45 protein-coding genes and 2 pseudogenes (2 of these 47 only partly in view) are annotated in these 57671 nt (G+C 71.8%); 19 read left to right on the forward strand and 28 right to left on the reverse strand.

The window, feature by feature from the left end; translation table 11 throughout:
- Positions 1 to 5101 carry the 3' portion of an SDR family NAD(P)-dependent oxidoreductase gene (locus tag ACYUD3_RS04335; RefSeq protein ID WP_470963699.1) on the forward strand. 2054 nt of this gene lie to the left of the window's left edge, so only the last 5101 of its 7155 coding nucleotides appear in the window; its start codon lies off the left edge, out of view; its stop codon occupies positions 5099 to 5101.
- A gap of 26 nt (positions 5102 to 5127) precedes the next feature.
- Positions 5128 to 5931, forward strand: coding sequence for an SDR family NAD(P)-dependent oxidoreductase (locus ACYUD3_RS04340; protein WP_470963702.1), 804 nt, complete (start codon positions 5128 to 5130; stop codon positions 5929 to 5931).
- Between the two features lie 129 nt (positions 5932 to 6060).
- Here ACYUD3_RS04340 and ACYUD3_RS04345 read toward each other — a convergent pair whose 3' ends face one another.
- The 13 genes from ACYUD3_RS04345 to ACYUD3_RS04405 all read right to left on the reverse strand — a co-directional run bounded on the left by ACYUD3_RS04345 (position 6061) and on the right by ACYUD3_RS04405 (position 23256).
- Positions 6061 to 7563, reverse strand: coding sequence for a glycoside hydrolase family 43 protein (locus tag ACYUD3_RS04345; protein WP_470963705.1), 1503 nt, complete (start codon positions 7561 to 7563; stop codon positions 6061 to 6063).
- Between the two features lie 131 nt (positions 7564 to 7694).
- Positions 7695 to 9014, reverse strand: a complete 1320-nt coding sequence (locus ACYUD3_RS04350) for an MFS transporter (RefSeq protein ID WP_470963708.1) — start codon at positions 9012 to 9014, stop codon at positions 7695 to 7697.
- On the reverse strand, positions 9011 to 9955 hold the full coding sequence (locus ACYUD3_RS04355; RefSeq protein ID WP_470963711.1) for a PDR/VanB family oxidoreductase: 945 nt from the start codon (positions 9953 to 9955) through the stop codon (positions 9011 to 9013). The genes ACYUD3_RS04350 and ACYUD3_RS04355 overlap by 4 nt, the downstream gene beginning before the upstream one ends.
- Positions 9956 to 10129: 174 nt before the next feature.
- A complete protein-coding gene (locus ACYUD3_RS04360; RefSeq protein ID WP_470963714.1) occupies positions 10130 to 11101 on the reverse strand; it encodes a class I SAM-dependent methyltransferase in 972 nt (323 codons plus the stop codon).
- Between the two features lie 42 nt (positions 11102 to 11143).
- Positions 11144 to 13276 (reverse strand): MMPL family transporter, encoded by a 2133-nt coding sequence (locus tag ACYUD3_RS04365; protein WP_470963718.1) that lies wholly within the window; start codon positions 13274 to 13276, stop codon positions 11144 to 11146.
- Positions 13266 to 14972 (reverse strand): AMP-binding protein, encoded by a 1707-nt coding sequence (locus ACYUD3_RS04370; RefSeq protein ID WP_470963721.1) that lies wholly within the window; start codon positions 14970 to 14972, stop codon positions 13266 to 13268. The genes ACYUD3_RS04365 and ACYUD3_RS04370 overlap by 11 nt, the downstream gene beginning before the upstream one ends.
- Positions 14969 to 15223 (reverse strand): acyl carrier protein, encoded by a 255-nt coding sequence (locus ACYUD3_RS04375; RefSeq protein ID WP_470963724.1) that lies wholly within the window; start codon positions 15221 to 15223, stop codon positions 14969 to 14971. The genes ACYUD3_RS04370 and ACYUD3_RS04375 overlap by 4 nt, the downstream gene beginning before the upstream one ends.
- Positions 15224 to 15235: 12 nt before the next feature.
- Entirely contained in the window at positions 15236 to 16294 is a 1059-nt protein-coding gene (locus tag ACYUD3_RS04380; protein WP_470963727.1) for a 3-oxoacyl-[acyl-carrier-protein] synthase III C-terminal domain-containing protein, read from the reverse strand.
- A gap of 12 nt (positions 16295 to 16306) precedes the next feature.
- Positions 16307 to 18880: an aminotransferase class III-fold pyridoxal phosphate-dependent enzyme gene (locus ACYUD3_RS04385; protein WP_470963730.1), complete on the reverse strand. Its 2574-nt coding sequence runs from the start codon at positions 18878 to 18880 to the stop codon at positions 16307 to 16309.
- Entirely contained in the window at positions 18877 to 19872 is a 996-nt protein-coding gene (locus ACYUD3_RS04390; RefSeq protein WP_470963733.1) for an NAD-dependent epimerase/dehydratase family protein, read from the reverse strand. The genes ACYUD3_RS04385 and ACYUD3_RS04390 overlap by 4 nt, the downstream gene beginning before the upstream one ends.
- Positions 19869 to 21704 carry an N-acyl-D-amino-acid deacylase family protein gene (locus ACYUD3_RS04395; RefSeq protein WP_470963736.1) on the reverse strand — a complete coding sequence of 612 codons (1836 nt, stop codon included), beginning with the start codon at positions 21702 to 21704 and terminating at the stop codon, positions 19869 to 19871. Before ACYUD3_RS04395 ends, ACYUD3_RS04390 begins: the two co-directional genes overlap by 4 nt.
- 83 nt (positions 21705 to 21787) lie before the next feature.
- Positions 21788 to 21916, reverse strand: a complete 129-nt coding sequence (locus ACYUD3_RS04400; RefSeq protein WP_470963739.1) for a hypothetical protein — start codon at positions 21914 to 21916, stop codon at positions 21788 to 21790.
- Positions 21917 to 22011: 95 nt separating this feature from the next.
- Complete coding sequence (locus ACYUD3_RS04405) at positions 22012 to 23256, reverse strand: MFS transporter (protein WP_470963742.1); 1245 nt, start codon at positions 23254 to 23256, stop codon at positions 22012 to 22014.
- A gap of 25 nt (positions 23257 to 23281) precedes the next feature.
- Here ACYUD3_RS04405 and ACYUD3_RS04410 point away from each other — a divergent pair, with 25 nt between their 5' ends.
- Entirely contained in the window at positions 23282 to 23728 is a 447-nt protein-coding gene (locus tag ACYUD3_RS04410) for a helix-turn-helix domain-containing protein (protein WP_470963745.1), read from the forward strand.
- A 293-nt stretch (positions 23729 to 24021) separates the two neighbouring features.
- The gene (locus ACYUD3_RS04415; protein ID WP_470963748.1) at positions 24022 to 24558 is read left to right on the forward strand and encodes a response regulator transcription factor; all 537 of its coding nucleotides are present in this window, start codon (positions 24022 to 24024) and stop codon (positions 24556 to 24558) included.
- A gap of 249 nt (positions 24559 to 24807) precedes the next feature.
- On the opposite strand, the gene ACYUD3_RS04420 is transcribed toward ACYUD3_RS04415, so the two are convergent.
- From ACYUD3_RS04420 to ACYUD3_RS04450, 7 genes are all read right to left on the reverse strand, one after another.
- On the reverse strand, positions 24808 to 26664 hold the full coding sequence (locus tag ACYUD3_RS04420) for a M16 family metallopeptidase (protein ID WP_470963751.1): 1857 nt from the start codon (positions 26662 to 26664) through the stop codon (positions 24808 to 24810).
- A 26-nt stretch (positions 26665 to 26690) separates the two neighbouring features.
- Positions 26691 to 27782, reverse strand: a complete 1092-nt coding sequence (locus tag ACYUD3_RS04425) for a M16 family metallopeptidase (RefSeq protein ID WP_470963754.1) — start codon at positions 27780 to 27782, stop codon at positions 26691 to 26693.
- A gap of 17 nt (positions 27783 to 27799) precedes the next feature.
- Positions 27800 to 28543: a DUF5944 family protein gene (locus tag ACYUD3_RS04430; RefSeq protein ID WP_470963757.1), complete on the reverse strand. Its 744-nt coding sequence runs from the start codon at positions 28541 to 28543 to the stop codon at positions 27800 to 27802.
- Positions 28544 to 28554: 11 nt separating this feature from the next.
- Positions 28555 to 30762 carry a TOMM precursor leader peptide-binding protein gene (locus ACYUD3_RS04435; RefSeq protein WP_470963760.1) on the reverse strand — a complete coding sequence of 736 codons (2208 nt, stop codon included), beginning with the start codon at positions 30760 to 30762 and terminating at the stop codon, positions 28555 to 28557.
- Positions 30759 to 32228 (reverse strand): SagB/ThcOx family dehydrogenase, encoded by a 1470-nt coding sequence (locus ACYUD3_RS04440; RefSeq protein WP_470963763.1) that lies wholly within the window; start codon positions 32226 to 32228, stop codon positions 30759 to 30761. Before ACYUD3_RS04440 ends, ACYUD3_RS04435 begins: the two co-directional genes overlap by 4 nt.
- Before the next feature lie 53 nt (positions 32229 to 32281).
- Entirely contained in the window at positions 32282 to 33145 is an 864-nt protein-coding gene (locus tag ACYUD3_RS04445) for a hypothetical protein (RefSeq protein ID WP_470963766.1), read from the reverse strand.
- An 86-nt stretch (positions 33146 to 33231) separates the two neighbouring features.
- Positions 33232 to 34569: a gluconate:H+ symporter gene (locus tag ACYUD3_RS04450; protein WP_470963769.1), complete on the reverse strand. Its 1338-nt coding sequence runs from the start codon at positions 34567 to 34569 to the stop codon at positions 33232 to 33234.
- Between the two features lie 140 nt (positions 34570 to 34709).
- Here ACYUD3_RS04450 and ACYUD3_RS04455 point away from each other — a divergent pair, with 140 nt between their 5' ends.
- From ACYUD3_RS04455 to ACYUD3_RS04465, 3 genes are all read left to right on the forward strand, one after another.
- Positions 34710 to 35282 (forward strand): TetR/AcrR family transcriptional regulator, encoded by a 573-nt coding sequence (locus ACYUD3_RS04455; protein ID WP_470963772.1) that lies wholly within the window; start codon positions 34710 to 34712, stop codon positions 35280 to 35282.
- A 351-nt stretch (positions 35283 to 35633) separates the two neighbouring features.
- Positions 35634 to 36812, forward strand: coding sequence for an acyl-CoA dehydrogenase family protein (locus ACYUD3_RS04460; RefSeq protein WP_470963775.1), 1179 nt, complete (start codon positions 35634 to 35636; stop codon positions 36810 to 36812).
- A gap of 2 nt (positions 36813 to 36814) precedes the next feature.
- Positions 36815 to 37573: an SDR family NAD(P)-dependent oxidoreductase gene (locus ACYUD3_RS04465; protein WP_470963983.1), complete on the forward strand. Its 759-nt coding sequence runs from the start codon at positions 36815 to 36817 to the stop codon at positions 37571 to 37573.
- A gap of 32 nt (positions 37574 to 37605) precedes the next feature.
- On the opposite strand, the gene ACYUD3_RS04470 is transcribed toward ACYUD3_RS04465, so the two are convergent.
- Positions 37606 to 38385, reverse strand: a complete 780-nt coding sequence (locus tag ACYUD3_RS04470; protein WP_470963778.1) for a GntR family transcriptional regulator — start codon at positions 38383 to 38385, stop codon at positions 37606 to 37608.
- Between the two features lie 228 nt (positions 38386 to 38613).
- On the opposite strand from ACYUD3_RS04470, the gene ACYUD3_RS04475 reads away from it, so the two are divergent.
- The 5 genes and pseudogenes from ACYUD3_RS04475 to ACYUD3_RS04495 all read left to right on the forward strand — a co-directional run.
- Complete coding sequence (locus tag ACYUD3_RS04475; protein ID WP_470963782.1) at positions 38614 to 39633, forward strand: sugar ABC transporter substrate-binding protein; 1020 nt, start codon at positions 38614 to 38616, stop codon at positions 39631 to 39633.
- Positions 39633 to 40691, forward strand: a complete 1059-nt coding sequence (locus tag ACYUD3_RS04480; RefSeq protein ID WP_470963785.1) for an ABC transporter permease — start codon at positions 39633 to 39635, stop codon at positions 40689 to 40691. Before ACYUD3_RS04475 ends, ACYUD3_RS04480 begins: the two co-directional genes overlap by 1 nt.
- Positions 40692 to 40696: 5 nt before the next feature.
- Positions 40697 to 41572: an ATP-binding cassette domain-containing protein gene (locus tag ACYUD3_RS04485; RefSeq protein ID WP_470963788.1), complete on the forward strand. Its 876-nt coding sequence runs from the start codon at positions 40697 to 40699 to the stop codon at positions 41570 to 41572.
- Positions 41569 to 42502, forward strand: a pseudogene (locus tag ACYUD3_RS04490) (sugar phosphate isomerase/epimerase family protein). Before ACYUD3_RS04485 ends, ACYUD3_RS04490 begins: the two are co-directional and overlap by 4 nt.
- A gap of 130 nt (positions 42503 to 42632) precedes the next feature.
- Positions 42633 to 43226, forward strand: a pseudogene (locus ACYUD3_RS04495) (M55 family metallopeptidase); the annotation flags it as partial.
- Between the two features lie 113 nt (positions 43227 to 43339).
- Here ACYUD3_RS04495 and ACYUD3_RS04500 read toward each other — a convergent pair.
- Positions 43340 to 44344, reverse strand: coding sequence for a Gfo/Idh/MocA family protein (locus tag ACYUD3_RS04500; protein ID WP_470963791.1), 1005 nt, complete (start codon positions 44342 to 44344; stop codon positions 43340 to 43342).
- Between the two features lie 91 nt (positions 44345 to 44435).
- Complete coding sequence (locus tag ACYUD3_RS04505) at positions 44436 to 45203, reverse strand: SDR family oxidoreductase (RefSeq protein WP_470963794.1); 768 nt, start codon at positions 45201 to 45203, stop codon at positions 44436 to 44438.
- Positions 45204 to 45347: 144 nt separating this feature from the next.
- Here ACYUD3_RS04505 and ACYUD3_RS04510 point away from each other — a divergent pair, with 144 nt between their 5' ends.
- The 7 genes from ACYUD3_RS04510 to ACYUD3_RS04540 all read left to right on the forward strand — a co-directional run bounded on the left by ACYUD3_RS04510 (position 45348) and on the right by ACYUD3_RS04540 (position 52258).
- Complete coding sequence (locus ACYUD3_RS04510) at positions 45348 to 46379, forward strand: LacI family DNA-binding transcriptional regulator (protein WP_470963797.1); 1032 nt, start codon at positions 45348 to 45350, stop codon at positions 46377 to 46379.
- A 73-nt stretch (positions 46380 to 46452) separates the two neighbouring features.
- On the forward strand, positions 46453 to 47103 hold the full coding sequence (locus ACYUD3_RS04515; protein ID WP_470963801.1) for a GntR family transcriptional regulator: 651 nt from the start codon (positions 46453 to 46455) through the stop codon (positions 47101 to 47103).
- A 160-nt stretch (positions 47104 to 47263) separates the two neighbouring features.
- Entirely contained in the window at positions 47264 to 48010 is a 747-nt protein-coding gene (locus ACYUD3_RS04520) for a PIG-L deacetylase family protein (protein WP_470963804.1), read from the forward strand.
- Positions 48007 to 48714, forward strand: a complete 708-nt coding sequence (locus tag ACYUD3_RS04525; protein ID WP_470963807.1) for a 4-carboxy-4-hydroxy-2-oxoadipate aldolase/oxaloacetate decarboxylase — start codon at positions 48007 to 48009, stop codon at positions 48712 to 48714. Before ACYUD3_RS04520 ends, ACYUD3_RS04525 begins: the two co-directional genes overlap by 4 nt.
- Positions 48715 to 48782: 68 nt before the next feature.
- A complete protein-coding gene (locus ACYUD3_RS04530) occupies positions 48783 to 49850 on the forward strand; it encodes a 4-oxalomesaconate tautomerase (RefSeq protein ID WP_470963810.1) in 1068 nt (355 codons plus the stop codon).
- Positions 49847 to 50797, forward strand: a complete 951-nt coding sequence (locus ACYUD3_RS04535; RefSeq protein WP_470963813.1) for a VOC family protein — start codon at positions 49847 to 49849, stop codon at positions 50795 to 50797. The genes ACYUD3_RS04530 and ACYUD3_RS04535 overlap by 4 nt, the downstream gene beginning before the upstream one ends.
- Positions 50798 to 50929: 132 nt before the next feature.
- Entirely contained in the window at positions 50930 to 52258 is a 1329-nt protein-coding gene (locus ACYUD3_RS04540; protein ID WP_470963986.1) for an MFS transporter, read from the forward strand.
- A gap of 120 nt (positions 52259 to 52378) precedes the next feature.
- Here the strand turns inward: ACYUD3_RS04540 and ACYUD3_RS04545 are convergent, their stop codons facing one another.
- The 5 genes in view from ACYUD3_RS04545 to ACYUD3_RS04565 are tightly spaced (at most 3 nt apart) and all read right to left on the reverse strand, a layout consistent with a single transcriptional unit that may run on beyond the window.
- A complete protein-coding gene (locus ACYUD3_RS04545; RefSeq protein ID WP_470963816.1) occupies positions 52379 to 53449 on the reverse strand; it encodes a class I SAM-dependent methyltransferase in 1071 nt (356 codons plus the stop codon).
- On the reverse strand, positions 53442 to 54704 hold the full coding sequence (locus ACYUD3_RS04550; protein ID WP_470963819.1) for a glycosyltransferase: 1263 nt from the start codon (positions 54702 to 54704) through the stop codon (positions 53442 to 53444). Before ACYUD3_RS04550 ends, ACYUD3_RS04545 begins: the two co-directional genes overlap by 8 nt.
- On the reverse strand, positions 54701 to 55480 hold the full coding sequence (locus ACYUD3_RS04555; RefSeq protein WP_470963822.1) for an alpha/beta fold hydrolase: 780 nt from the start codon (positions 55478 to 55480) through the stop codon (positions 54701 to 54703). Before ACYUD3_RS04555 ends, ACYUD3_RS04550 begins: the two co-directional genes overlap by 4 nt.
- Before the next feature lie 3 nt (positions 55481 to 55483).
- The gene (locus tag ACYUD3_RS04560) at positions 55484 to 55786 is read right to left on the reverse strand and encodes an acyl carrier protein (protein ID WP_470963826.1); all 303 of its coding nucleotides are present in this window, start codon (positions 55784 to 55786) and stop codon (positions 55484 to 55486) included.
- Positions 55783 to 57671 carry the end of a beta-ketoacyl synthase N-terminal-like domain-containing protein gene (locus ACYUD3_RS04565; RefSeq protein WP_470963829.1) on the reverse strand. Its footprint extends 2599 nt past the window's final position, so 1889 of the gene's 4488 nt are visible here — the last part of the coding sequence; its start codon lies beyond the right edge, outside the window; the stop codon is at positions 55783 to 55785. The genes ACYUD3_RS04560 and ACYUD3_RS04565 overlap by 4 nt, the downstream gene beginning before the upstream one ends.

The raw sequence follows: 57671 nt of genomic DNA on the forward strand, positions 1-57671 counted from the left end.
CACCTCGGCGGACGCCGTACGCCTGCGCGACCGCATCGCCGCGGCGGCGGGCCTGCGCCTCCCGACGACCCTCGCCTTCGAGTACCCCTCGGTGCAGGCGATCGCCGGGTATCTGCACGATGAACTCACGGGCACGGCAGGAGAGTCGACGGAGGTCTCCGCTGTCGCCGAGGCCGATGACGACCCCGTGGTCCTCGTCGGCATCGGCTGCCGTTACCCCGGCGGAGTCGCGGACGCCGACGACCTGTGGCGCATCCTCGCCGAAGGCGCCGACGTCACCTCGGAGTTCCCCGAGGACCGGGGCTGGGACTTCGAGCGGCTCTTCGATCCGACGCCGGGCCGCAGCGGCACCTCCCGCACCCGGCGGGGCGGATTCCTGCGCGAGATGGCCGAGTTCGACCCGGAGTTCTTCGGCATCTCCCCGCGCGAGGCCCTCGCCATGGACCCGCAGCACCGGCTGCTCCTGGAGACCTCGTGGGAGGCGCTGGAGCGGGCCGGCATCGATCCGAAGTCCTTGCGGGACCGGCGAGTCGGCGTCTACGCGGGCCTGATCCACCACGACTACGTGACCGACCCCGACCGGGTGCCGCGCGAGCTGGAGGGGTACGTCTCCACCGGCACCGTCGGCGCCGCCGCCTCCGGGCGGATCGCCTACGTCCTCGGTCTGCGCGGTCCCGCGCTCACCATCGACACCGCCTGCTCCTCCTCCCTGGTCGCGCTGCATCTCGCGGCGCAGTCGATCCGGCGCGGTGAATGCGAACTCGCCCTGGCGGGCGGGGTGGCGGTGATGGCGACGCCGCAGACCTTCGTCGAGTACAGCAGGCAGGGCGCGCTGGCCTTCGACGGCCGTTCCAAGGCGTTCTCCGCGCAGGCCGACGGCGCGGGCTGGGCGGAGGGTGTCGGGATCGTCGTCCTCGAACGGCTCTCCGCCGCGCGGCGGGCCGGGCATCCGGTGCTGGCCGTGCTGCGCGGCTCCGCCGTCAACCAGGACGGCGCCTCCAACGGCCTTACCGCGCCCAGTGGTTCGGCGCAGCAGCAGGTCATCCGGCTCGCCCTGCGGGACGCCGGGCTGACGACGGCCGACGTGGACGCCGTCGAGGCGCACGGCACCGGGACGAAACTCGGGGACCCGATCGAGGCGGGCGCGCTGCTCGCGACGTACGGACAGGGGCGCGAAACTCCTTTGTGGCTGGGCTCGTTGAAGTCCAACATCGGGCACACGCAGGCCGCGGCCGGGGTCGGCGGCATCATCAAGATGGTCCAGGCGATGCGGCACCGCACGCTGCCCAAGACCCTCCACGCCGACGAGCCGTCGCCGCACATCGACTGGGCGTCGGGCGACGTCCGGCTGCTCACCGAGAGCGTGCCGTGGCCCGACCACGGCCGGCCGGCGCGCGCCGCCGTGTCCTCGTTCGGGATCAGCGGGACCAACGCGCACGTGATCCTGGAGGCGCCGCCGCAGGAGCCGGCCGCGCCGGTCGCCGGGGTCGAACCGGCCGCCGTGGCACTCCAGTTGTCGGGGAAGACGCCGGAGCGGCTGCGGGAGTGGGCGGGCCGGCTGCTGGCCTCCTCCGGCGGATCGGCTGTGGGCGACGGGGAGTCGGCGCCGGGTCTTGGGGAGTTCACGCCGGCCGGCCTCGCGCACTCCCTCGCCGTCTCGCGTACCCACTTCCCGCACCGGGCCGTCGTCGTCGGCGGCGACCGGGACGAACTCCTCGCCGGGCTGCGGGCCGTGGCCGAGGGCAAGCCGGCCCGGGGTGTCGTCCCTGGGGTCGCCGAGGTCGACGGGAAGACCGTGTTCGTCTTCCCCGGGCAGGGCACCCAATGGGTCGGCATGGCCGCCGGGCTGATGAGCGAGCCGGTGTTCGCGGAGTCGATCCACGCCTGCGAACGGGCCCTGAAGCCGTACGTGGACTGGTCGTTGACCGAAGTGCTCGCCGCCGACGCGGACCAGATGAAGCAACTCGCCCTGATCCACCCCGCGTTGTTCTCGGTGATGGTGTCGCTGGCCGCGCTCTGGCGCTCGCGCGGCGTCGAACCGGACGCGGTGGTCGGGTACTCGATGGGTGAACTCGCCGCCGCCTGCGTCGCGGGCGCGCTGCCGCTGGAGGAGGCCGCCCGGGTCGTCGTCATCCGCAGCCTGGTCATCGCCGAACGCGGCGCGAGCGCCGGTATGGCCGCTGTGACCGCGACCCGCGCGCAGGTCGAGTGGATGCTGGAGCGCTGGCCGGACCAGATGTGGATCGCCGGGCTCAACGGCCCGTCCGCGATCACCGTCGCCGGTGAGGACATCGCCATCGAGGGACTCCTCGCCGAGTGCGGCATGGACGGCGTGCACGCCCGCCGCATCCGCGTCGACGTCGCCTCGCACTGCCCCAAGATGGCACCCCTGGAAGGGGAGTTGCTGGAGCGGCTCGGCGAAGTGCGCACCTCCCGGCCGACGGTGCCGATGTACTCGACCGTCGACCTCGACTGGGTCGGCGCCGGCACCCTCGACGCCGCCTACTGGTTCCGCAACCTCCGCCGGCCGGTGCGCTTCCAGCCCGCGATCGAGCAGCTGGTCGAGGAAGGCTTCCGCGTCTTCGTCGAGCCCAGCCCGCACCCCGCGCTGACCGCCGGTGTCGAACAGACCCTGGAACAGCGGGGGATCACCGGCACGGTCACCGGCACCCTGCGCCGCCAGGACGGCGGCCTCGCCCGATTCCTCACCTCCGCAGGCCAGTTGTACGCCCAAGGCCACACCGGCGTACGGCTCACCCCCGGCACCGGACGCGTCGTCCCGCTCCCGACGACCCCGTTCCAGCACCGCCGGTTCTGGCTCACCGCCGCCCCCGCCGCGAAGACCCGCACAGGTCACCCCCTGCTCGGCGAACCCGTGGAGTCCGCGCGCAGCGGGGAGTTGGTGACCACCGGCCGCATCTCCCCTGTGGAACAGCCCTGGTTGGCGGACCACGGCGTCGACGGCACCTGCATCCTGCCCGGCACGGCGCTGCTCGACTTCGCGCTGCGCGCCGCCGGGGGAGCGGGCATCGGCGAACTCGTCATCGAGGCCCCGCTGGTCCTGTCCCGCGAGGGCGCCGCCGAACTCCAGGTGGTGGCCGACCCGACGGCCGGCACCCTGGAGGTCTTCAGCCGCCCCGACCAGCCGGGCAGTACGTGGCGCCGGCACGCCCAGGGCACCGCGTACGACGCCGTCGAAGCGCCCTCCGCCGGGTCGCTCCCGCCCGCCGACGCCGAAGAACTCCCCGTCGACTACGCCGACTTGGCCGCACGCGGCTACGCATACGGCCCCGCCTTCCAGGCCGTGCGCAAGGTGTGGCGCCAAGGAGCGGACCTGTGGGCGGAGTTGCGGCTCCCCGAAGAAGCCCCGACCGGCTTCACCGGAGCCGGCCTGCACCCGGTGCTCGGCGACGCCGCGCTCCACGCGCTCGCGCTGACCGAGGAACCGCAGGACGGCCACGTCGGACTGCCGTTCGTCTGGCGCGACGTCTGGGCGAGCGACCGCCAACTCACCCACGCCTACGCCCACTTGACCCCCGGTGAGGGCGACGAGTGCACCGTCTCCCTCGCCACCCCCGAGGGCGAGCCCGCCTTCCGGGGCACCCTCGCCCTGCGCAAGGTCGCCCTGCGCGACCTGACCGGCGCGGTCCCCACGGACTCGGTGTACCGCACGCGCTGGACGGACCTGTCCGTGACGGCACGGCCGGACGGCGCGCCGGAGATCTACACCCCGCCCGCAACGGACGTACGGCAAGCGGTACTTGAGACCCTCGCCCACGTCCAGCAGTGGCTCGCGGCGGACCGCCCCGACGACGTGCCGCTCCTGGTCGTCACCCGGGACGACGACCTCGCCCACGCCGCCGTACGCGGTCTGATCCGCTCGGCGCAGTCCGAGCACCCCGGCCGGTTCCTGCTCGCCGAGACCGACGGCGACCCGCGCTCGGCGGCGCGGCTCGCGGACGTGCCCGGCGCCGGGCACCCGCACGTCCGGATCACCGAAGGCCGCCTCCAGGCACCGGAGTTGACCCGGGCCGCCCCGGCGCGCGCCGCCCGCCCCGACCTCGGCAAGGGCACGGTCCTGATCACCGGCGGCACCGGCACCCTCGGCTCCCTGGTCGCCCGGCACCTCGTCACCGCGTACGGCGTCCCCAGCCTGCTGCTCACCAGCCGCAGCGGGGCGCCGGACGACGATCCGCTGGTCACAGGCCTGCGGGAGCTGGGCGCCGAGGTCACCGTCGCCGCCTGCGACGCCGCCGACCGGGACGCGCTCGCCGCCGCCCTCGACCTCGTGCCCGAGCGGTATCCGCTGGTCGGGGTGGTCCACTCGGCCGGGGTGCTCGCCGACGGCGTCATCACCGGAATGACCCCCGAACAGGTCGAACACGTGCTGCGGCCCAAGGTCGACGGCGTGCGGAACCTGCACGAGCTGACCGAAGGCGCGGACCTCGCCGCCTTCGTGCTGTTCTCCTCGCTGGCCGGCGTCCTCGGCAGCCCCGGACAGGCCAACTACGCGGCGGCCAACGCCTACTTGGACGCGTTCGCCGAATGGCGCAGGGCCGCCGGGCTGCCCGCGCAGTCGCAGGCGTGGAGCCTGTGGGAGGAAGCGTCCGGCATGACCGAGGTGTTGCGCGAGGCCGACCGGGGCGGGACGCTGCCGGACGGGACTTCGCCGATGCCGACCGAGTTCGCGCTGGCCCTGTTCGACGAGGCGCTGCGGCAGGACGACACGCTGCTCACCCTGGCCCGCTTCGACCTCGCCAAGCTGCGCGGCCGGGCGCCCGCGCTGCTGCGGGGCCTGGTCCCGGCGGCGCGGGCCACCGCGCCCACCGTCGACCTGCGCGACCTCCCCGCCGCCGAGCGGGCCGAGCGGCTGCTCACCGAAGTGCGGTCGCTGGCCGCCGAGTTGCTCGGACACGAGGGCGCCGACGCCGTACCGCCGGACCGCAGCCTCCAGGAGGCCGGGCTCGATTCGCTGGTCGCGGTGGAGCTGCGCAACCGGCTCGGGGCGCTGACCGGGCTGCGGCTGCCCGCCACCCTCGTCTTCGACCACCCCGCCCCGCAGGCCCTCGCCGACCACCTCCACCAGGCCCTGTCCGCGTGAGTGCCCGAGAGACCCAGGAGAACCCGATGTCGCAGGACCTGACCGACTTGACCGGACTGCGGGTCATGGTGACCGGAGCGGCCGGCGGGCTCGGCCGCGCCATCGCCGGCGCCGTGCACGCGGCGGGCGGCCACCTCGTCCTCACCACCCGGGACGAGGAGTCAACCGCGCGCGCGGCGGAGGGACTTGACGGGGACGCCGAGGTCGTCACCGTCGCCGCCGACGTCACCGACGACACCGAGCTGGCCAAAGCGGTCGCCCTCGCGACCGAACGGCTGGGCGGCATCGACGTGTTGGTCAACAATGCGGGCGTGCCGGGTCCGGCGGGACCGGTGTGGGAGAACGACCCGGACGAGTGGTGGCACGCCATGCGGGTCAACCTCGGCGGCGCGCTCGGCGCCACCCGGGCCGTCGTACCCGGCATGATCGAGCGCGGGCGGGGGCGGATCGTGTCCGTCTCCAGCCATGCGGGGCACACCCGTTGGCCGCACGTCAGCGCGTACTCGGTGTCCAAGTCGGCGGTGAACAAGCTGACCGAGAACATGGCGATCGAGCTGCTGCCGCACGGGATCACGGCGTTCAGCTACCACCCCGGGATCGTCGACGTCGGCCTCGGCGCCGCCGCGCCCGCCGAGGACGGCGACCCGTGGCAGCGGCGCGTGGAGACCTGGATCGCCGGTCAGCACGAGGCGGGCAACGTCGTCTCGGCCGACCGGGCGATCGGCAATCTGCTCCGGCTGGTCCGGGGCGAGGGGGACGCGCTCACCGGGCGCTATCTGACGTACGAGGACGACATCGCGGGGTTGGCGGGGGCGATGGGGCGCCGCTGAACTCCCTTACCGAGAGGGGGTGTCGCTGAACTCCCTTTCTGTGCGGCCAGGTTGATCCGGCCGCACCCAACAGCCAGCCCCGCCACCGGCGTTCACTCCCCTTACGCCGGCGGCGGGGCTACCCAACTCTCAGGCTTCCGTCGGCTCGTACGTGAACCAGTCGAACCGCACGGTCCCTTCCGCGGCGTACATCCCCAGCACCCGCCCGGTGAATCCGCCCGCGACCTCCGTCGAGAGGTAACGCCCTTCCAGTCTGGAGAGTTCGACGAAAGTCCCGTTCTCGTCCTCGATGCCGAGCACGACGTCGTCGGGCCCGTTGCGCGCGTCCCCGCCGGGGCCGACCGGGACCACGTCGACCCGCAGCACCACCGGACCCTCCGGGACCGACCGGACGGCGACGACCGACTCCAACGGGCCGACGAGCGCCCGCACATGCACCTCACCCGGCATCAACTCGACCGTGTAGAAGTGCCGTTCGTCGAGCCGCACGACCAGCCCGCCCCGGCCCTCCGTCGCGTCGGCCGACACCCGCGCGCTGCACGTCCGATGCTGCTGGCGCCGCCCGACGAACGTGACGTCGAGGGTGTCCAGCGGCCCCCGGGCGCGCAGGGTCAGCCAGCCGGGCCGCTCCTCGGTGGTGCAGTCCTCGGCCGGGCGGTGCCGCAACGACACCCAGTGCGGGGCGAGTTGACGATCGTCGAAGTCGTCGCGGGCCGGTGTTTCGACGGGCGGGTGCAGCGGCCACGGGGGAGCGGCCATCACCGGGGCCACCTCGCCGACGACCGGCCAGCCGTCCTCCCACGTCACCGGAGCGAGGAACGTCTCACGGCCCAGGACGTGCCAGCCCGGGGTGCCGCCGCCCGGCCGCACCCCGAGGAACACCATCCACCAGGAGTCGTCGGGGCCCTGGACGAGGTCGGCGTGGCCGGTGTTCTGGACGGGGTGGTCCGTGCCGCGATGGGTCAGGATCGGGTTGGCCGGGCAGGGCTCGAACGGGCCGTCGGGGCGGCGGGAGCGGGCGACCGAGACGCCGTGGCAGCGCTCGGTGCCGCCCTCCGCGATGAGCAAGTACCAGTAGTCGCCGATGTGATGGAGGTGCGGCGCCTCCGGGGCCTTCGCGCCGGGCGACCCCGACCAGGTGCGGCGCGGCTCCTCCAGCGTCTTGCCCGAGTACGGGTCGAGGCGGACCTGGCTGATCCCGGCGACCGTGCACCAGCAGGTGCCGTCCTCGTCCCACGCCAGGTCCGGGTCGATGCCGTGCACCCCCGGCAGCGGCACCGGATCCGACCAGGGGCCCGCCGGGTCGTCCGCCGTGAAGAGCAGATTCCCGTCCGCGCTCACGTTGGTGACGATCAGCCAGAAACGGCCGTCGTGGTGGCGCAGCGTCGGGGCGTACAGGCCGCCGGACGAGCGGGTGCCCGGCGGCAGCCTCAACTGGCTCGTCCGGTCAAGGGCGTTGCCGATCTGCGTCCAGTGCACCAGGTCCCGGCTGTGGAAGAGCGGGATGCCCGGGAAGTACTCGAAGCTGGAGCAGGCGAGGTAGTAGTCCTCGCCGGCCCGGCAGACGCTGGGGTCGGGGAAGAAGCCGGGGACGACCGGATTGCCGAAGGTCCCGGCCGGCGCGTTCGCCACGTGGAGTCCTCTCACGAGCGGGCGGAGCGGCCCGCCCGCAAGAAAGTTTCGCGCGTATCGTTACGATAGTTTCTCGGGTGAGGCTAGGTGAGGGTGCGCACGGGGTCAACGGGTCCGGCAGACAGCCGGGGTCAGACCCGCCGCAGCCGGGTCGCGGCCACCGCCCCCAGCAGCAGGACGGCGATCAGCGGCACGTAGGCCGCCCGCACCGACCAGCCCTGGAGCACGGCCCCGGTCGTCGCCGTGCCCAGGACCGCTCCGAGCTGCCGGGCCGTGAAGTACAACCCCGAAGCGGTGCCCCGCAGTTCGGGGCGGACCGTCCGCATGGCCGTGTTGTTCAACGGCACCAGCGCGAGCCCCATCCCCGCCCCGCACAGCAGCAGCCCGGGCAGGTACTGCCAGGCGGGCGCGTCCGCAGTGGTCCGAACGGCCAGCAGAGCAAGGCCTGTTGCGAGACACACCAGCCCGGACCCGATGAGCGGAGCGGGCCGCGCCCGGTCGGAGAACCGGCCCAGCGAGGGGCCGAGCAGCGCGGAGACGACGGCCATGGGCGCGGTCAACAGGCCCGCCCGGGTGGGGGAGAGCCCGAGGGTGGTCTGGAGATGCAGGATGAGCGGCAGGAACATCCCGGTCATCGAGAACCCCACGGCGGCCGTGATGACCGTACCCGCCGTGAAGTTCCGGTCCCCGAACACCCGCGGCGGCACCAGGGGTTCGCTCCGGATCCGCCGTTGCCACCACCCGAAGCCACCGAGTACGACGGCCCCGGCGCAGCCGAGCGCGATCTGTTCGTTCTGCACCCCGAGCACGACCAGCGTCAGCCCCGCCCCCGACAGCACGATCCCGAGGACGTCGAACCGCCCTGCGTAGCCCGGCCGTTCGTCCGGCAGCACCCGCACGGCCAGCGCGAGCGCGGCGGCGCCGAGGACGGCGTCGGTCCAGAAGATCGCCTGCCAGCCGAGCCGGTCGACGAGCACCCCGCCGAGCAGCGGCCCGGCGACCGTGGCGAGCCCCGACGACGCGCCCAGCACCCCCATCGCCCGCCCCCGCCCGCCGGCCGGGTAGAGCCGCCCGATCAGCGCGAGCGTCTGCGGGGTGAGCAGCGCCGCCCCGAGCCCCTGCACGGCCCGTACCGCGATCAGCGTCTCCACGTCCGGCGCCAGCGCGGCGCCGGCGCAGGCCGCCGAGTACACCGCGAGCCCGGCGACGAACAGCCGCTTGGGCCCGTACCGGTCGCCGAGCCGGCTGGTGAACAGCATCGGCGCGGCATAGGCGAGCAGATATCCGCTGGTCACCCAGACGACGGGGCCGAGCCCGGCGTCCAGGTCGCGGACCATCGAGGGCAGCGCGACCGGGACGACGGAGGTGTCCACGACGATCAGGAACAGCCCGAGGCACAGCGCGGTGAGCGCCGCCCCGGGCGAAGTCGCCTTGGATTCCACGGAGTTCACAGGTCCAGCACGAGCCGCGGACCCCGCGCCCGGGAGACGCAGATCATCATGGTCTCGCCCGACGCCCGCTCCTCGGGTCCGAGGACGGAGTCCCGGTGATCGGGCTCCCCGGACACGACCTCCGTCTCGCACGTCCCGCAGATCCCCTCCGCGCAGGAGAACGGGACGTCGACCCCGGCGGCCCGCAGCACCTCCAACACGCTCTGCTCCGGCGGTACTTGGACGGTGACTCCGGAGCCGGCGCACACCACCTCGAAGGCGTCACGGGGGCCGGTGTCCGGGAGCGCGGTGAAGCGCTCGGTGCGCAACGTCCCCTCCGGCCAGTCCCGGCAGGCCTCCTCGACCGCCTTGAGCAGCGGCTCAGGTCCGCAGCAGTAGACCAGGGTGCCCTCTTCGGGCGTGCCCAGATAGGCGCCGAGGTCGAGCAGCCCGTGCTCGTCCTGCGGACGGATCGTCACCTTGCTTTCGTAGGCGGCGAGTTGGGAGGTGAACGCCATCGACGCGCGGCTGCGTCCGCCGTACAGCAACTGCCACGGGGTGCCGTCCGCCTCGGCCGCCGCCGTCATCGGGAGCAGCGGGGTGATGCCGATCCCGCCGGCGATGAACAAGTACCTTTTCGCGGGCCGCAGTTCGAAGGCGTTGCGCGGGCCGCGTACGTCGATCCGGGTGCCGGGGTGGAGTTTCTCGTGCACCTGGGCCGAGCCGCCCCGGCTGTCGGGGGTGCGCAGCACGGCGATGCGCCAGGCCGTGCGGTCGGCGGGGTCGCCGCACAGGGAGTAGGTGCGCACCAGCCCGCCGTCGAGGAGGAGTTCGGCGTGGGCGCCGGGCCGCCACGCGGGCAGCGGGCCGCCGTCGGGGTGACGGAGCGTCAGGGCGACGGTCTCGGCGGCGGCTTGGGTGCGCTCGGCGACGACGAGGGACAGTGAGCTGTTGGCGCTCAAGGAGGAGCCTCACAGGAAACGGGGACGTCACGCGGGGGCCGGAACCGAGGCACACGACGTGACGCGAGAGCGGTCAGGTCATGGAGCGTGCGACGGAAGGCAGGGCGACGGACGACGTTTCCGGAACCGACTTTACGTGATCCCGCAGCGGTGCATTGCGGGATCGTTATCTTCTCAGGCCCGCCCGGGGCGCTGCTGGAGGAACTTCGGGGTGGGCAGCGAGTCCCGGGCGAGGACGTTGTTGACCAGGAACCGCCGGGCCGGTCCGACCGGGCGCGGGACGGGCCGGAACGTCAGCCGGTGCAGATAGAACCAGCCCTCCTCGAAGACCCGCACGGCCGTCGACATACAGGTCCGGAAGTCGTCCGCCCGCTGCCGGCCCACGAGTTCGACCGCCCGCCCGTGCTCGGCGTCCAGGTTCGCCAGCCAGTGCTGGAGCGTGCGGCCGTAGTGGTCGAAGTCGTTGCGCAGCGCGACCAGATCGAACAACCCGTCGCTCGCCGCCTGGAGTTCACCGAGATACGACGGATTGCACTCGGGGTAGACCTGGCTCGCCAGATACAGGCCGCGCAGCAACTCCACGTCCATCGGGAAGCGGTGGCCCCAGGTGATCGTCTGCACGACGAGCCGGCCGTCCGGGGTGAGCCAGTCGCGGGCGCGGGAGAAGAACTCCCGGTAGCCGTGGATCTTCGCCCGCCCCGACATCCCGGGGCGCGCGAAGTGCTCCATCGCCTCGACGCAGATGATCGCGTCATAGGGCTCGGCCGGGTGGTGGTCCGCCCAGTTCTCCAGCCTGATGTCCGTGCGCGGGATGGCGAGCCCGCGCGTCCAGTCGACGGCCGCCCGGCTCAGCGTGATGCCCATGACGGACTCGGCGTCGTACTCCTCGACCATGCGGCGCATCTCGCCGCCGTACCCGCAGCCCACGTCCAGGACCCGGCTGCCCCGGCGGATCCCCGCCTGGTCCAACAGGTAGTCGGTCTTGCGGAGTTGGGCCTTCTCCAGGGTGTCGTCGGGGCCGTCCCACAGGGCGCTGGCGTAGGCCAGGCTCGGGCCGAGCCAGATGCGGAAGAACTCGTCGGAGACGTCGTAGTGCTTGGCCGCGGCCGTCCGGGAGACACCGCGGTAACCGTTCGAAGGGGACATCCAACTGCCTTTCGGGAAAGGGGAGTTCATAAAGAGGAGGGGTCATTCCTTCCAGACCGCCGGGAGCCGCCGCCCCAGCCATTCCGGCAGCCACCAGTTGGCCCGGCCCGCGACGGCCATCACGGCCGGCACCAGCAACAGCCGTACGACAGTGGCGTCGAGGAGGATCGCGAAGGCCATGCCGAAGCCGAACTGCTTGAGTTCGAGGACCCGGGCGAAGAGCAGGCTGCCGAAGACGATGACCATGATGGCGGCGGCCGTCGTGATCTGAAGTGCCGTACGCTCCAGCCCGATGGGGACGGCCTCGGCGTCGCTTCCGGTGCGCCGGCGCTCCTCCATGATCCGGCTGACCAGGAAGATCTCGTAGTCCATCGACAGCCCGAACAGCACCGCGAACAGGGCGACCGGCAGATACGCCTGGAGCGTGCCGGAGCTGGTGAACCCGAACACGTGGGCGCCCCAGCCGAATTGGAAGACGGCCGTGGTCGCGCCCAGCGAGGCGGCGGTCGCGACGAGGTTGAGCAGCACCGCCTTCACCGGCACGAGCACACTGCGGAACACCACCAGCAGATAGCAGAACGACAGCGCGAGGATGACGAGCACGACCAGCGGCAGCTTCCCCGAGGTCTCGTCGGCCAGGTCGACGTACTGCGCGCTGAGCCCGCCGACGTGGACGTCCGTCCCGGACCCGGCGAAGATCTCGTGGACCGGGCCCTTGCGCAGCTCCCGGACGAATGTGCTCGCCTCCGGGGAGTCGACGCGTTCCGTCGTCACGATCTGCACGCTCGCGCAGTCCTGCGACCGCTCCACGGGCAGGAGTTGGGCGACCTGCTTGTTCTTCCGGACCTCGGCCGCGAGCCGCTGTACGCCCGCGTCGGCCGTCGGCCCGCACGCGATGACCTGCACCGGGCTGACCGCGCCCGGACTGAAGGAGGTCGCCACGATTCTCTGGCCTTTGCCCGACGGGGTGCCCGTCAGGGAGGCCAGGCCCCAGTCGACGCCCAGTTTGATCGAGGCCAGCGGGGTCGCGAGGACGAAGAGCAGGCACAGCGCGGGAATCCCGAGCCGGTACGGGTGGCGCAGCACCGTCCGCGCCCAGCGCGCCCAGCGTCCGGTGTCCTCGGCGAGCCGCAGCCTGCGCGGCAGTCGGCCTTTGTTGACGCGCGGGCCGAGGACGGCGAGCAGCGCCGGCAGCGCGGTCAGCGAGGTGAACAGGCAGCACAGGACCATCAGTCCGGACGCCACCGCTATCTCCATGAAGATATGGCCCCGGATCAGCACCATCGAGCCCAGCGCGACCCCGACGATCAGCCCGGCCGTCAGCACGGTCCGCCCCGAGGTGCGCAGCGCGACCGACACCGATTCGTGCACCTCGCGGCCCGCGGCCAGCTCCTCCCTGAACCGGCTGATCACGAACAGCGCGTAGTCGATCCCGATGCCGATCCCGATGACCGTCGCGACGACCGTCACGAACCGGTCCAGGCTGAGCGGCCCGGCCAGCAAGCCCAGAAGAGCCGTGCACACGAGGACGGCACCGATCGCCATCAGCACCGGCACCAGCGCCGCGACCAGCACCCCGAACGCCAGCAGCAGCGCCAGCAGCGCCACCGGGAGACCGATGCTCTCGGCCACCGACTGGTCCCGCAGTTCCACGTCCGAGAGGTCGTCGGTCAGCGCCGAGGGCCCGGTGAGATACGCCTCCACGGGCTGGCCCCGGGCCGCGTCGCGCACCCGGTGCTGGAACGTGGCCGCCTGGTCGGAGCGGGCGGACAGGCTGCCGGTCATGGGGAAGGTCGCGAGCGCGACATGACCGTCGGCCGAGATCTGCCCCTGCCCGTCGTACGGCCCTGTCACCTCGGGCGCCTCGAGCGCCTTCAGGACGTCCGCGACCGACTGTCTGTACGCCGGGTCCGTCGCCGTCAACTCCCGGGCGCGGAACACCACTACGCCGTGTTCCGCGCCCGACTCCGGGAAGTACCGCTCCATCAGGCGCTGCGCCTTGCCCGACTCCGAGCTCTGGACCGTGTAGTCGGGCGCGGCCAGCCGCGATTCCACCTGCGGGTAGAACAGCGCGGACGCGATCAGCAGGCACAGCCAGGCGGCCAGCACCGGGAGCCGGTGGCGGGCCATGAGGGCGCCCCAGCGGTGCAGGGGGGAGGGCCGTTCACTGAACATAGGCGGGCCGTACGCTCCGTTCGGCCTTGAGGGTGCCGTCCGCCAGCCGCTGACGGGTGGTGTGGTAGCGCTTCTTTCCGCTGGTGGTACGGGGGATGACCCGGCGGCGCGCGAACAGCACGACGTCGATGGGGAGATCGAGCAGCCGCAGCGCCGCCGCCTGCTCGCGGGTGACCTCGCGGGTGCCGTCGTCGTGCTCGACGAGCACGGTGATCTCGCTGGCCGGATCGTGGATGTCGGCGTCCAGGACGACGAGTTCGTGCGCCGGATGGCCGAGGATGCGCGAGACCTGCTCTTCGAGCAGCGCCGCGAGATGGTTGCGCCCTTGCCGGATGATGACGTGCTTGCGGCGCTCGACGACGAACAGCTCACCCCGGTGGAGGAACCCCAAGTCCCCGGTGTGCAGCAGCCCTTGGGGGAACGGCTCGGGCGTGCCGGTCGCCGGGTCGACGTATCCGACGGTCACGCTCGTCCCGCGCAGCGTGATCTCACCGAGCACGCCCTCCTGGTCGACGGGCCGCTCCTCCTCGTCGATCAGCGCGGTCGTGAGCCCGGGGAGCGCGCGGCCCACCGAGAACACCGGGATGCCCCCGGCGGGCGGCGCCTCGCCCAACTCGCCCTCGCCGAGCAGGTGGAGAGGCGATCCGGTCTCCAGTCCTACGGGGTCGACGACGACGTACCGGGGTGTCTCGCCCGGGGTCCACATCGAACTCGCCAGCGTCGACTCGGCCATGCCGTAACTGGAGATCAGCGCACCGGAGTTGAAGCCGTACGGGCCGAACCGGTCGTGGAAGCCCGCCATGGTGGCCAGCCGGATGGGTTCCGCGCCGATCACCGCGCAGCGCAGCGCCGACAGGTCGCAGCCGGTCAGCTCGCGCTCGGCGGCCCGCAGGGCGTGGTCGTAGCCGAAGTTGGGGGCGGCGGTGATCGTGCCCCGGTGGCGGCTGAGGGCCTGGAGCCACAGGTGCGGGCGGAGGATGAAGTCGGTGGGCTTCATCATGTACAGCGGCCAGGCGTGGAAGAGCGGCAGCAGGGCCATCCCGACCAGGCCCATGTCGTGGAAGAGGGGCAGCCAGGTCACCGCCCGGTCGTCGGGGTTCGCGTGCAGGGAGACGTACAGGGCGCGCAGGTTGGCGCAGATGTTGGCGTGCGAGATCGCCAGGAGTTTGGAGTCGCCGGTGGAGGCGCTGGTGGCCTGGAGGAACGCGACGTCGTCGCCCTTGAGGGCCGGGGTCGCGGGGAGTTCGGCGAGGGCGTCGTATCCGGTCGCCTCGGCCGGGACCGGGATCACCGGGGCCGTGAACTCCGCCTCCGTCAGGCCCTCTTGGACGGCGAGGACCGCTTCGCCGGGTGGGAAGAGGGCGAGGACGTGGGCGACGTGGCGGCGGAAGGGCTCCTCGCCGCCCAGGGCGCGCGGGGAGGGGAGGATCAGGGGCCGGCCGCCGGCCCACAGGGTGGCGAAGAAGGCGTGCAGGGTGGGGAGTTGGTCGTCGGCGGCGATGACGACCGTCCGGCCCGGCGGCAGCGAGCGGCTCAACCAGGCGCTGGTGCGCAGGAATCGGTCGTAGGGGAGGAAGACCTCGGGTTTGCCGGGGCGCAGGAAGTGCACACCGTGCGCGGGGTCGGCTGCGCGCACGGCGGTGCGGACGGCGGCCAGGAGGCTGGTGTCCTGACCGGCCGGGTCGGTGTGGTTCATGCGGCACCCGCCAGCCGTCGCTCCACCAGCGTCACCAGGCCCAGCGGGGAGCCGGCGAGCAGCGCGTCGCTGTCCTCGAAGGGCACTCCGTACAGCTCGGCGAGCCGCGCGCCGACGCGCAGCTGGCTCAGCGAGGTCAGTCCGTAGGCCTTGAACGGCGTCTCGTCCAGCCGCAGTACGGAGGCGTCGACGCCGTCGTCCACGGCGGAGACGGTCTCCACCAGCCTTGCGAAGATCGTGTTCTTGTCCATTCCCCGTATCCCTCACCGTCCGTGGAAGACGAACCGGGCCAGCGCCGTCGTGATCCCGGCGGACGCCACCATCAGCAGGACCCGGTCGCCCTCGGCCAGTTCCCCGTCCCGCACCGCCTCCGACATGCTCACCGGCACCGACGCGGAGACCGTGTTGGCGTGCCGGGCGTGGTGGAAGCGGTACTTGGCGGCGTCGATGCCGCACGCCTCCACGACATGCCGGCTCGCCCCGTCGCTCGCCGAGTGCCCGAAGATCAGATCGGCCTTGAACTCCTCGAAGCGCGGCTGCTGTTGATAGTGCTCGATGAGCTTGCGGGTGCCGAACTCCATCAGGCTCAGCCCGAACGACACGAATTGCAGCGGCCGTAATTCCCCGGCCGCCCGCGGCTCCCGCCCGAAGTACGCCTCGAACCCCGGCAGCGGTACGAAGCACAGGTCCCGTGCCTCGCCGTAGGTGCGGAAGTCGGCGTCGAAGTCGCTCTCCTCGCCCGGCGGTTCGGCGCTCACGACGGTCGCCGTCGCCGCCTCGCCGAGCGTCACTGTCGGATGCCAGTGCGCGAACTCCGCGAGCGAGCGCAGCTCGTAGCGGTAGACGTCGGCCGCCCCGAACTCGGCGTTCACGATGAGGATGTTGTGGTAGCGGCCGGTGCGCAGGAAGGCGTCCGCGACCTGCAAGGCGCGTACCCAGCTCGCGCACGCGTCCAGCACGTCGAAGGCGGTCGCCCGGCGCAGCCCCAGCAGATCCTGGAACGTGGTCGCCGAGGCCGGTTCGATGACGCCCCGGCCTATCCCCGCGTACAGCAGCAGGTCGATGTCGTCGGGGTCGAGACCGGCGTTGCGGATGGCCCGCCGCCCGGCGTCCGTGACCAGCGCGCTCGGTGTCTCGCCGGGGGCGCGGTGCCGGCGGACGGTCGTACCGCTCGACGCGAAGCAGGCCTCAACCAACTCGCCCACAGTGGAGAGTTCGGACGGGGTGAGGTGGGGCGCGCTCGCCTCGCGGACTCGCTCCAGCACCTCCGCGTTGGTGACCCTGCGGGTCGGGAAGGTGTGCTCGATCGCCAGGAATTTCATTGGATTCCCTCGTTAATCCTGGTGTGCACCGAAAAAACCGGTCGACAGCATGTCGCGCATGCTCTTTCCGAACGCCACCGAGATCTGTTCCAGATCGCCGTCCGAGTGCGCGGCGCTCAGCAGCATCGTGTGCAGCTCCGGCAGGAAGACCCCGTACCGGCGCATGTGGTAGGCGAGCGCGAGCGTCGCCGTCACGTCCAGTCCTGCCAGCCGGTCGCGGACGCGGTGCGGCGCCGCGTGGTCGAAGGCGACCGAGAAGACCGAGTCCCGCCCCCGCACCGCGCACGGCACCCCGAACTCCGCGGCCTGCCCGGCGAGTTCACCGACCAGCCAGGCCGTCCGCTCGCGCAGCCGCTCATAGACCTCGGGACGTTCCCGCAGCTCGCGCAGTGTCGCCACGCCCGCCGCCGCGGTCACGGAGTTCCCGCTCATCGTGCCGCCCGCGAACGCCCGGCTGTCGACGTCCGTGAACGGATCCCCGCTGGTGCGTACGGTGTCCAGGAGACCGGCGGGTCCGACGACCGCCCCGGCCGGGAGACCGCCGCCGATGATCTTCCCGAGGCAGGTCAAGTCGGGCCGTACGCCCGCGAGATGCTGAACTCCCCCGTAGTGCACCCGGAATCCGGTGACCACCTCGTCGTGGATCACCAAGACACCGTTGTCCGCGCAGACTTGGCCGAGCGCGGCGAGGAAGACCGGGTCGAAGTCGCCCAGCGCGGAGGGCATGGGCTCCAGGATGACGCAGGCGAGTTCAGGGGCGCGGGCGGCAATGCGTTCCAGGGAGGCGGGCTCGCCGTACTGGAGGACCAGGGTGTCGTCGACGACCCGGTCCTGCATCCCGGCGCAGTTGCCGACCGGCTCCGGCGCCCGCGCGTCCCCCCGGTAGCGGAACCACGAACTGACCAGCCCCTGGTCGGAGAAGCCGTGGTAGTGCCCCTCGAACTTGGCGACCTTCTGCCGCCCGGTGCGCGCGCGGGCGATCCGCAGGGCGATCTGCACGGCCTCGGTGCCCGAGTTGCTGAGCACGACCTTGGCGCCGGGCCCGAACGCCTCCGCGATGAGCGCCGCCAGCTCCACCTCGGCCGGGTTGCCGACCGCGTTCACCGCGCCGCGCGCCACCGCCCGCTGGACGGCCGTCACGACCGCCGGGTGCGCGTAGCCCAGGATGTGCGGGCCGTAGCCGCCGGAGAGGTCGATGTACTCGTTGCCGTCGAGGTCCGTCAGCTTCGAGCCGCTGGCCTCAGCGACCGCCAGGGGAAAGGGACTTGGGAGGACGAACCGGTCGAAGTGCGTGGGGGCGACGAGGTGTTGGGCCGCCTGCTCCCGCAACGCCGTGGTCCGGGGCGCGCGTTCGGTGATCTCCGCGCTGAAGGACTCCTTCAGCTCCTCGCTGAGATAAGGCGAGAAACGGCCGGTGAAGCGCCGGGTCGTCGCCCACAGGTCGATCGCCGGGTCCACCGCCGAGATGAACCCCTCGCCGGTCAGCAGCGACAGCGCCAGCACCGAGAACGTGGTGGTGATCCGCGTCCCGTGCCGGGCCAGCAGCCGGATCGCGTCGTCGAGGAAGGCCAGCGTCGACCACCGCGACGCCTCCTCCTCGAAGTGCCGCCGCAGCACGGCCCCCAGCCGCTCCTCGTACCCCGCCTGCCCCAGCACCGTCTCCGGGCGGGCCGCGAACGCCCGCGTGAACCGCCGCCCGGCCAGCTCCCATTCGCCGCGCATACAGGCGTAGTAGAAGGAGGCGAGGTCCCACTTGTCGTCCTCGGTGAGCCGGCCGACCAGCCCGAAGTCGAGCAGGACGATCCGGCCGCCGGGGGCGAAGAGGATGTTGCCGGGGTGCGGGTCGACGTGGAAGACGCCGTGGAAGAAGACCATGCAGTACAGGGCGTCCTGGAGGCGGGCGGCCAACTCCGGTCGGCTGAAGGAGACTTCGCCGGGGCGGTCGCCGGGGACGCCGTCGGCGTACGCCATGACGAGGACGTCGGCCGTCGCCTCGTACACCTCCGGGACCTCGACGAAGGGATGGCTGCGGAAGTTCCCGGCGATCTCCCGTTGCCGGGCGGCCTCCTGGACCATGTCGCACTGTCCGGTGAGCAGCGGGCGCAGCTCGCGGAAGTGGTCACGCAGGCCGTAACTGCGCCAGCGGGGCAGGAGTTGGGCGAGCCGCGCCAGCTGGCCGAGGACCGCCGCGCCGGTCTCTATGCGGCGGCGGACGCCGGCCTTGACGACCTTCACGGCGACCGGGCGGCCGTCCCACACCGCCAGGTGCACCTGGGCAACCGACCCTGAGGCCAAGGGAGTTCGCTCGAAGGAGTCGAAGGCGACGGACGTGCGGCGCAGCACCCGGCTCAGCCGGCGGTCCCGCATCGGCGGCACGTGCGAGAAGAACTCCCGCAGCTGCTCGGTGACTTCACGCGGCAGCAGCCCGGACTGCGTCCCGAGGACCTGGCCCGCCTTGATGTACAGCGGACCCATCCGCAGCAGATACCGCCGCAGCAGCGCCGCCCGGTCCCGGCGCAGGGCGACTCCCGCCGCCAGTACGGCGGTCCACCACAGCACCCGCGCGCTCTCCCACAGCGCCCTCATCGCGCCCCCGCCCCCTGGAGCCGCGCGCTCAGCCGCCGCAGCCCCTCGTCCGTGCCGACCCGGGGCGTGTAGCCGAGGTCGCGGCGGGCGGCCGTGATGTCGAACCAGTGGGCGGTCGTGAGCTGGTCGGCGAGAAAGCGGGTCAGCGGGGGCTCACCCGTGCGCAGGAGGCGGGCGCCGCTTTCGAGGACGGCGGCCAGCGGGCGGGCCGTCCACTCCGGCAGCTCCTTGGTGACCGGGCCCGCGCCCGCCGCCCGCAGCAGCTGGTCGATGGTCTCGCCGACCGGGCGCGGATCGTCCTGGGTGATGAAGTAGGCCCGCCCGCACGGAGGTTGGCCCGGTACCAGCCGGTCGAGGGCGAGGAGGTGCGCCTCGGCAGCGTTGTCGACGTACACGGTGTCGATCTTCTTCGTCGCCTTGCCGAACCGGCGCAGCCGGCCGCGCCGGGCCTGGGCGGCCAGGCGGGGGACGAAGTGCGGGTCGCCGGGGCCCCAGATGATGTGCGGGCGCAGCGCGACCGTCGAGAGCCGGGCCGAGTCCGCGCGCAGCACGAGCTGTTCGGCGAGCGCCTTGCTCTGCGGATAGGGCGCCAGGAACCGGGTCGCGTACGGCAGGGACTCGTCGGCGCCCTCCAGGTCGTGGCCGGTGTGCACGACGGCCGGGCTCGAGCAGTACACGAGTTTCGAAACGCCGTGCGTACGGCAGGCGTTGAGGACGTGCGCGGTGCCGGTGACGTTGACGGCGGCGTACTCGCGGGCCGGGCCCCACACGCCGGCCAGCGCGGCGCAGTGGATCACCGCGTCCTGTCCGGCGACGGCCCGCGCGACGGCCGCCGCCTCCCTGATGTCCCCCAACCGCTGCTCGACGCCGAGGAGTTCGAGCGCGGGGCTGGGGCTGCGCTGGAAGGAGCGCACGGTGTCGCCGCGCGCGGTGAGCTGGGCGCAGACGGCTCCGCCGAGGAAGCCGCCGCCGCCGGTCACCAGGACTTTCATCGAGCACCCCCGTCGGTGGTGGGAACTCCGGCCGGTGGGGCGGGAGTTGTGGTGCTGCTGTGCCGTGTGCTCTGCCGTGTGCCGTGCCTTGTGTCCTTGTGTCGCAGGAACCGTCCGGTCCCCCGAGTCGTTCCGTAGCCGTCCATGAACTCCCCGTCCTCGAAGACGACTTCGCCGCCCACGCACACCGCCCCGACGGCCGCGTCGTTGCGGTTGACCATGCGGGACAGGCCGCCGTACGCCGCCATGGGCGCCTCGTGATAGGCGGCCAACTCGTCGTCCAGGCCCGCCGGATCGACCACCACCAGGTCCGCGCGGTCGCCCTCGCGCAGGTGGCCGGCGGGGAGGCCGAACCAGTCCGCGAGTTCGCCGGTCAGCCGGTGGACGGCCGTCTCCGCCGGCATGATCGGGTCGCCTGCCAGCTCCGCGTCGCGCACCCGTTTCAGGAGCCGCAACGGGGCGTTGTAGAAGGCCATGTTGCGCAGGTGCGCGCCGGAGTCGGCGAAGCCGAACTGGACGGCGGGGCTGGTCGCGAGGCGGTCCAGGACGGGCGGGCGGTGGTTGGCGAGGGTGGTGCGCCAGCGGATCCGGGTGCCGTGGGCGGCGACCAGGTCGAGGAAGGTGTCCACCGGATGCCGGCCGCGCTCGTCGGCGACCGCGCCGAAACTCCGTCCGTTCAGGGCCGGTTCGGGGCAGTCGACGATCCGCGCGTCGTACAGGTCGCGGTGCCAGGCGCGCGGCGGCAGCGGGCTGCGGTACTCGCGGTGGAAGCGGCGGCGGAAGCCGTCGTCCTTGAGCAGCGCCCGGCGTTCGGCCTCGGTGCGCAGGTGCAGGGCGGCGGCGGTCGCGCCGAACTCCTCGAAGACGACGAGGTCGATGCCGTCGGAGTACAGCTCGAACGGCACCGGCAGATGCTGCCAGCGCAAGTCCGTGCCGAGCACCCGGCGGGCGAGGGCGGTCGCGCCGGTCAGGGCGGTCGCGAGACCGGGGGCGGCCTTGGGGTCGATCGCGGTCAACAGGGTTGTCTTCAGGGCGGGTCGGGCCCGGCCCGCGCTGGCCGCGAGGAACAGCAGCGTGTTGAGCGGCAGCGCCGGATTGGGCGCGCTCTGCAACACCCCGCCGGTGTCCCGCAGTACGCGGTGCAGCCGCCGGTACTCCGACCAGCTCGCGTACGTCGACGGCAGCCGCGCCGAGCGGTAACGGTCCCCGGCCAGGCGGGAGAAGGGGCTCGTCATCGTGGAAAGACCCACAAGTCCCGCCGCCCGGGCCTCAGTCAACAGCTCTTCCATCCGGCACAGCTCGCGCTCGCTGGGCCGCTCCTTCGGATCGACGGCCCGCCCGAGCCCCATCACATGCGCCCGCAGATCCGAATGGCCGAGGAAAGCGGCGACGTTGGGGCCCAGGGGCCGCTTCTCCAACGCGGTGACATAGCCCTCGGCCGAGTCCCAGGAGCGGTGCGCGGAGAGCGCGTCGAGGATACAGTCGTAGGGCACCGCCTCGACGCGCGCGAAGAGGTCGGCGCAGTCCAGCGGGTCCGCGTGCACGGCGGACAGGGAACAGTTGCCCGTCACCACCGTCGTCACCCCGTGCCGCACCGACTCCCGCAGCCCCGGCTCGACCAGTACCTCCGCGTCGTAGTGCGTATGGATGTCGAGAAAACCGGGCAGCACCCAGCGGCCCTCGGCGGCGACGGTCCGCCGGCCGGTCAGCGGCCGGGCGGAGACGGCCCGGACGACGCCGCCCGTGATACCGAGGTCGCGTACGGCGGACGCGGCGCCCGTGCCGTCGAACCAGCGCCCGCCGCGCACCACCACGTCGAATGACTCGGTCATGAAACGTTCCCCCCGGCCGGTGTCCGCCAATGGGCGCGGTCCGCGGCGGAGGCCACGGACCGCGGACGTCATACGGATATCGACTACTCGAAGTCGACGTCGGAGATGTCGAGCGAGCTGCTGGAGGAGGAGCTGGAACAGCCCTCGTCCACGCCGATCTCCTCAAGGCTGGATACCTGCTCGTCGACCACTGTGATCTCGATGTCGTACATCCTTGTTCTCCCCTCGTTTGCGGGTGGGCTGGCGGAGATGACACTACGAGGGGTGGCGGAATTGCGGCCATCACGGAATTCCGTAGTTTAAGCCACTACGGATTCGGTTTGACCGGGCTTTGGTGATCGACTGCCGAGTCGGTTTGCGCATCGGCCGCCGCGAATTTCCCACGACTGCGATTCTGTACCAGCAGGATGACGGCGACAAGTACGGCCACTCCCGCCGCGATCCGGGTTGCGCCCGTGAATTCCAGTCCCTGCATCGCCCAGCCGGCGCCGAGCGGGGCGACCGTCAGCCCGCCGGTGTAGGCGAGCGTGTAGAGCGCGTACACCGAGCCGTACGCCGGGGGGCGGCGCGCCTCGGCGATCTCGGACATGACGGTGATGGTCGGGGTGAGGACGAAGGAGGCGCCGATGGTGACGACGGCGAGCGCGGCGGCGATCTGGATCACCCCGTGCAGCATGCCCACGGCGATCAGCGCGCCGGCCGCCAGGACGCAGCCGCCGGCCGCGACCGGACCGGGCGCGACCCGGCGCAGCAGGCTCCCGGCGATCGGCGGGGCGAGCGCGGCGGCGACCCCGGCGGCCCCGAAGACCAGGCCGACCTCGCCGACGCCCGCATTCTCCGCAGTGAACAGATGCAGCGGCAGGATGGGTTCGAGGAACGCCAGCAGGGCGGCGCCGGTGGCGGTCAGGACGGTGACGAGGACGAGCCCGCGCCGCCCCCGGATCTCGGTGAGCGAACCGCGGCTGCCGGGGTCGGCGGCCTCGTGCGGGATCAGGTACCAGCGCGCCACGCCGTCGCCGAGGGCCAGCGCCGCGGCCAGCAGGAACGGCACGTGTGGGCTGAACCAGCTGGTCAGCAGCCCTCCCAGGGGTGGTCCGAGCAGGGTGCCGACGGCGAACGAGGACAGCGCGACGCCCATCGCCTTGCCGCGTTCCTCGGGTGCGTGGGTGGCCGCGATCAGGGCGAGGCTGGCCGTCCACACGATGCCCGCCGCCGCGCCCTGGAGGGCCCGCGCGACCAGCAGCAGCGCCGGATCCTGGGCGAACGCGAACAGCAGGGTGGCCGCCACGAGGCCGACCACGCCGGCGAGCAGGGGGCGCCGGTTGCCCTGGCGGTCCACCCAGGCTCCGACGAAGGGGGTCGCGGCGACCAGCGCGGCGGCGTAGACCGCGAACAGGACGCCCACGCCCAGGGGTTGGGTGCCGTGTTCCGAGGTGAGTTTGGGCAGGACGGGCACCGCCATGCCGTACACCAGCGCGTCCGTGGCCAGTGCCAGGGACGCGACGGTGAGCGCCGCCGTGCTGCGGGTCGTCTGCGGATGCTTGTGCTCCATAGTGAACCTGACTACCATAGTGAATGTGACCAAGCAACAGACACCCCGGCCGACCAAGCTCATGGGTGACCGGATCAGGGCGGCTCGCGAGGAGTGCGGCCTGTCGACACAGGCGGCGGCGGACGACGCGGAGATCTCCTCCGGCTACCTCTTCAAACTGGAGAGCGGGTATGTCGGGACGCCTTCGCCGCGGGTGCTGCATCGGCTGTCGCGGGTGCTCGGGCTCGACTACTGGGGGCTGATGGGGCTTGCCGGGTATGTCGTGCCTGAAGGGTCGGCGCCGGCGGCTGTGGAGGCGGACCCGGTGTCGGTTGGGGCGGTTCCGGCTGCTGGGGTGGCCTCGGTGTCCGAACTTGACCGGATCGCTGCCGCACTTGAGGGTATCCGGGCGGAACTGGGCGGTGTCCGAGAAGAGTTGGGGGCGATCCGGAAGGCTTTGGTGGTGGGCGAATCCACCCACGGTTTTCCTTAGGCCGGTTTCACGGAAAACCGAGTGGAACGCCTGGCGATCCGGCCATTGGCGGCCCACTGCCCGCCTTGACAGCCGCCCCGGTATGCGGGCTTAATGTCCAATGCATATGCACGTCCGCGATCGCCGATATTTTCCGCCTCGGTCCCCACATTTCTGCTACGGACGGGATTATGGCCTTCGAATTGTCTACGCCGCATTGTACGACGATGGACAGGGACGCCTGCACGGTAGTGCTCGTGGGCTGGTGGAGGGCGGCTGCGCGATTACCTTCCGGTACCATCCTGCACGAGAAAATGGAGTTCCATCAATGCCCCGACGCCGGACTCCTCGCCGCCACCGTCCATTCCGTCGAGGCTGAATGGATGCTTGTCGGGGAACAGCTCGACGACAGTGAGATCCATCGCGCCTTCTCCCGGGCCAAGGCGATCCGTGAGGACCTGCATCTGGCCCTCCTCGGCCCGCGCCGCGACTGGCGCCGCTGCGAACGCTGGCAACGCCGGGGCTGCCGGGTGTACTTGGAGGAGTCGGCGGGGCTGCACCGTACCGCCGAGGCGATCCGTATCGCCCATGAACTCGGCGTCAACGTCGTCGACCGCAGCTTCTTCCAACTCCTCCAGGAGCGGTCCACCGGGCCTACGCCGCATCTCACCCAGCGCGAGCATGAGGTGCTGGATCTGTTGCGGCGGGGGATGCGGAATCAGGACATCGCTCATGCGTTGCATGTCACCGAGAACACCGTCGAGTACCACGTCCGGCATCTGCTGTCGAAGTTCGGGGCGCGGAGCCGGTTGGAGGCGGTGGAGCGGGCTTCGGCGTTGGGGTTGGCTTGAGGGGGGTGCGCGGGGGAGGGGGCTGGCTTGAGCGCCGGGTTCACTCGGGGGACTTGGCGGGCTTGGCGGGGCTCGGCTGCTGGGTTCGCGCCGGGGGAGAGAGGGGGCTGGCCTGATCGTTGGGTTCGCTCTGGATCTCCGGGCTTGCTCTGGCTTCGGGCTCTGTCCGATACGGCTTCGCTGATCTGCGCGGTGGTTCGGCCCCTTGACGTGGGTCGCTGTTGACCGCGGCCGGGCGATGTGCCCCCGTCACCGCCCGGCCGCACCTGTCATCCGGATCTCCACCAGCGTCGTCGGCCCTAGCAACTCTCGGGCGACGGCGCTTACGTCTTCGGGGGTGACCCTCTCCAACTCGGCTGGATAGCCGTCGAGTTGGGCGGCGTCCAGGCCCGCCGCGCGGTAAGCGGCCAGCCGCTCTGCCCTGGATCGCTCGGACTGGAGTGCACGGTGGCGCTGGATGAGGAGGCGTTCCTTCGCGGCGCGCAGGGTGTCCGGGGGGACGGGGTTTCGGCCCAGGTCGGTGAGTGCCTCGCGTATGCAACCGGCGACTTCGTCCAGGGTGTCGGCTTGGCAGCCGGCGAAGCACATTCCGTAGCCGGCTTCGGCGAGTTCTCTGCTGAACGCGGCGAGGGAGTAGGTGAGTCCGCGTTCTTTGCGCAGCCGGCGGTCGAGGATTCCCTCGCGGCCGTTGAGGAGGGACCAGGCCAGGTGGAGGGGGGCTTTGCGGGGGGAGGGGAGGGGGAGGCCTGGGGTGCCTAGGAGGTAGTGGGAGCGGGGGCCTGGGAGGGGGATGGTGCGGGGGGTCGGGGAGTGCGGGGGGATTGGGGTGGTGGTGCTGGGAGTGGGGGAGGCCGGGGGGATTGGGGTGCTGGGGGTCGGGGTGGCGGTGCTGGGAGTCAGGGACGCCGGAGGAGTCGGGACGCTCGGAGTTGGGGAGCGCAGGCTGGTTGGGGTGGTGGGCATTCCGGCTCCCGCCGGGGGCGGGGCATGCTCTGGGCGGGCGTCGCGGAGGGGGCCGTTTGTTGCCGGGGGCCTTGCGGGTTGGTCCAGCGGCTCTCTTGTTGCCGGGGGTGTGGGCCGGTTCAGTGACTCTCTTGCTGCTGGGGGCGGGGGCTGGTCCGGCAACTCCCTTGTCGTTGAGGGCGCGTGGCCGTCCAGCGACTCCCTTGTCGCGGGAGGCGTGCGGCGGTCCGGTGACTCCCTTGGCGTGGGAGGCGCGGGTTGGTCCAGTTGCTTTCTTGGTGCGAGAGGCACGTGGAGGTCCGGTGACTCCCTTGGTGTGGGAGGCGTGAGCTGGTCCAGCGGCCCCCTTGTCGCGGGAGGCGTACAGCAGTCCGACTCCCTTGGCGTGGGAAGCCTGCGGCCGTCCAGTAACTCCCTCTCCGCCGCCGTCACTTCCCCGGCCCCCGCCCCCCGAAGATGCGCCACACGTTCCGCATGGACGATGCCGTACCGGTGCCGTTCGCCGAACAGTTCTCGGCGGATCAGGTCGGAGCGGCGTTCGGCGGTCGACAGGCGGGTCAGGCACTCGGTGCGCAGGCGGTCCAAGGGGGCCGAAGACAACTGGGCCTGGCCGAACCACTCGGGCAGCCTGCGCAACAACTCCCGCTCGGCGCCGAGCACTTCGACGGTCACGCCCACCGTGTCGGCCGTGACCACCGGCTCCACCCGGCACACCACCCCCTCCGCCCACGCCACCCCGGCCACCGCCTCGGCCCAGGCCGCCGCGACGAGAGGGGCGGTGAGGACGGCCGCACGGGACACCCCGGCCAACGACACGACGAGACTTGCCGCAGCGACGGCACCGGGCGGGCCGGAAGGGAAGGCCAGGACGAACGGGGACGCGCTTGTCCAAAAGGGGCTGTCCGCAGGGGAGTTGATCCGACCTCGGCCGCTGGGACGGGAGCCCGTCGAGCCGCCCTCGCCCGTACGGAAGTCCGGCAACCCGCCTTCGCCCATACGGGAGTTCGCCGAGGCGCCCTCGTCCCTGCGGGAGTCCAGTAACCCGCCGTCACCCGAGGCGCCGCCCCTCGTACCGGAGTTCAGCGGCCCGCCCTCGCCCATACGGGAGTCCAGCAAGCCGTCGTCCCCCGTACCGGAGTCCATCGGCCCACCCCCGCTCACCCGAAAGTTCATCCGCCCCCCACCCCAAACCACCCCCGCCACTCCTCCAACACCCCAGCAACCTCCCCCGCCGCACAAGAAGCCACCCCGTTCACCGGCGGCTCCGCGTACCTCTGTGCGACCCTCTCCACGTCCTCCTCCGCCCGCAGCCGAGGAATCACCACCCTCACCCGCAGCCACTCCTCCCCGCCCGGCGCGGTCAGGCGGGCCTGTGTCTCGGACAGGGCCGCCAGCAACGCGTCCCGCGCCGCCGCCTCCCCGCCCGGCGCCCGCAGCGCCGCCCACACGCACAGCCACCCCCGCAACGCCAGCGTCTGTACGACCACCCCGGACGCGGACCGCACGGCGTCCCGCGCGAGGCCGGTCGCCGCTGAGGCAACTCCCGGACGGGCCACGGCAATTGCGGAAACCGCACCTTGCGTCACCGCGACACCTCCCCTGGCCGGACGCACCGGACACCGAGGCATCAGCCCCTCCTGCCCGGGCCCCCACTCCGACACCGCCGCCGTCAGCGCGGGCACCAGCTCGGCCGCCTGGTCCGTAACGACCACCAACGTCGCGTCCTGCGGGGCGTACCACTTGCGGTGAGCCTCCCGAAGCCGCGCCGGAGTCAGGGAATCCAGGACCGCCGGAGACCCAAGTACCGGATGCGCATGGCTCGTTCCCGACCACAAGGCGCCCAGCAGCGCCTCGCGCAGCCGCCAGGCGGGGTCGGCCCCCCGCTCGGCCCGCTCCTCACGGATCGCCACCACCTCGGACCGCAACTCCCCTTCAGGCACCTTCAGTTCACCGAACACCCCGCCCAACACCCGCACCGCCGCAAGAGTGTCCGCCCGCCGCACCACCGTCCCGTACGTCGTCGACTCCTTACCCGTCCGCGCCGAGGCGACCGCCCCCGCACCCACCCGGCCACCCCCCAACGAACAGCGCACGACGAGGTGTTCGAGCGCATGGGCCAGCCCCTCCTCCTCGGCGGACTCGTCCGAACTGCCCACCGGAAGCCGCAACAGGACGGCGGACAAAGGGGATTGAGAACGGCCCACGACAACCAGCCGCACCCCGGACGGACCGACCCGCACATCGGCCACGAGCCCGGACACCCCCACCCCCACACCCCTCACGCCACCACCTGCACCGTCACCAGCACCTGCGCGAGAAACCGATCCTCCCTATCCACCGCGATCAACACCCAATCCCCAGCCGCCAGAAGGGGATTGTCATCCAGCGAGACATCCAGCCGAACCTCCGGTTCCTCAGGCGTGGCCGTCAGCTCCACCCGGTCGATCCAGCCGATCGCCTGCCGGGCCAGCACGACGGTCGTCGGCTCGGTGAGCCCGGTGAGGGAGACGGCGAACCGCAGGACACGATGCCCTGTCGGATCCTCGACCTCCGTCAGCTCGGCGCGGCCCAGGCCCAGCGGGGAGACGTACCGCTGGGTGAAGGGGTACGGGACGGTCCGCCCGGCCGCGTCGAAGACGATCGCGTGGACGGCCAGCAGCCGGTTCGCCGCGTCGTACACCGAGGCGTGGAAGTAGTCGCGCTCCCGGCCGTCCATGTGGACCAGCAACTCCGTGGTGGCCTCGGGGAGTTCGGGGCTCACGGCGTGGAAGCGCTCGCGGGTCTCCTCGCGGTCGACGAAGAAGAACTTGTGGGTGAGCAGGGCGGGACCGCTCAGCCCGTCGACCTTGGTCGAGAACCGCAGCCGCACGCCCGGGCCGACCGCCTCGGCGGTCGTCGAGCACTGCACCGGCGGCACGTCGGAGCCGAGCAGCCGGCGGCCGTAGGCCTCCGGGATCAGGGACGTCGTGTCGAAGTCCTCCTTGCGGACCATCGACAGCGACGGCACGGCGACGAAACGCATGAACCCTCCTCTTAGGGCAGCGGATGCGGATACGGGTTGTCCGGCGCCGAGTCGAAGCCCAACTTCCTTACCACCGTGCGGAGTCGGGGATTGCCCAGCATGCGCAGCCGGTGCGCGCCGGAGAGGTGCTGGAGGCCCGGGACCAGGACGCGGACGACGTGCACGCCGAGCCGCCGGGTGTCCGGGGTGGTGAGGTCGACGACATAGGTGTGCAGCCCCAGCGCGGCCAGCTCGCCGGTGATCAGCTCCACGCCGTCCACGTCCGCCGCCGGGGTGCGCGGCGGGCGGGTGCACCGCGTGGGCCGGTTCGGATGGACCAAGTAGCCCGCCTGGGACCGCAGTTCGGGGTGGCGGGTGTAGAGGATGGCGTGCTTGTTGAACTCGTCGACCTGGTCGAAGTCGTCCGCCGCCGCGAAGTCCGCGTACTCCTTCACCAGCCTGCGCACATACGTCAGCCCCTGCGCCGCCTCAAGGAACGCCTTCTCCACGGCCCGGACCTGGTCCACCCGGCAGGCCGCGCCGAAGGAGAGGACGGGGCCGCTGGGGCCCTTGTGGTCGAGGACGGCCACGACCACCGGCGGGGTGAGGTCCAGGGACAGGTCGTAGAAGGAGACCCGCCAGTTCTTCGCCGCCGACAAGTGGTAACTCACGGGCGAGGAAGCCGAGATGACCTCCTCCGGGACCGGGCGCGGCGGCAGCCGGTGCAGCCAGGAGACCGCCAGCGCGTCCCGCTCCACGATCTCGCTCAGCCCGCCCAGCACCGCGTCCGCGAACGTCGGCCCGGCCGCCAGCCCGGTGGAGATCGACGGCGCGACCGGCACCTCCTCCTTCGCCCGCCGGTAGTACAGATACACCTGCGACGCCGGCACCCAGCACTCCACCCCGTCCGCCCACCGCCGCGCCCGCGCCCACCGCACCGGAGTCTCCGCCCCGAACGGCACGAACGGAAACCCCGGCGAGGCGTACTGCTCGGCGCTGAACAACCCGAACGCGCCGGGTACGACGGCCGGTTCACCGTCCGCGACCAACTGCGCGTACGACGCCGTCCGCAGCCGAGCCGACCGGTACAGGCCCGCCGCGCACCGCTCCAGCGACTCCCCGATCGTCGCGTTCAGCGCCTCCCGCTTCGCGAACCCCGCCCCGCCGTTGCGCACGACCCCCAAGTTGGGCCGCAGCAGCGACAGATCGGGCGATGTGCTGCCGGCCAGATAGATCGGCGGACCGCTGTCCGCGCGCCGCACACTGATCGTGTGGACGGCCCCCACCTTGTCGTCCACGGCCGCCGTCATCGGCACCGGCTCCCCCGGCGGACCGGGCTCCCGCTCCCCGCACACCGGACAGGTCGGCACCGGCAGCACGAACCGGTTCGTCTCCGCGCCGTCCCCGTCCAGCCACAGCAGCTCACCGGGCTCGTCCGCGCCGGGCCGCGCCAGCCACCCCACCGCCCGCCGGGCCACCGCCCCCGCCAGCCGCGCCACCGCCCAGGGCGGCAACTCCCGCTCCAGCGCCGGTACTTCGGCCGCCGCCAGCGCACTCGTGTACGCGCTCCAGACCGGTCCGTGCACGGAGTTGGAGAACACACGGGTGCGCAGACAGGCATAGCAGGCGACCGTGCGGTCCGGCGTCCAGAGCGGCCCGGCGAAGGCGCCGCCGTCGGGCAACAGGCCGTAGAAGAGGGTGGGTTGGGCGCGCAGGACATGCTCTTCGTTGCACGCCGCCGCACCGGGATCGAAGAGGGAGGCGGTGGCTACGATCATCAGATCGACGCCCCCGACGCCCCCGACCCCTTTGACACCCTCCGCGCCCTCAACAGGCCCCGCGCCAAGCCCAGTTCCCCCGCACCCCCGCACCTCCACCCCCGCCTGCCCCAACACCCCGGCCAACGCCCCCGTCAGCCCCGAAGGCCCCCGCACCCCCACCACCCCGAGCGCCGCCCCCCGCTCCACCGCCCGGTCGAACTCGACGATCCCCTGCCCCCGCAGCCCCTCCAGCAGCTCCAGCACCCGCCCCCGCGCCACCCCCGGCTCCAGCGCCCCCGCGACGTCCCCCGCCTTGGCCGGCTCCCCGAGCCGGGGCAGCAACTCCTCGGCCAGCAGCCGCAGTCCGGTCCCGCGCAGCCGCCGCACCCCGCCCGGCGACTCCACGAAACCGCTGTGATCGTCCTGCACGCACAGCCGCACACCAGGCACGAGCCGGATGACACTGTCTTCCTCGATCATGCGCGGGCCTCCCCGAGAAGCAGCAGATGGACGACGGCGTCGTCGACGCCGTTCACCCCGGCCAGCCGGTCGAACCAGTCGTCGACGAAGCCCGCCAGCGGATGCGCGACCAGCCCGAGCGCCGCCGCCGCGGTCACCACGCTCTGCGCGACATGGCCGCACTCGATGAGGGCCATGCGGTAACCGCGTTCCGCGTACTTCCAGCGGCTGCGGCCGAACGCGGCGGCGAACAGGACGACCGCCGCCGCCTCCGTCACCCGCCCGGCGTACCCGGTGTGCGCGGCGGCCTCCTCGAAGGAGCAGGTGTCGTCGAGGAGTTGGAGCACCCGGCGGCCCGGGTGCACGTAATACAGGCCGGGCGGAAGGCCGTTGACGTTCCGGGCGAGGACGAAGAGGTCGTAGGAGCAGAGGCCGCCGGCGGAAGGGGTGGCCCGGAGGGGGAGTTCGACTCCGTCGGGGGTACGGGCGGTGCCGGTGACGCCCACCGAGAGGTCCAAGGTCCTTGTCAGATCGGCGAGTTGAAGGGGCTCCTCGCTGAAGGCTGCCGCCGAGCGGCGGTGCCGCAACGCCTCGTCCAAGGGGCGCAGCTCCCGGAACCCCTTTACTGGCCAAGGGAGTTCGGCCCGGGTGCGCCCGTAGTCCCGGTACGGCCGGGCCAGCGCCCTGCGGACCTCCGCCGGGAGCTTGTCCACGTCGACCATCGGGAGGGTGCGGAAGGAGGGACGGATCTTCGAGTTCTCGTGGAAGGTGCGGGAGAGTTGGCCGGGGGTACGGGAGAGGTCGACGAACGTCCTGCCGGGTTCCTCAAGCGGGGAGGTCTCGACGCCGGGCGCCCCGCAGCGGACGATCACCCCGCCGGGACCGTCGTACACCCCCTGGACCTCCGCCTCGGCAGCCTCCTCCAGGAACGCCAGTCCCTCGCCCGGCCCGCTCCAGCGGCCCTCCGCCGCCAGGGTCAACAACCCGTCCAGCGCCCGCTGTTGGGCCTCCTCGACCGTCGCCGCGCAGCCGTACGCGCGGATCTCCCGGTCGCCGTCGCGCAGGGTCACGCCGACGCAGGGGGTCGGGGCGTCGTACAGACAGGAGTCGAGGCGGACGTCCCACGCCGGGTGGAGAGGTGCCGCGTCCGCCGGGAGTTTGCGCGCCGCGACCGGGGAGGGGCGGCGTTCCGACAACCGGTGTTCCAGTGCGCCGTACCGGGCCGCCCGCGCCGCCGTCTCGTACGTCGGTCCCGCGCCCAACCCCCGTACGCCCAGCCGGAGTTCCGCCGCCCGTGCCGCCAGGCGCCACAGCACCGGCTCCGGATCGCGCCCCGCCGCCACCGCCAGTACCGGGACCGGCTCCAGCCCCGGCACGCGGTGTTCGGCCGGGACCAGCGCGTACGCCGTGCCCCGGAGCCGGGGCGGCAGCGGATACGGGCGGACCGCGTAACCCATCGACTCGACAAGGGAGATCCCGTGACCCATCGACCCCCCATGACTCATCGGCTCCCCGTAACCCATTGCCCCCACAAGGGAGTTCACAGCACACCCCCTCCCCGCCCGCAGTCCGGACACTCCGGGTTCCGCCAGGTCACCGTCGAGAACTGCTCCCCGGTCGACACATCCAGCGTCGTCACCCGCCCCCACGCATGCTCGGCCCCCATCGGCAGCAGACTGCGCAGCGCCAGATGCGCGATGAGCCCCCCGGCCCAGTACAGACAGCCCGGCTGACGCGTCGCCCACCCCGCGGCCCCCGAAGCCGCTGCCCCCGACGGCACCGGGACATGGCAGCGCAGACAACCCGAGGCCCCCGGACGGGTCCAGGGACCGATACGGATGCGGTGGGCGGTGAAAAGGACAGGAAGCCAATCCGTCCCGAAATCATGGCCGAACAGCTCCGACTCCTCGCACGCCGCGATAATGCGCAGCGAAGCGGTATCCGATTTCCCCGCACACAATCCCTGTTCCGCCAAAGCCAGCGACCATACCGCGACCACATCCTCCGGACCGGATACCGAGACGCCTTTCTCCCGCAGATCCGAGAACACCCGGTCCGGCTCCTCCGAGCGGCGGAAGATGTACGAATACAGCCGCCGCCCCGGCTCGTCCTCAATGCCCACCCCGGGAAAAAGCAGCACCCCCATGTCCCGCAGCTGCCCGACGAACGGCTCCAGCAGCCGCAGCTCCGCCGGAGGCAGCTGCTCGCGCAGCGGCGCCGTCCGCCGCAGCCTCGGGACGACCCTGGTCAGGACCTCCGTCAACTGGCGTACGGCGGCCGGGTCGGCCTTGACGGCGTAGGTGCGCGGGCCGGCGTCCAGCTCGCAGCGGTCCGGGCCGCGCGGGCGGAAATCTATGTCGGTGGCGGCGACCGCCACGGCTTCCAGGAGCGGGGAATCAGGCACCCCGCCAGCGTAGAATTCGGCGGAATTCCAGCCGACCCTGATTCCCCGAGTACCTTCCTACGGAATTCCGGGACCCGGCGACACCGTTAAACCCCGAGCCCATCCAGCACCTGCTCCATCACCAGCACACCCCCCAGCCCCAGCACCGCCAGCACCGTCGTATACGTAGTCCGCGCCTTGATCGCCTGAATCACCGACAGATTGAAATACTCCTTGAACATCCAGAACCCCGGATCGTTCACGTGCGAGAACGCGATGGAGCCGCAGGACACGGCGAGGACCATCAGTTCGGGGTGGACGCCGCTGCCCGCGACGAGGGGGAGGACGACGCCGGAGGCGGTGACGACGGCGACCGTCGCCGAGCCGAGCGCCACCCGCAGGATCGCGGCGATCAGCCAGGCCAGGATGATCGGCGAGATCGACCAGCTGTCGGTGGCGTCCTTGATGTAGTCGGAGATCCCGCCCTCGACGAGCACCTGCTTGAAGGCCCCGCCCGCCCCGATGACCAGCAGGATCATCGACATGGCCTGCGCCGCGCCCCGGCACGACTCGGCGACCTCGTCGAGGCCGCGCCCGATGCGCGGCCCGAACACCCACATCGCGAGGAGCAGCGTCAGCAGCAGCGCGACCGGCGCGGAACCGATGAACTCCACTGTGTGGACAAGGCCGTTACGGGTGTCGGTCGCCATGCCGGTGACGGCCGCGCCCGCGATGAGGACGACCGGCAGCAGCGCGACCGTCAGCGACCAGCCGAGCCCCGGCATCTCGTCGTCCTCGAACACCCGGTCGCTGACCAGGCCCTTGGGCAGCGAGGGGTTCATCGCGCGCACGAACGGCAGCCGGGGCCATGCCAGGGCGATCGCCGCGCCGATGGGGACGGCGATGAACAGGCCGTAGAACAGGGTGCGTCCGACGGAGGCGTGGAAGGTCGCGGCGACGGCGGTCGGGCCGGGGTGCGGGGGCAGGAAGCTGTGCATGGTGGACAGCGCGATCGACATCGGCAGGCCGACCCACAGGAGGTTCGCGCGGGTGACGCGGACGAGGGTGAAGGCGACGGGGACGATGATGACGAACGCGACCTCGTAGAACATCGTCACGCCGATCAGCATCGCCGTCAGGACCATCGCGACCTGCACCCCGCGCGGACCGCACACGGCGAGCAGCTTCCCGGCGATGCGCTGCGCGGCCCCGGAGTCGCCGAGGACCCGCCCGGCCATCGCGCCGAGCCCGATCGTCAGCATCGTGTCGCCGATCTGCCCGCCGATGCCCTCGGAGAGCACGTCCGGGATCTTCGCCACCGGTATCCCGCGCACCAGCGCGACCCCGACGGCGACCAGCAGCAGCGCGGCGAAGCCGTTGAGCTTGAGCCGGGTCATGAGCAGGAGCAGGACCAGCACGCTGATCCCTACGACGACGAGCGGCATGCGCGGTTCCCCTTCGGACGGCGTGTCAGTGGGGGGCGCTGTTCCTCAGGAGGGCATGTCTATGGAGAGAGACGCAGGTTAGATATGTGGACGGTGGTGGGTCAATGAGCGTGCACGATCTCTGGTCTACGCTGAGCCGCATGCCCTCCCCGCGCCGCACCGCCCGACAGGCCGACCTCCTGGAACGACTCGTCGCGCTGCTCACGGCGGAAGGTTTCACCGACCTCACGCTCGACGACCTCGCCGAGCGGCTGCGCTGCTCCAAGACGACCCTCTACCAGCTGGCCCGCTCCAAGCAGGGCCTGGTCGTGGAGGCCGTCAAGCACTACTTCCGGGGCGCCACCGAGGCCGTGGAGAAGCGTGTCGTCCAGACCGCCGACCCCGCCGACCGCGTCCGCGCCTACCTCACGGCCGTCGCCGAGCAGCTGCGGCCCCTCTCGCGCCGCTTCCTGGACGACGTGGCCGAGTTCCCGCCCGCCCGCGAGGTGTACGAGGCGAACACGCGCTGGGCGGCCGAGCGGGTGCGGCAGCTGATCGCCGAGGGGGTCAGCGACGGCGCCTTCAGAGCCGTCCACGCGGCCTTCGTCGGCGAGGTCGCCGCCGCGACCATGCGCCAGATCCAGCTGGGCGAACTCCAGGTACGCACCGGCCTGTCGGACGCGGAGGCGTACGAGCAACTCGCGTCCCTCATCGTGCACGCCGTCGCGCCCTAGGGCCTGTCCGGCGGATCCTGCTGGGGTCGCGGGGTCTGGCACGCACTCCCCCAAGCTCTTCGAGCAGGGGGTACCCCCAGGCGTTGTCGTCGGTCGCCGACGTCCCCCAGCCTTCGGCCGGGAGGTGCCCCCACCGCGTCGACTCCCTCCGCCTTGCAGCTGCACGCACCAGACCCCGCTCACGCAAGCCGGTCAGATGCCGTTCGCTGTCGGCCAGCCTGATCCGCCGGACAGGCCCTAGCGCGCCCCTTCCGGAATCCGCGGATCACTGTCGCCGTCCGCCCGCTTGGCGTACTCTTGGTGATACTGACGTACTCGTTCCAGTATCGTTTTCGCTCTGGGGAGGCCCCCGTGCCCGCCACTCGTGCCCTGCCGACCGAGGAAGCCCTCGACCTCATCCGGCTCACCCGGACGCTCGCCGCGAAGGAGCTCGTGCCGAGAGTCGCGGACGCGGAGGCGCATGAGGACTTCCCCCGGGACGTCTTCCGCACCCTGGGCCGCAGCGGACTGCTCGGGCTCCCGTTCGCCGAGGAGGACGGCGGGGCGGGACAGCCGTACGAGGTGTATCTCCAGGTCATCGAGGAGGTCGCCGCCGTCTGGTCGTCGGTCGCCGTCGGGATCTCCGTGCACGCCCTGTCCTCCTTCCCGCTCGCCCGGTTCGGGACGAAGGAACAGCGGGCCGAGTGGCTGCCCGAACTGCTCGGCGGGGAGCTGCTGGGCGCGTACTGCCTCTCCGAGCCGCACGCGGGCTCCGACCCGGCGGCGATGCGCACCCGCGCGGTGCGCGACGGCGACTCCTATGTCATCGACGGCGCCAAGGCCTGGACCACGCACGGCGGTTACGCCGACTTCTACACCGTCATGGCCCGCACCTCCGAGGACCGCACGCACGGCATCTCCTGCTTCCTCGTCCCGGCGGACACCCCGGGGCTGAGCGCCGATCCGCCGGAGCGCAAGATGGGGCTCACGGGTTCGGCGACCGCCACGATGCGGTTCGACGGCGTCCGCGTGCCCGCCGCCCGGCGGGTGGGGGAGGAGGGCCAGGGTTTGAGAATCGCGCTGGCCTCCCTGGACTGCGGACGGCTCGGCATCGCGGCCGTCGCCACCGGCCTCGCCCAGGGCGCCCTCGACCACGCGGTGCGCTACGCCCGGGAGCGCGAGACGTTCGGCAAGCCGATCATCGAGCACCAGGGGCTCGCGTTCGTCCTCGCCGACATGGGCGCGGCCGTCGAGTCCGCGCGGGCCACGACGCTGGCCGCCGCCCGGCTCAAGGACGCCGGCCTGCCCTTCACCCGGGAGGCGTCGATCGCCAAGCTCGTCGCCACCGACAACGCGATGAAGGTGACGACGGACGCGGTCCAGGTCCTCGGCGGCTACGGCTACACGCGGGACTTCCCCGTGGAGCGGTACATGCGCGAGGCCAAGGTCATGCAGATCTTCGAAGGAACCAACCAGATCCAGCGCATGGTCATCTCGCGTGCGCTGGACCGCAGCGAGGGGGGTCAGCTGACCGCCCTCGGCAAGGAGTGATGATGCAGCTCGCCCACACCGCCGCCCTCGTCACCGGCGGTGCCTCCGGCCTCGGCGCGGCCACCGCGAAGGCCCTCGCCGCCGCCGGCGCCCAGGTCTTCGCCCTCGACCTCCAGACCGGCATCGACAAGGCGCCGGAGGCGGCGGGGGTCACGTACGTCGCCGCCGACGTCACCGACGCCGACCAGGTCCGCGCGGCCGTCGAGGTCGCCGCCGGCGCCGGGGTCCCGCTGCGCACGGTCGTCAACTGCGCCGGCATCTGCCCCTCGCAGCGCGTCCTGGGCCGCAAGGGCGTCCACGACATCGCCCTGTACGCGAAGACCGTCCAGGTCAACCTGGTCGGCACGTTCACCGTCCTGGCGATCGCCTCGGAGGCCATTGCGCAGACCGAGCCCGACGCCCACGGCCAGCGCGGCGTCATCGTCAACACCGCCTCCATCGCCGCGTACGACGGCCAGATCGGGCAGGCCGCCTACGCCTCCTCCAAGGGCGGTGTCGTCGGCCTCACCCTGCCCGCCGCCCGGGATCTCGCCCAGTACGGCATCCGCGTGTGCACCATCGCGCCCGGCATCGTCGACACCCCGATGATGGAGACCGTCTCCGACGAGTTCCGCGCCTCGCTGGAGGCCGGGGTGCCGTTCCCGCAGCGGTTCGCGCGGCCGGAGGAGTACGCCAAGCTGGCGCTCGCGATCGTCGACCACGACTACCTCAACGGGGAGACGATCCGGATGGACGGGGCGCTGCGGATGGCGCCGCGTTAAGCGGGGCCCGGGTAACGGGAGTTGACGGTCCGTCACGTGCGGACCAGGAGCTGGAAGTCGAAGGCGTACCGGGACGCGCGGTAGATGTGCGTCCCGTACTCCACCGGCCGGCCCGTGTCGTCGTACGCGGTGCGCTGCATCGTCAACAGGGCCGCGCCGGGCTGTTCTTCGAGGCGGGCGGCCTCGTCCTCGGTGGCCGCGCGGGCGCCCACGGTCTGGCGGGCGCTGTGGAGGGTGACGCCGGCCGTGCGGAGCAGGCTGTAGAGGCCCGTCGACTCCAGGCGCGGGGTGTCGAGGTCGAGGAGGGCCGGCGGGAGGTAGTTGCACAGGAACGCCACCGGCTGGCCGTGCGTGCAGCGCAGCCGCTCCAGGAGGACGACCTCGCCGCCTTCGGGGACACCGAGGGCGGCGGCGACATCGGCGGGGGCGGGCAGGAGCTCGTTGCGCACGACGCGGGTGGTCGGGCCCTGTCCGGCGGCGGCGAGGTCGTCGTAGAGGCTGGAGAGCTCCAGCGGGCGTTTGACCTGGCTGTGGACGACCTGGGTGCCCACGCCGCGGCGGCGGACCAGGAGGCCCTTGTCGACCAGGGACTGGATGGCCTGGCGGACGGTGGGGCGGGACAGGCCGAGGCGCGCGGAGAGGTCGATCTCGTTGCCCAGGAGGTTGCCGGGGGCCAGCCGGCCGTGTTCGATCGCCGACTCCAGCTGCTGGGCGAGCTGGTAGTAGAGCGGGACCGGGCTGCTGCGGTCCAGGGCGAAGGGCACCGCGTCGAGCGCGGAACCCGGCGTGGCCCGCTCACCGGTCTTCGGCATCCGGGGCACCTCCAGATCGGCTTCTGATGTCCCTCAGGTGTAGGGCCCGGCGGCCCTTCCTGTCAATCCTTTGTTCTTACATTCGGACCTGCTCGTGAAATGATGTCTTAACAAAGTATTGACACTGGGCACGTGACGGGATTTGATCCCGTCCCAACAGCGAAGCAGCCCGGCCCACAGCCGACCGGGCCCCGTCGTTCCCCTGGCGCACAGTGAGGTGCAGGAAAGATGGACAGCTCCAAGCCCGCCCGCTCCCGCAGAATCGTCCCCGTGGTGGCCCTCGCCGCCGCGGCTGCCCTGACCCTCGCGGGCTGCTCCAGCAGCACCGGGGGCAAGAAGGCGCAGGAGAGCACCACGGGTGCCTCCGCGGGCAAGGCGACCACCCCCCGGATGACGGTCGCCTTCGTCACCCACGCCGCCAACGGCGACACCTTCTGGGACACCGTACGCAAAGGCGCCGAAGCAGCCGCCGCCAAGGACAACATCAAACTTCTCTACTCCAACGACCCCATCGCCGGGAACCAGGCCAACCTGGTCCAGAACGCGATCGACCAGAAGGTCGACGGCATCGCCGTCACCCTCGCCAAGCCCGACGCGATGAAGGACGTCCTCGGCAAGGCGAAGACCGCCGGGATACCCGTCGTCGGCCTCAACTCCGGCCTCAGCGACTGGAAGCAGCTCGGCCTCCTCGAATTCTTCGGCCAGGACGAGTCGGTGGCCGGCGAGGCCTTCGGCAACCGGCTGAACACCGACGGCGCCAAGAAGGTCGTCTGCGTCATCCAGGAGCAGGGCAACGTGGGTCTCACCCAGCGCTGCGACGGACTGAAGAAGACCTTCAAGGGCACCACCGAGACCCTGTACGTCAACGGCACCGACATGCCGTCCGTGCAGTCGACGATCACCGCGAAGCTCAAGCAGGACACCGGGATCGACCACGTCGTCACCCTCGGCGCCCCCTACGCGCTGACCGCCGTGCAGTCGGTCAAGGACGCCGGCTCCCAGGCGAAGGTCGCCACCTTCGACCTCAACAAGGACCTCGTCAAGGGCGTCCAGGCCGGGACCATCGAGTTCGCCGTCGACCAACAGCCCTACCTCCAGGGCTACTTGGCGGTCGACGGGCTGTGGCTCTACAAGAACAACGGCAACTACAGCGGCGGCGGCGAGCAGGCCGTCCTGACCGGGCCCGCGTTCGTCGACAAGTCCAACGTCGAGCAGGTCGCCGCCTACGCCGCCAAGGGGACCAGGTGATGAGCATGGCCCAGCAGACCGTCGCCCCCGCGCTGCCCCCGCAGAAGGACGGCCGCACCGCCCAACGCCCCGTCGCGCTCAGGCTGTTGGCCCGTCCCGAGGTCGGTGTCTTCCTCGGCGCCGCCGCCGTCCTGGTCTTCTTCCTCATCGCCGCCCCGACCGTCCGCCAGGGCGGTTCGATGGCCACCGTCCTCTACCAGTCCTCGACCATCGGCATCATGGCCCTCCCGGTCGCCCTGCTGATGATCGGCGGCGAGTTCGACCTCTCCTCCGGCGTCGCGGTCATCTCCTCCGCGCTCACCGCGTCCATGCTCAGCTACCAGCTGACGATGAACGTGTGGACCGGCGTGATCGTCGCCCTGGTCGTCTCGCTCGCGATCGGCGCCTTCAACGGCTGGATGGTCGTGCGCACCGGCTTGCCCAGCTTCCTCGTGACGCTCGGGACCTTCCTGATCCTGCAAGGCGTCAACCTCGCGGTGACCAAACTGGTCACCGGCAACGTCGCCACCGACGACATCAGCGACATGCAGGGCTTCGACCAGGCCAAGAAGGTCTTCGCGTCCTCCTTCGACATCGGCGGAGTGCAGGTCAAGATCACCGTGATCTGGTGGCTGGTCTTCGCGGCGCTCGCCACCTGGGTGCTGCTGCGCACCAAGTACGGCAACTGGATCTTCGCCGTCGGCGGCAGCAAGGAGTCCGCGCGGGCCGTCGGCGTACCCGTCAACTTCACGAAGATCACGCTGTTCATGGCGGTCGGCTTCGGCGCCTGGTTCATCGGCATGCACCAGCTGTTCTCGTTCAACACCGTCCAGTCCGGCGAGGGCGTCGGGCAGGAGCTGATCTACATCGCGGCGGCCGTCATCGGCGGCTGTCTGCTGACCGGCGGCTACGGCTCGGCGATCGGGCCCGTCTTCGGCGCCTTCATGTTCGGCATGGTCCAGCAGGGCATCGTCTACGCCGGCTGGAACCCCGACTGGTTCAAGGCCTTCCTCGGCGCGATGCTCCTCGGCGCCGTCCTGATCAACCTGTGGATCCAGCGCACGGCCACCCGGAGGTGACGTCCATGACGACCCAAGGAACACACGGAGCGGTCCTGGAGGACACCGCGCCCGAGAGCGGCGCGGTCGTCGAACTCCGCGGCGCGGGCAAGGCGTACGGCAACATCCGCGCCCTGCACGGGGTTTCGCTCGCCGTCCACCCCGGCAAGGTGACCTGCGTGCTCGGCGACAACGGCGCCGGCAAGTCGACCCTCATCAAAATCATCTCCGGGCTGCACCAGCACACCGAGGGCGAGTTCCTCGTCGACGGCCGGCCGGTGCGGTTCGGCACCCCGCGCGACGCGCTCGACAAGGGCATCGCGACCGTCTACCAGGACCTCGCGACGGTCCCCCTCATGCCGGTCTGGCGGAACTTCTTCCTCGGCTCCGAGATGACCAAAGGCCCTTGGCCCACAAGGCGGTTGGACATCGAGCGGATGAAGAAGACCGCCGATGAGGAACTGCGCAACATGGGCATCGTCCTCGACGACCTGGAGCAGCCGATCGGCACCCTGTCGGGCGGGCAGCGGCAGTGCGTGGCGATCGCGCGGGCCGTGTACTTCGGCGCGCGGGTGCTCATCCTGGACGAGCCGACCGCCGCGCTCGGCGTCAAGCAGTCCGGCGTGGTGCTCAAGTACATCGCCGCCGCCCGCGACCGCGGCCTCGGCGTCATCTTCATCACCCACAACCCGCACCACGCCTACATGGTCGGCGACCACTTCAGCGTCCTGCGCCTCGGGACCCTGGAGATGAGCGCGGACCGCAGCGAGGTCAGCCTCGAGGAACTCACCAACCACATGGCCGGCGGCGCCGAACTCGCGGCGCTCAAGCACGAGTTGGCGCAGGTGCGGGGCGTGGACACGGACGGGCTGCCGGATGATGTCGAGGGAGGTCCGGCGTGAGGCTCGACCGCATCCGCGTCGGCTCCGCCCCCGACTCCTGGGGCGTCTGGTTCCCCGACGACCCTCAACAGGTGCCGTGGGAACGGTTCTTGGACGAGGTCGCCGAAGCCGGCTACTCCTGGATCGAACTCGGCCCCTACGGCTACCTCCCCACCGACCCCGCACGCCTCAGGGACGAGGTCGCCGAGCGGGACCTGAAGGTGTCCGCCGGGACCGTCTTCACCGGCATGCACCGGGGCCCCGCCGTCTGGGAGGAGACGTGGGCGCACGTCAGCCAAGTCGCCGCGCTCACCCAGCAGATGGGCGCGCGGCACCTCGTCGTCATCCCGTCCTTCTGGCGTGACGACAAGACGGCCGAGATCCTGGAGCCCCCGGAGCTGACCGCCGAACAGTGGGCTCACCTCACCAAGGGCATGTGGGGGTGCCCCCGGTTCGAGCGAAGCCGAGAACTGGGGGAGGCTCGGGCTGAGGTCCTGGGAGGTGTACGGCCTGGACATCGTCGTCCATCCGCATGCCGACACCCACCTCGACACCGAGGACCACGTCGAGCGGTTCCTCGACTCCACCGACGGCGAACTGGTCAACCTCTGTCTGGACACCGGGCATTACGCGTACTGCGGCGGCGACAGCGTCAAGCTGATCGAGACGTACGGGGAGCGGATCGGGTATCTGCACCTCAAGCAGGTGGACCCGGAGATCCTGGCCGGCGTCCGGGCGGCCGGGACCCCGTTCGGACCCGCCGTCGCACAAGGGGTCATGTGTGAACCTCCGCGCGGGGTACCGGAGTTGGGGCCCGTCCTGGAGGCGGCGCAGCGGCTGGGCGTGGAGCTGTTCGCGATCGTCGAGCAGGACATGTACCCGTGCGAGCCGGACCGCCCGCTGCCGATCGCGGTACGGACCCGGCAGTTCCTGAGGTCGTGCGGGGCCTGAACGGGCCCCGGGGCAGCCGGAGTTCGCCGATCGGTGAAATGTGCATCGCTGGAAGCCGACGCCCGGGCGTCGGCTTCCGCGCTGTTTCCGCCCTGTGCGTGAGCCCTTGGCGCCGTAGACTCCACGACCCATGAAGGCACTGATCTCAGTCGACATGGAGGGCGTCTCGGGCGTCGTGCACGGCACCGAGACCGACCCGGCCGGCTACGACTATCCGCGCGCCCGCGCCCTGATGACGGCCGACGCCAACGCCGTGATCGCGGGCGTCCTGGACGCCGAGCCCGACGCCGAGGTGTGGGTCGCGGACGCGCACGGGCCGTTTCGCAACCTGCTGCCGGAGGAGCTGGACCGCAGGGCCCACCTGGTCCGGGGCAAACCCCGGCCGCTCGGCATGCTGGGCGGGCTCGACGCGCGGACCGACGCCGTCCTGTTCGTCGGCTACCACGGGCGGGCGGGCAGCGGCCCCGCCGTCCTCGCGCACACCATGAACGGCGGGCTGCTCGACGTACGCGTCGCGGGGCGCCCGCTCGGGGAGATCGGGCTGAACGCCGCGATGGCCGGGCACCTCGGGGTGCCGGCGGTGCTGCTCAGCGGGGACGACAACGCGTGCGCGGTGGCCGTCGAGGTCAAGCGGGCGCTGGGGCAGGCCGTCGCCGTGACCCTGCATCCGGAGGTGGCGCGCGAGCGGCTGCGGGAAGGGGCGGCGCGGGCGGTCGCGGGGCGCGGGGTGCGTGTGGGCGGATGTGTGGCGAGGGGCGCGTGCGGGGCTGTTTCAGAGAGCAGCGAAGGGCGCGTGGCTGGTGCCGTGCGCCCCTCGGCGTCGTACCGGGAAGCCCCTCAGGCTCCCCGGACCTCCGCGATCGTCACCGGGCGGTGCTCCTGGAGGGAGAGGGTGCAGGCCTCGGCGATCCAGCCGGCCTCCAGGGCGTCCTCGATGGTGCAGGGGGAGGTGCGGGTGCCGGCCACCACCTCGGTGAAGGCGGTGAGTTCGGCGCGGTAGGCGGCCGTGAAGCGGTCCATGAAGAAGTCGTGCGGGGTGCCGGCCGGGAAGGTGACCCCGGGCTCCACCGAGCGCAGCGGGAGCTTGTCCTCAAGGCCGACGGCGATGGAGTCGGTGAAGCCGTGGATCTCCATGCGGACGTCGTAACCCCGGCCGTTGTGGCGGGAGTTGGAGACGACCGCGATCGTGCCGTCGTCCAGGGTCAGCACCGCGCCCGTGGTGTCGGCGTCGCCCGCCTCCTTGATGTAGTCGGCGCCCTTGTTGCCGCCGACCGCATACACCTCCGTCACCTCGCGCCCGGTGACCCAGCGGATGATGTCGAAGTCGTGCACCGAGCAGTCGCGGAAGATACCGCCCGAGGCGGCGACGTACGCGGCCGGCGGCGGGGCCGGGTCGAGGGTCGTCGAGCGGACGGTGTGCAGTTTGCCCAGCTCGCCCGCCTGGACGGCCGCGCGGGCGGCGACGAAACCGGCGTCGAAGCGGCGGTTGTAGCCGATCTGGATCGGCACGTCCTTGCCCTGGACGGCCTTCAGGACCGCCACGCCGTCGCTCATGTGCTTGGCGACCGGCTTCTCGCAGAAGACCGGGATGCCCGCCTCGACGCCCGCGAGGATCAGCGCCGGGTGGGCGTCGGTCGCGGCGGCCACGACGATGCCGTCCACGCCGGCCGCCAGCAGGGCCTCCGGCGAGTCCACGACCTCCGCGCCGAAGCGCTCGGCGGCGGCCTTCGCGGCGTCGGCGAAGGGGTCGGTCACGACGAGGGAGTCGACGGCGTCGAGTCCGGAGAGGGTCTCGGCGTGGAAGGCGCCGATACGGCCGAGGCCGAGGATTCCGATGCGCATGGGGTGCGGCTCCTAAAGGTCTTGCTGGTGTGAGAGGGAGGGGTTCGCGGGCGTCAGCCGATTCGGGGGGCGTCGGCCGGGCCGGTGGACCTCAGTCCAGGCCGCCCAGCACGTTCTGGTCCCAGTCGAGCACCGAACCGGTGACCACGCCCGACCGGTCCGACAGCAGCAGGACCACGAAGTCGGCGATCTCGTCCGGCTGGCCCAGCTTGCCCATCGGCAGCTGCGCGGACGCCTCGGCCAGCCAGCCGTCCCCGGCGCCGTGGAAGGCCCGCTGCGTCGCGTCCTCGCCCTCCGTCGCCGTCCAGCCGATGTTCAGGCCGTTGATCCGGATCCGGTCCCAGCGGTGGGCGTGCGCGGCGTTGCGGGTCAGACCGGCGAGGCCCGCCTTGGCGGCGACGTAGGGGGCGAGGAAGGGCTGGCCGCCGTGGGCCGAACTGGTGATGATGTTGACGACCGTGCCGGGCGCCTCGCGGGCGACCATGTCGGCGACGGCCGCCTGCATCGCGAAGAACGGGCCCTTCAGGTTGATCGCGATGTGCGCGTCGAACAGCTCGGGCGTGGTGTCCAGGAGCGTGCCGCGCGAGGTGAGCCCGGCGGAGTTGACCAGGCAGTCGATCCGGCCGTACCTCGCGACGACCGCCTGGACGGACGACGTGGCCTGCGCGGCGTCCGAGAGGTCCGCCCGCACGTACAGCGCCCGCTCGCCCAGCTCCGCCACCAGCGCCTCGCCCGGCTCCGGACGGCGGCCCGTCACGGCGACGAAGGCGCCCTCACGGACGGCGGCGCGCGCGATGGCCGCGCCGACGCCCTGGCTGCCGCCGTTGACAAGGACGACTTTGTCCTTCAGGAGTGCCATGAGCTGGTCCTTTCGGCTCTTACGGCGTGCGGCCCGGCTCTTACGGTGTGCGGCGCCGCTCTGTCATTCTTGTCAGTACAAACCCCTCGAACAACTGGCAGCAAGCCATCAAAAAACCCTCAGAACCGGTTGCAGGAGAAAGCTGTGGGCCATCCCTTCCCGATCCGGGAGATCGCACGTCAGGCGGGCCTCAGCGAGGCCACCGTCGACCGCGTCCTCAACGCCCGCGGCGGCGTCCGCGCCTCCACCGCGCAGGAGGTGCGCCGGGCCATCGCCGACCTCGACCGCCAGCGCACCCAAGTCCGGCTGGTCGGGCGGACGTTCATGCTCGACATCGTCATGCAGGCGCCCGAGCGGTTCACCAGCGCCGTGCGCGCCGCCCTGGAGGCCGAGCTGCCCGCGCTGCACCCGGCCGTGCTGCGCTCCCGCTTCCACTTCCGGGAGACGGGTCAGGCCCGGGACGTCGTCGCGACGCTGGAGCGGATCGCGCGGCGCGGTTCGCAGGGGGTCGTCCTCAAGGCGCCGGACGTGCCCGAGGTGACCGAGGCCGTGGGGCGGCTGGTCGAGGCGGGCATCCCGGTCGTCACCCTGGTCACCGATCTGCCCGCCAGCGCGCGGCTCGCGTACGTCGGCATCGACAACCGGGCGGCCGGCGCGACGGCTGCCTATCTCATGGGGCAGTGGCTCGGGGAGCGGCCCGGGAACGTGCTGACCAGCATCAGCAGCGGGTTCTTCCGCAATGAGGAGGAGCGCGAGATGGGGTTCCGGTCGGTGATGCGGGCGCGGCACCCGGGGCGGACGCTCGTCGAGATCACCGAGGGGCAGGGGCTCGACGCCACGCAGTACGAGCTGGTGCGGGCCGCGCTGGAGCGGGACCCGGAGATCCGGGCCGTGTACTCGATCGGCGGCGGGAACATCGCGACGCTCCGGGCGTTCGCGGATCTGGGGCGGGAGTGCGACGTGTTCGTCGCGCACGATCTCGACCAGGACAACACGCGGCTGCTGCGGGAGCACCGGCTGTCGGCCGTGCTCCATCACGATCTGCGGCAGGACATGCGGGAGGCGTGCCATGCGGTGATGCGGGCGCAGGGGGCGTTGCCGGCGGTGGGGGCGGGGGTGCCTTCGGGGATTCAGGTGGTGACGCCGTACAACATGCCCGCGGCACTCATCAAATAGCTTGGACAAAATTGTTGACAATCTTGTCTGGCTAGATTTAGTTTCGACAGGCACTCACTCAGGGAGGGCAACGATGCCTCAAGAAGCCCGGCCGGGCACCGGGGAGCAGGCCAAACAGCACGCGCTCGCGCAGCTGCGGCAGGCGATCCTGCACGGCGAGATGGCACCCGCGCAGCGGCTGGTGGAGAACGAGCTGGCCGAGCGGTTCGAGGTGACGCGGGCGAGCATCCGGGCCGCGCTCATCGACCTGGAGGCGCAGGGGCTGGTCGAGCGCATCCGCAACCGGGGATCCCGGGTGCGGGTCGTCACGGTGGAGGAGGCCGTCGCCATCACCGAGTGCCGCATGGTCCTCGAAGGACTGTGCGCGGCGAAGGCGGCGACGCTCGCGACCGACGAGCAGCTGGGCGAACTGACGGACCTCGGCACGGCCATGACCAAGGCCGTCGCCGACGGCGAGCCGGTCACCTACTCCGACCTCAACCATGAACTGCACACCCGGATCCGGGAGTTCTCCGGCCAGCGCACGGCCGTCGAGCTGCTGGAACGGCTCAACGCCCAACTGGTGCGCCACCGCTTCCAGTTGGCGCTGCGCCCGGGGCGTCCGCAGCGCTCCCTGAACGAACACCTGGCGATGATCGAGGCGATCCGCGCCAGGGATCCGCAGGCGGCGGAGACGGCCGTCCGCGCTCATCTCACCAGTGTGATCGAGGCGTTGCGCGACTGAGGCCGGGGCGCGGGCTCGGGAGCCGGGGCTTGTGCGCTGACGCGCTCGGTGCGCTGACGTATGCGTGCGCTGAGGCGCGGCGCGTCGCGGTGAGGTGGGTGCGGTGCGGCCGCGGCCGTCGTCGCCCACCTCTCACGCACCCTTCAAGGAGCCCTCACCCATGGCCGACGTGCCCGTGAAACCGCCCCGTTCGACCCTCGTCGTCACCGCGCACGCGGGCGACTTCGTCTGGCGTGCCGGGGGCGCGATCGCCCTGGCCGCCGCGCGCGGTGAGAAGGTCACCATCGCCTGTCTCACCTTCGGCGAGCGCGGCGAGTCCGCGAAGGCGTGGCGGGAGGGCAGGCGGCTCGACGAGATCAAGGCGCTGCGCCGCGACGAGGCCGAGCGCGCCGCCGCGACCCTCGGCGCGGACGTCCTCTTCTTCGACGCCGGGGACTATCCCCTGCTGCCCACACCGGAGTTGACGGACCGTCTGGTCGAGGTGTTCCGCGCGGCCCAGCCCGACGTCGTCCTCACCCACCCCGCCGACGACCCCTACAACGGCGACCACCCGGCCGCCAACCGCATGGCGATGGAGGCCCGCATCCTCGCCCAGGCGATCGGCTACCCGGGACCCGGCGAGATCATCGGCGCCCCGCCCGTCTTCTACTTCGAGCCGCACCAGCCGGAGTTGAGCGGCTTCAGGCCCGAAGTCCTGCTGGACATCAGCGAGGTGTGGGACACCAAGCGCAAGGCCATGGAGTGCCTCGCCGCCCAGCGCCACCTCTGGGCCTACTACACCGACCTCGCCGTCCGCCGGGGCGTCCAGCTCAAGCGCAACGCCGGCCCCAACCTGGGCCTCGCGCACGACTGTATGGCCGAGGCGTACATGCGGCCGTTCCCGCAGATCGCGAAGGAGCTGGCATGAGCGGCGTGATCGTCACCGACCCGCCGAAGGCGTCCCCCCAGGACGTCGACGCGCTGGCCGGCTTCGGGGTGGCCACGGTCGGCGAGGCGATGGGCCGAACGGGCTTGCTGGGCACGGCGATCCGCCCGATCCAGCAGGGCGTACGGGCCTGCGGTACGGCCGTCACGGTGCTGAGCTGGCCCGGCGACAACCTCATGATCCACGCGGCGGTCGAGCAGTGCGGCCCCGGCGACCTCCTCGTCGTCACCACCACCTCCCCCTGCACGGACGGCCTGTTCGGCGAGCTCTTCGCGACGGCGCTGGCGCGGCGCGGGGTGCGCGGACTGGTCATCGACACCGGCGTCCGCGACACCCAGGAGCTGCGGGACATGGGCTTTCCGGCCTGGTCACGGGCGGTGTCGGCGCAGGGGACGGTGAAGGCGACGGGGGGTTCGGTGAATGTGCCGGTCGTCGTCGCCGGGCAGGTCGTCCGCCCGGGGGACGTGATCCTCGCCGACGACGACGGAGTGGCCGTCGTCCCGCGCGAACGGGCCGGAGAGGTGGCCGAGGCGGCGCGGGCGCGGGAGGAGAAGGAGGCGCGGACCCGGGCGGCGTTCCTGGACGGCCAACTCGGGCTGGACCGCTATGGGTTGCGGGAGAAGCTGGAGCAGCTCGGGGTGGAGTACCGGACGTATGAGGAGTATGCGGCGGGGGAGCTGTCGTGAACGGTGTTTCTGAAGGCGACGGTTCTGGGGGCGGGCGTCTCTCTGAAGACGGGCGTTTTTCTGAGGGGGTGCCGTGTCTGCTGATGCGCGGCGGCACTTCGAAGGGCGCCTACTTCCTCGCCGCCGACCTCCCCGCTCAACCCGCCGCCAGGGACGCCCTGTTGCTGCGCATCATGGGCAGCCCGGACGACCGCCAGATCGACGGCATCGGCGGGGCGCACCCCCTCACGAGCAAGGTCGCGGTCGTCTCCCCGTCGCCCGATCCGGCCGCCGACGTCGACTACCTCTTCCTCCAAGTCGCGGTCGGCGAACCGGAGGTGAGTGACCGTCAGAACTGCGGCAACCTCCTCGCCGGGGTCGGCCCGTTCGCGGTGGAGCGCGGACTGGTCGAGCCCGGCGCGGAAGGGACCGCCGTACGCGTCCGGATGCTCAACACCGGTGACCTCGCGACCGTGAGCTTTCCGACCGATGGCGGGCGGGTGCGGTACGACGGGGGGACGCGGATCGCCGGGGTGCCGGGGGCGGCGGCCGCCGTACGCATCGAATTCCCGGCCGGTGAAGGGGAGTTGCTGCCCACCGGGCGGGTGCTCGATCTGGTCGACGGGGTGCCGGTGACCTGTGTGGACAACGGGATGCCGACCGTGCTGATCGCGGCCGGGGCGCTCGGGGTCAGCGGGTACGAGGCGCCCGGCGACCTGGAGGAGAATGTCGGGCTGGCCGAGCGGCTGCGGGTGATCCGGCGCGCGGCGGGGGAGCTGATGGGGCTCGGGGACGTCTCCGGTACGACCGTGCCCAAGCTGACCCTGCTGGCCCCGCCGCGCTTCGGCGGCACGGTCAGCACGCGGACGTTCATCCCGGTCCGCTGCCACCCCTCGATCGGCGTGCTCGGCGCGGCGAGCGTCGCGGCCGGGATCCGGCTGCCGGGCGGGGCCGGCGAGGGGATCGCCGTACCCGGTCCGGGGTCCGCTCTGGTGCGCGTCGAGCATCCGAGCGGCCATCTGGACATCGAGAGCGCCCTGGTGAGCGGCCCCGACGGGCGGCCGGCGGCGCGTCGCACGGCCGTGGTGCGCACGGCGCGCAAGATCTTCGACGGAACCGTCTTCCCCGCCCCCGCCGACCCCAAGGACCGCCCATGACCCCGCCGCTCGGCGACATCGCCCACCTCGGCCACGCCCAGCTCTTCACCCCCGACCTGGCTGCCAGCGTCACCTTCTGCACCGACTACCTCGGCCTCACCGTGAACGCGGAGGCCGGCGACAGCGTCTACCTGCGCACCTTCGACGACTACGAGCACCACAGCCTCGTCCTCACCGCCCGCGACCACCCCGGCCTCGGCCGCCTCGCCCTGCGCACCTCCAGCGAGGCCGCGCTGCACCGCCGTGTCGCGGCGATCGAGTCAACAGGCCGCACCGGCAAGTGGGTCGAGGACGAACCGGGCCTCGGCCCGCTGTACGTCACCACCGACCCGGACGGCCACGAACACGCCCTCTACTGGGAGAGCGAGCACTACGCGGCCCCCGGGGAACTGCGCCCGGCGCTGAAGAACCAGCCCCAGGCCAAGCCCAACAGGGGTGTCGGCGTAAGGAGGTTGGACCACGTCAACTTCCTCGCCGCCGACGTCCTCGCGAACGCCGAGTTCCAGGAACAGCTCCTCGGCGCCCGCCCGACCGAACAGATCCGGCTCGACTCGGGCCGGATCGCGGCGCGTTGGCTGACGTACACGAACAAGTCGTACGACGTCGTCTATACGGAGGACTGGACGGGGACGTCGGGCCGGCTGCACCACATCGCGTTCGCCACCGACACCCGCGAGGACATCCTGCGCGCCGCCGATCTCGCCATCGACAGCGGGGTGTTCATCGAGACCGGACCCCATAAGCACGCCATCCAGCAGACGTTCTTCCTCTACGTCTACGAACCCGGCGGCAACCGGATCGAGTTGTGCAACCCGCTGACCCGGCTGGTGCTGGCGCCGGACTGGCCGCTGGTGACGTGGACGGAGGAGGAGCGCAAGAAGGGGCAGGCGTGGGGGCTGAAGACGATCGCGTCGTTCCACACGCACGGGACGCCGCCGGTCGGGTAGGCCCGCGCAGGGGTGCGGCTGATTGTCGATGAGATTGTTGACAAAAATGTTGACCTCCAGCCCCGGGCTCCCTACCGTCATCCGCATCCCCCCGCCAGGCTCCGCTCACCGGTCGAGAGGCAACCGACGATGATGTCCCCCTCCCCGAAGCCCGCCCCGCCCGCCGCCAGGCTCACCCAGCTGGTCATAGCCCTGTGCTGGCTCGCCGTCCTCTTCGACGGCCTCGACATGTTCGTCTACGGCTCGGTCCTGCCCCACCTGCTCGCCACGAAGACCTTCGGACTCACCGCCGACCAAGCCGGTGACCTGGGCAGTTACGCCACCTTCGGCATGCTGGTCGGCGCCCTGACCGCCGGCACGGTCGCCGACCGGATCGGCCGCAAGAAGCTGATGGTGGCGTGTCTGACGCTGTTCTCGCTGGCCTCGGCGCTGTGCGCGGTCGCCGGTGACGTGACCGTCTTCGGCCTCGGCCGCACCCTCGCCGGGATCGGCCTCGGCGGGCTGCTGCCGACCGCGATCAGCATGGTCTCCGACTACGCGGGCAAGGGCCGCGCCGCCCTCACCATCGGCGTCCTGATGACCGCCCACCACGCGGGCGGCATCCTCTCCGCGTACGTCGCCAAGTGGCTGGTGGAACCGGTCGGTTGGCGTGCCGCCTTCTGGGTCTGCGTCCTTCCGCTGCTGTTCGCGCCAATCCTCGCCAAGTACCTTCCGGAATCGCTGAGTTTCCTGGTCGCCAAGGGCCGCCGGGACGAGGCCCAGGCCCTCGCCGCCCGCTACCGCGTCGAACTGCCGGACGTCGCCGGGAAGAAGTCGGCCGCCGAACACCGCGACGCCTTCAAGGAGTTGTTCCGCACCGGCGCCCGGCTCCAGACCCTCCTGTACTGGTGCGCCTCCTTCGGCGGCCTCCTCCTCGTCTACGGCGTCGCGACCTGGCTGCCCACCCTGATGCGCGAGGAGGGCTACGAACTCGCCAACGCCCTTACGTTCGTAGTGGTGTTCAACCTCGGCGGCATCGCCGGCATGCTGCTCGCCGGCCGCGCCGCCGACGGCTTCGGCGCCCCGCGCATCGCCGCGATCTGGTTCGCGCTGACCGCCGTCGGCGTCTTCCTCTTCAGCGTCCACATGCCGACGCCGCTCACCATGCTCGTCGTCTTCCTCACCGGCGTTTTCCTCAACAGCGCCCAGACGATGGTCTACGCGACCGTCTCCCTGCGCTCCGCCCCCGACCACCGCGCCACCGCCGTCGGCTGGACCTCCGGCATCGGCCGCTTCGGCGCGGTCTTCGGGCCCTGGCTGGGCGGGCAGTTGCTGTCCTCGGGGCACGGGTCGTGGGGGTTCACGGCGTTCGCGGTCGCGGGGGTGTGGTCGATGGTGTTCATCGGGGTGGCGGCGGTGCGGGGTGGTCGGGTGGGGGCCGATGGGGTGCGGGAGGAGGGGCAACTGGCTGCTGTGCGCTGAGGGTTGGCGGGGGTGGGGGGGTGCGGGGTTCGTGGGTCGGCTTGTGCGCGCTGGCTTTATGTGTGCGTCGGCTTATGCGCACGCTGGTTCATGTGCGCGCCGGTTTGTGCGCACGCCGGTTCATTCGCGCCGGGCCACGATCCGGTAGGCGTTCGCGAGCCCCAGCCGTCCCGCCAGCGGCCGTACCGCGAACCGGTCGAGGAGGGTTCCCGCCACCAGCGCGGGAACTCCGGCCAGCAGTACGGCCGTTCGCACCGCCCGCCGCAGCCGGCCCGGCGCCCGCTCCAGCCAGGGCGCGTCCTCACGCGGCGCCACCCGGTCGAGCAACAGCCATACGGCGGCCAGCAGATCGACCGGGTCGTGCGGCCCCGCGTGCTCCTCGGCGACGACCGTGAACCCCAAGTCCTTCAGCCGCTCCCGCAGATTCCCCACCGGCACGAAGTGCAGATGCTGCGGCTGGAGCCACGGCAGCCACCACCGCCCCAGCAGCCGCGCGTAACGGCTCTCCGGATCCGGCACCTCGATCAGCAGATGCCCGCCTGGCCGCACGACGTCCCGCGCGGCGCGCAGCTCACGGTCCGGGTCGGTGCTGTGCTCCAGGTAGTGGAACATGCTGACGACGTCGTAGCGGCCCGCCAACTCGCCTGCCAGGGAAGGGAAACTGCCCCGGAAGCCGTTCTCGACGCGGCCCTCCTCGGCGGCCAGCTCCACGCCCGCCGTGAAGTCGAGCCCGTCGAACGCGGTGTCCGGCAGGACCTCCCGGGCCGCCGCGCAGAAGTGCCCGTGCCCGGTGCCGACGTCCAGCCACCGACCCGGCGCCGGATCGTGCGCAGGCAACGACGCCGCCCGCGCCCGGTACATCTCCGTCCGCCCGCCGAAGGTGTCCCCGAGCTTCTTCTCACCGAGCCCGTCGTAGAAGTCCCGGTAGTAGAACTCCAGTCCCTCCTCGGAGAGTTGGGGGTTCTGGAAGAGGTGGCCGCAGGACTCGCAGCGGTCCAGCGTGAACCGGCCCGGCTTGTGCTGGAGCAGGTCCGTCGTCCGCAGCCGGGTGGTGAGGCAATCGGCGCCGCACCAGGGGCAGTCGGGGCGGCGGGGGGCGAAGAAGCGGTCGAGCCCGTCGGCCAACTCCTTCTGGTACAGCGGCCGTAGCGCGGCGATCTGGTCCTTCTTCGGTGTCTTCGGCTCACTCATGCGTCTCCCTCACGAGTTCCTCCAGATGAGCGACGGCGGCCCGCGCGCCCCCGGCCGCCCGGAACGCCTCCCCGACCCGAACGGCCGCTTCCCGATAGCCCGGTTGATCCAGCACGGCGTCCAGCGCGGCCCCCAGCTTTCCGGCGCCGGCCCGCCCGAACCGCACCCGCACCCCGGCCCCGGCGTCCACGACCTGGCCCGCGATCACCGGCTGGTCGTCACGGATCGGCGCGACGACGAGCGGGACGCCGTACCACAGGGCCTCGCACACCGTGTTGTGCCCGGCGTGACAGACGACCGCGTCAACACCCTTGGCCAGCAGGGCGAGTTGGGGGACGGCCGGGACGATCAGGACGTCGTCCGTCCGGATCTGCGGGCCCACCGGATCGACCAGCACCGCCTGGATCCGCCCGGCCCGCTCGCGTACGGCCTCCCGGCACACGTCCAGGAACCGCCCGCCCGCCTCGGCGTTGACGGTCCCGAGGCTCACCAGGACGGTCGGACGGCCGGGGTCCAGCCAATCCCAGGGGAAGGGGGTGGAGTTGGGGCGGTCGGCGAGCGAAGGGCCGACCCAGCGGACGCCTTCGGCGGGGCCGGCCAGTTCGGGGGTGCTGAAGGCGAGGGTGAGGTGGGGGGAGAAACGGGGGTCGATGGCGGGCGGCGGGAATCGGGGGTCGGCGTCGGCGGCCGGGGCGGGGGACGAGAGGCGGCGGGCGGTCTCGGCGGCCGGTGCGGGTGGCGAGAGCTGGTGGGCGGTCTCAGTGTTCGGAGCGCCGATCTCCCCCCGCAGCGCGGCGAGTTGGGCGGCGATCCACTCCCGTACCTTCGGCAGCCCCGCCAGCGGGTCGGTCAGCTCCGCCGAGGTGGAGGCGGAGACCGCCCACGGCAGCCCGTGCCGCTCGGCGGTCAACGGGCCCGCGAACGCCTGCTGATCGGCCACGACGACGTCCGGCCGGAAGATCTCCACGGCCGCGTCCACGCCTCCCGCCATCGACCGCGCGAGCGGCAGCAGGAACCACTCCCACAGGAACTTCAGCGCCTCCGGCCCGCGCAGCTCCGCCGGCCGGCCGGCGAGCGGCACCTCCCCGGCGCAGGGGAACACCACCGCGTCCGGGCCCGCGAGCCGCCGGATCAGCTCGCGGTCGGGGCACGCCCACGCGACCCGGTGCCCGCGCGCCTCCAGCAGCGCCGCGACCCCGACCAGCGGATTGACGTGACCCGTCAACGGCGGTACCACGAACAGGAATCCGCTCACCGCGTCTCCCCGATCAGCTCCAGGACATGCCCGCCGACGTACCCCGCCGCCTCCACCAGCAGCGAGTGCTCGTACCCCGGAAAGGTCACCGTCCGGCAGTCCGGCACCGACTCCTTGAGCCACGGCGCGAGTTCGGCGAGATCGGAGTCACCGCCGTACAGCCCGAGCACCGGACAGGTGACCCGCTGGATCTGATCCTCCGTCAGAACACTGCTGGCCGGGATGTCCTGGGCGAGGGACGTCTCCCGGGTGAGCCGGGCGGCGCCCTTCGCGAGGCGGGCCGTGTTGTGGCCGCGGTGCGCGGTGATCCAGGTGATCGCGTCGGCCTCGTTGTGCGCCAGCTCGTGCGCGACCCGGCTGAGGATGCCGTCCAGCTTCAACGCCCAGGCGGGCGTGGCCGGTTCGGACTCGATCAGGGTGACGCTCGCGGTCCGCTCCGGATGCCGGGCCGCCCAGCCGAACGCGACCGTCCCGCCGTAGGAGTTGCCCACCAGATGCACCGGCCCGGTCACCCGCAGCCGGGTCAGCAGGGAGTCCAGGTCGGTGACCGAGTCGTCGAGGGTGTAGCCGGTGGCGGGGCGGTCGCTGCGGCCGTGGCCGCGCAGGTCGTACATGACGACGTCCAGGCCGGCCGCCGCGAACTTCGGGGCCACCGTGAAGTAGTAGCTGGCCAGGCTGTCGGTGAGCAGCCCGTGCACCAGGACGACCGTCGGGCCGCCCCGGGGGCCGATCCGCTGGGTGTGCAGGCGGAGTTGACCGGTGTCGACCATCGCCATGGCTCAGGCCCCCGCCGCCGAGAGGCTCGCCACGACGTACGTCACGAGCCGCCCCACGGTCAGCTCGATGATCTCGTCGAACTCCATCCCGGCCAGGAACTCGGCGAAGTTGACCCGCTCCCCGTACCGCTCCTGGAGCAGCCCGGCCAGCGTCACCAGGTCGATGCTCTCCAGCTCCAGATCCCGGTTGAACGTCGTCTCCATGCCGATCTCGGCGTCGGCCACGCCGTACTCGTCCTCCAGCAGGCGGGCCAGCATCCCGCCGATGTCCGCGAGTACGGCCGCCTCGTGCGCGGTGGTGGTCATCTGGCCTCGTGCTCCTCTTCGTTCGTGTGTCCCGTGGTCCAGGCCACGACGTACTCCCGCGCGGGCAGGCGGGGCGGGTTGGCGGCGGGCGCGCAGTGCACCAGGCGGGCGGGGTCCAACCGGCCCGCCACGGTGAGGAGTTCACCGTCCGGGGCGGCCTCCAGAACTCTGAAGTCCCGCGGCCTGCCGCCGAGTCCGGTGCCCTCGGCCTTGGCGACGGCTTCCTTGGCCGCCCAGAACCGGGTGAACCACAGCGCGCGGGACCCGTCGAGCCGTTCCAGCAGCCGGAGTTCGTCCGGGTGGAGGGCGGCGGCCAGGGTCTCGGGGGTGCGGTCGGTGACCTCTTCGATGTCGATGCCGGGTCGTGTCGCGGGTGCCTCGCGGTGCGTTTTCCGGGGGCGTACGATCGCCGCCCCCGCCTCCGCGCAGTGCGCCAACGACACGTCCAGCGCCGGGAGTTGGCGGCCGTGGACGCCGACGACGTACGGGCGGCCCGCCGGGTCGTTCTCGACCCGCAGTTCCGCCGGCCACACCGGGCCCTCGCCGTGCGCCCAGAGCCAGTGCCGTACCGCGTCCTTGGCCGCGATCCTGCCCAGCAGCCACTGCCGCCGGCCGCGCGGGGGGTGCGTGGCGTACCGCGAACGCTCCTCGCCGCCCAGGGAGTTGCGCATGATGAGGTCGCGGGAGGCCAGGTCCGGCCAGCGTTCGTGGACCAACGTCCAGTCGCCCGGCCGGAGTTCGGAGAGGGTGTTGCGCTCGGGGAAGCGTTCCACCGGGCGGGTCACCGGGTCGTTGTCGAAACGCCGGTCCTGCCAGCCCGAGATCTCCGCCCAGACCCTTCCCGCCACGGTGAGTTGGGCCTCGGCCTCCAGGAAGGTGTCCGTCAGCGCCGTGATCCTGACCTGGCAGCCGACCGGGGTGCCGGGCGCCGGGTGGGGGCCGTGGAAGCGGATCTCGCGCATGCCGACCGGGAAGACGACCGTGCGTTCGGTGCGGGTCGCCATGATCCAGTAGCCGAGGAGCTGGCCCACGTTGTCGAGGAGGGCGCCGGGGGCCGGCGGGGTGGTGATGACACCCCGGACGTGGCGGTCGCCGATCGCGGTCAGCTCGGTGATGCCCTGGAACGCCGGGCCGTGGAACATCCAGCGTTCCGCGTAGAGTTGGGCGGCCGTGTGGGCGGGGGCGCGTTCGGCCGGAGCGGGCCAGGGGGACGCGGGCGCGGGCGGGTAGGCGGGGGTGAGTCCGACGCCGGCGCGGGCGCGGGGGCCGAAGGAGACGGCCAGGCGGTCCGGGGCTTCGGGGGTGACGGTCAGCGGGACGTCCACGGGTGGGGTCGCGGTGAGCCATTCCTCGAAGCGGGCGTCGCGGATCGTGGTGGGGAGGAGGTCGGGGCGGTTCTGGCGGGCCGCCTCCATGATGTGGTGCACGATCGTGGTGGCGGGGACCACCGGCCAACGGTCCGCTGTGTCGGGCCAGTTGGGGCGCTGGGGGAAGAAGCAGTGGTCCAGGAGGTGGGGCATGGTGGTGGGGGAGACGTGGAGGGTGGTGTGGGTGGGGGTGGCCCGGGTGTGGAGGAGGGCTGCCGCCGTGTCGGCCGTTTCGCGTAGGAGGGCGTTGAGTTCGGTGGCGAGGGGGTGGGTGAGGGTTTCCAACGGGGATGCGGTGGAGGTGAGTTGGGGACGCAGGGTTTTGAGGGTCTCTGGGGGCAGGGAGATGAGGGAGCCGCTCAGGTCGAGTTTGATGGCCGGGTGCTGGGGTCGTACGGGTTCTTGAGCGGGCCCGGGGTCTTGAGCGGGCTCGGGTTCTTGAGCGGGCTCGGGCTCCAGCGTGGGTGAGATCTCCGCCCCGGTCGTCCACAACGCCGCTGCCACGCGCCGGAGTTGGG

Source organism: Streptomyces sp. AMJ-169 (assembly GCF_055597585.1).

Bases quoted from the DNA above. Each gene is read 5' to 3' on its own strand.
- ACYUD3_RS04370 (WP_470963721.1), bottom strand. From the start codon at position 14,972: ATGAACCACACCGACCCGGCCGGTCAGGACACCAGCCTCCTGGCCGCC.
- ACYUD3_RS04365 (WP_470963718.1), bottom strand. From the start codon at position 13,276: ATGTTCAGTGAACGGCCCTCCCCCCTGCACCGCTGGGGCGCCCTCATG.
- ACYUD3_RS04380 (WP_470963727.1), bottom strand. From the start codon at position 16,294: ATGAAATTCCTGGCGATCGAGCACACCTTCCCGACCCGCAGGGTCACC.
- ACYUD3_RS04385 (WP_470963730.1), bottom strand. From the start codon at position 18,880: ATGAGGGCGCTGTGGGAGAGCGCGCGGGTGCTGTGGTGGACCGCCGTA.
- ACYUD3_RS04440 (WP_470963763.1), bottom strand. From the start codon at position 32,228: ATGGGTCACGGGATCTCCCTTGTCGAGTCGATGGGTTACGCGGTCCGC.
- ACYUD3_RS04485 (WP_470963788.1), top strand. From the start codon at position 40,697: ATGACGACCCAAGGAACACACGGAGCGGTCCTGGAGGACACCGCGCCC.
- ACYUD3_RS04500 (WP_470963791.1), bottom strand. From the start codon at position 44,344: ATGCGCATCGGAATCCTCGGCCTCGGCCGTATCGGCGCCTTCCACGCC.
- ACYUD3_RS04475 (WP_470963782.1), top strand. From the start codon at position 38,614: ATGGACAGCTCCAAGCCCGCCCGCTCCCGCAGAATCGTCCCCGTGGTG.
- ACYUD3_RS04435 (WP_470963760.1), bottom strand. From the start codon at position 30,762: ATGATCGAGGAAGACAGTGTCATCCGGCTCGTGCCTGGTGTGCGGCTG.
- ACYUD3_RS04375 (WP_470963724.1), bottom strand. From the start codon at position 15,223: ATGGACAAGAACACGATCTTCGCAAGGCTGGTGGAGACCGTCTCCGCC.
- ACYUD3_RS04505 (WP_470963794.1), bottom strand. From the start codon at position 45,203: ATGGCACTCCTGAAGGACAAAGTCGTCCTTGTCAACGGCGGCAGCCAG.
- ACYUD3_RS04360 (WP_470963714.1), bottom strand. From the start codon at position 11,101: ATGTCCCCTTCGAACGGTTACCGCGGTGTCTCCCGGACGGCCGCGGCC.
- ACYUD3_RS04415 (WP_470963748.1), top strand. From the start codon at position 24,022: ATGGAGTTCCATCAATGCCCCGACGCCGGACTCCTCGCCGCCACCGTC.
- ACYUD3_RS04455 (WP_470963772.1), top strand. From the start codon at position 34,710: ATGCCCTCCCCGCGCCGCACCGCCCGACAGGCCGACCTCCTGGAACGA.
- ACYUD3_RS04515 (WP_470963801.1), top strand. From the start codon at position 46,453: ATGCCTCAAGAAGCCCGGCCGGGCACCGGGGAGCAGGCCAAACAGCAC.
- ACYUD3_RS04405 (WP_470963742.1), bottom strand. From the start codon at position 23,256: ATGGAGCACAAGCATCCGCAGACGACCCGCAGCACGGCGGCGCTCACC.
- ACYUD3_RS04470 (WP_470963778.1), bottom strand. From the start codon at position 38,385: ATGCCGAAGACCGGTGAGCGGGCCACGCCGGGTTCCGCGCTCGACGCG.
- ACYUD3_RS04525 (WP_470963807.1), top strand. From the start codon at position 48,007: ATGAGCGGCGTGATCGTCACCGACCCGCCGAAGGCGTCCCCCCAGGAC.
- ACYUD3_RS04465 (WP_470963983.1), top strand. From the start codon at position 36,815: ATGCAGCTCGCCCACACCGCCGCCCTCGTCACCGGCGGTGCCTCCGGC.
- ACYUD3_RS04340 (WP_470963702.1), top strand. From the start codon at position 5,128: ATGTCGCAGGACCTGACCGACTTGACCGGACTGCGGGTCATGGTGACC.
- ACYUD3_RS04545 (WP_470963816.1), bottom strand. From the start codon at position 53,449: ATGAGTGAGCCGAAGACACCGAAGAAGGACCAGATCGCCGCGCTACGG.
- ACYUD3_RS04540 (WP_470963986.1), top strand. From the start codon at position 50,930: ATGTCCCCCTCCCCGAAGCCCGCCCCGCCCGCCGCCAGGCTCACCCAG.
- ACYUD3_RS04560 (WP_470963826.1), bottom strand. From the start codon at position 55,786: ATGACCACCACCGCGCACGAGGCGGCCGTACTCGCGGACATCGGCGGG.
- ACYUD3_RS04535 (WP_470963813.1), top strand. From the start codon at position 49,847: ATGACCCCGCCGCTCGGCGACATCGCCCACCTCGGCCACGCCCAGCTC.
- ACYUD3_RS04555 (WP_470963822.1), bottom strand. From the start codon at position 55,480: ATGGCGATGGTCGACACCGGTCAACTCCGCCTGCACACCCAGCGGATC.
- ACYUD3_RS04420 (WP_470963751.1), bottom strand. From the start codon at position 26,664: ATGGACTCCGGTACGGGGGACGACGGCTTGCTGGACTCCCGTATGGGC.
- ACYUD3_RS04395 (WP_470963736.1), bottom strand. From the start codon at position 21,704: ATGACCGAGTCATTCGACGTGGTGGTGCGCGGCGGGCGCTGGTTCGAC.
- ACYUD3_RS04430 (WP_470963757.1), bottom strand. From the start codon at position 28,543: ATGCGTTTCGTCGCCGTGCCGTCGCTGTCGATGGTCCGCAAGGAGGAC.
- ACYUD3_RS04480 (WP_470963785.1), top strand. From the start codon at position 39,633: ATGAGCATGGCCCAGCAGACCGTCGCCCCCGCGCTGCCCCCGCAGAAG.
- ACYUD3_RS04400 (WP_470963739.1), bottom strand. From the start codon at position 21,916: ATGTACGACATCGAGATCACAGTGGTCGACGAGCAGGTATCCAGCCTT.
- ACYUD3_RS04450 (WP_470963769.1), bottom strand. From the start codon at position 34,569: ATGCCGCTCGTCGTCGTAGGGATCAGCGTGCTGGTCCTGCTCCTGCTC.
- ACYUD3_RS04390 (WP_470963733.1), bottom strand. From the start codon at position 19,872: ATGAAAGTCCTGGTGACCGGCGGCGGCGGCTTCCTCGGCGGAGCCGTC.
- ACYUD3_RS04520 (WP_470963804.1), top strand. From the start codon at position 47,264: ATGGCCGACGTGCCCGTGAAACCGCCCCGTTCGACCCTCGTCGTCACC.